We start from the raw sequence: 53,505 nt of genomic DNA, 5'->3' as shown, positions 1-53,505 counted from the left end.
GGGGGCCATGCCGGCGGCGCTGATGGCGACGAACTCGCCCTTCGACCGGGGGCTGGCGGCGTGGATCATCCGCGCGACCATCTCCTTGCCCGATCCGGCCGGCCCGGCGATCAGCACCCGGCTGTTGGCCGGGGCGACCTTGGCGATCATCTGGCGCAGGTGCTGGGCGGGCATGGACTTGCCGATCAGGCCCTCGGGCATGACGGCCTGGGTCCGCAGCCGGCGGTTTTCGCGGCGCAGATTGGCCGCCTCCAGAGCGCGCTCGACCACCAGCAGCAGCCGGTCGGACTTGAACGGCTTTTCCAGGAAGTCGTAGGCGCCGCGCTTGATGGCGCTGACGGCGGTCTCGATATTGCCGTGGCCCGAGATCATCACCACCGGAAGGTCAGGATCGAGGGACTTGATCAGGTCGAGCAGCTCCAGCCCGTCCATGCCGCCGCCCTGCATCCAGATATCCAGGATCAGCAGGGACGGCCGGCGGGCCCGCACCGCCGCAAGGGCGGACTCCGAGTCCGAGGCCGTCCGCACCTCATAGCCCTCATCGTCGAGGATTCCGGCCACCAGGTCGCGGATGTCGGCCTCGTCGTCCACCACAAGAACGTCAGCCGCCATGGGACTCTCCTTCGAGCATCATTTCGGAGGCCGGGGGCGCGCCGGTCGGGCGGCCTCCGGCCGGAATTTGCAGAATGGCCCGGGCGCCGCGGCCCCGCGTCGCATCGGCCAGGACCAGCTCGCCGCCGTGATCCTCGAGGATGCGCTTGACGATGGCCAGGCCCAGGCCCGTACCCTTCTCGCGCGTTGTCACATAGGGCTCGGTCAACCGGTCGCGGTCCTTTTCCGGCAGGCCCACCCCATTGTCCTCCACCTCGATGGTGACGAGGTCGTCGGCCAGGCCCATGCGCACACGGATGCGTCCCGCTGGCTTGGGCGTCGCCTCCAGGCGGGCGTGCACGGCCTCGGCGGCGTTCTTCAGGATGTTGGTCAGGGCCTGGGCCAGCATGCGGCCATCGGCCATGGCCGAGGCGTCCGGTAGAGGCTCCTTCAGCTCGATCTCGATGTCCGGATTGGCCACCCGCTGGGAAAACACCTGGGCGCGCACCAGTTCGGCCAGGTCCTGGGGCGAAAACCGCGGCGCCGGCATGCGGGCGAAGGCGGAGAACTCATCGACCATCCGGCCGATATCGCCCACCTGGCGGACAATGGTGTCGGTGCAACGGTCAAAGGTCTCCAGGTCGGCGACCGGCACGTTCTTGCGGAACTTGCGCCGGATTCGCTCGGCCGACAGCTGGATCGGCGTCAGCGGGTTCTTGATCTCATGGGCGATGCGGCGGGCGACGTCCTTCCAGGCGGCGTTGCGCTGGGCGGCCACCAGACGGGTGATGTCGTCGAAGGTCAGGACCAGGCCGCTGTCGCCCCGGCTGGCGCGGACCCGCAGGCGGTGATTTTCCCGGTCCCGCTGGATATCCACCTCGACCTCGGCCTCGCCGGAGACAGCCGCCTGGGCCGCCACCGGGCCGAGTTCAGGCACGAGATCGGCCAGGGTCTGCCCCGCACCGATCTCTTCGGGCAGTTCCAGCAGATGGGCGGCCTGGCGGTTCACCGCCGAGATGCGCCCGCCCTCGTCCAGGCCGATGACCCCGGCGCTCACCTCGGACAGCACCGTTTCGATGAACTCACGGCGGCGTTCGGCCTCGTCGCCGGCCCGCTTCAGGGCCTCCTGCTGCACCTGAAGGTCATGGGTCATGCTATTGAAAGCACGAGACAAGACGGCGATCTCTTCAGGGTCATTGTCCGCATCTACGCGGGCGTCGAGATCGCCGCTGGCCACGCGGCCGGCGGCCTGGACCAGCCGCGCGACAGGACCAGAGATGGCGTTGGCCGCCGACATGCCGAGCCACACCGCGCCCACCAGGACCAGGAGCGCGGTCTCCACATAGCTCAGCGCAAAGACCGTCTGGATGCGCGCCCGACTCTGGGCCGCCTCACGGTAGGAGATCAGCGAGCCTTCGGCCTCGATGAGGTGGTTGATGATCCCCGACTCCACGGGACGGGTCACGTAGAGGTAGGCGTCTGGATAGGAGTTCAGCCGGTAGAGGGCTCGCATCAGGTCAGCGGAGTCGAAGGCCGGGACCGAGATGTCGCCCTCGTCCGCCGCCTGGAAGCTCGATTCGGGCGGCACCATGTAGGCCGGCGCGTCGGGCGCCTCGGTCCTCGCCAGGACCCGACCTTCACGGTCGATCAGATAGGCGGCGGGAAAGCCGTGATAGGCCGATTGCAGGGCCAGGAAGTGGCTGAAGGTCACCGGCGTGGCGCCCAGGGCCGGCGCCGCGCGGTTCAGGTCCACCGACATCAGCGACACATGCTCGCCGATATAGCGCTTCTGATCCTCCACATAGGAGCGCGCCACGGTGGCGGAGTTCTCCACCACCGTCTGAACCCGCTCGCTGAACCAGTTGTCGACGCCCCGATTGACCAGGACCCCATAGAACAGGGCCACCACCACGGCCGGCGCGACGGCGGCCAGGGCGAACAGGGTGACGAACCGCAGATGCAGGCGCGCGCCCGCATCCACCGAGCGGGCGTCCAGCAGGGCCAGCAGGCGAAAACCGACCAGGGCGGCCAGAACCAGGATCAGCACCAGGTTCAGGCTCAGGACGGTCAGGATGGTCGTCGACGCCGGCCGCAAAGGCCCCGCTTCCGGGGGCGAAGCGGCCAGCAGAATGGCGACCGCCGTCAGGATCGCCGCCAGGATATAGCCGCCGCCCAGCACATAGCGGGACTGCAGCGCCCGCCAGAGTCTGGCGGGCGCATTGGACGCTCCCGATGTCAGAGTCGACGACGCCATGCGAGATGAGCCTAGGCGCAACTGTGTCTATAACTCAACACTCATGTTGCCAGATTACGCCAGGTTGTTGGCAGCCGAGGGTTCGCCGTCGATCAACGCCGTCCGCGGGTCAGATCCACACCCAGATCCTGGATCTTCTTGCGCAGGGTGTTGCGGTTGAGGCCGAGGATCTCGGCCGCCCGCACCTGATTGCCCCGGGTGGCCGCCAGGGTGAGCTGAATCAGCGGCCGCTCGACCTCCTCCAGCACCCGATCATAGAGGCCGGCCGGCGGCACGCCCTCAGGCTGCTCGGCGAAATAACCTCCAAGGTGGCGCTCAACGAGCTGGGCCAGGGTCAGCGGCCCCTCCTGCCCAGGCTGACTGGGCTGCTGATCCACCAGCTCCTTTTCCACGATGCGCGCCGTGATCAGCTCTTCGGCGTAGAGGGCGCAGATCCGGCGGATCAGGTTCTCCAGCTCGCGGACATTGCCCGGCCAGGCATGGAGCTTCAGCCGCTCCAGGGCGGCCTGGTCGATGGTCTTGGACGGCAGGCCCTCGCGATTGGCCCGCAGCAGGAAGGAACGCGCGAGGTCGGGGATATCCTCTGTCCGGTCGCGCAGGGGCGGCAGGCGGATCGGCGCCACGTTCAGGCGGAAATAGAGATCCTCCCGGAACAGGCCCTGCTGGATCAGGCCGCGCAGGTCGCGATTGGTGGCGGCGATGAGGCGGGCGTTGGGCCGCCGGCCGGTCTTGGGGTTCAGGGCCGGCTCGGAGCCGTCGATCACCCGCAGAAGGCGGGTCTGGGCGTCCAGGGGCATGTCCCCGATCTCATCCAGGAACAGGGTCCCGCCGTCGGCCTCCACCAGCTTGCCGCTGTCGCTCTCGGTGTCGGCGCGGCCAAACAGCTCGGTCTCGACCCGCTCGCGCGGGGTGGCCGCGAGGTTGATGACGACGAACTTGCCGTCCTTGCGACGACCCATGTCATGCAGGGCGCGGGCCACCAGCTCCTTGCCGGTCCCGGACTCGCCGAGGATCAGCACCGTCAGGTCGGCGCCGACCAGACGGGCGATGGTGCGATAGACCTCCTGCATCGGGGTAGAGCGGCCGATCAGCGGCAGGCGCTCGTCGCGCATGGCCCGGGCCTGGGCGCGGGAGGCTTCGGCGTCGGCCGGACGCGACAGGGCCCGGCGCGCCACGGCTGTCATGTCGTCCAGGTCGAAGGGCTTGGGCACATAGTCGAAGGCGCCGATCTCGGCGGCGTTGACGGCGGTCAACAGGGTGTTCTGCGCGCTCATCACGATGACCGGCAGCTTGGGGCGCTCCTTGCGGATGCGCGGCAGCACGTCGAACACGTTCTCGTCGGGCATCATCACGTCGGTGATGACCAGGTCGCCCTCGCCTTCGGACACCCACTTCAGCAGGGTCGAGGCGTTGCCGGTGGCGCGAACCTGATAGCCCAGGCGGGTGAAGGACTGGGACAGGACAAGTCGGATGGAGGAATCGTCATCCGCAATGAGGATCTTCTTACCTGCGGCGCTCATGCCGAGACGTCCTTTTCGGTCACAATGGGAAGCAACACGCGGAAAACTGTCCGCCCAGGTTCAGACTCGAAATCGATCAGGCCGCCATGGCCGGCCACCAGCTTGGAGACGAGCGCCAGGCCAAGACCCGCACCGTTGGGCTTGGTGGTGATGAAGGGCTGGAAGAGGCTCTCGCGCAGGTGCGGGGGCACGCCGGGGCCATTGTCCTGGATCCGCACTTCCAGAGGCGTGCCGCGCAGCTGGCGGTCCTTGGCCGAGCGCACCCGGACTCCGTGGCGGTAGGCGGTTGTGATCAGCACCTCGCCGCGCCCGTCGCCGCGGGCGTGGGCGGCCTCTGAGGCGTTCTTGACCAGGTTCAGGAAGACCTGGATCAGCTGATCCTCATCCCCCGGGGTCGAGGGCAGCGAGGGATCGTACTGCTCCCGCAGCAAAAGGCCGTCGGCCACGCCGTTCACCGCCAGGGCGCGGACGCGGTCGAGCACCTCATGGATATTGACCGGATTGCGGGCTGGCGGGGCGTCGTCGGCGAACACCTCCATCCGGTCCACCAGGCGCTTCACCCGATCGGTCTCATCGACGATCAGTTGAGCCAGGGGCACGTCCTCGGCCTTGGCGCCGGCCTTCAGCAGCTGGGCGGCGCCGCGGATGCCCGCCAGGGGGTTCTTGATCTCGTGGGCCAGCATGCGGCCCAGGCCCATGATCGAGCGCAGGCCCGCCACATCGCCAGCGAATTCCGAGAAGACCCCGCCCTTGACCTGCAGGGTCAGCAGGACCGAGCCATCCCCCAGCGGGGCGGCCGCGCCATCGGCCTCGAAGGGGGGAAGACCGAAGAGGTTCATGCCGATGCCCCGCTCGCGCACCGCACCGCCCTCCTCGAGGGCGCGATTGAGCAGCTCGACCAGGGGAGAGCCCGGCGGCAGGGCCGCCCGAAAACGGCCTCGAGCCAGGAGGCCCAGGCCCTGGCCAAAGAGGGCTTCTGCGGCCTCATTGACCGCAATGAGCGCGCCGTCACGGTCGATGACCATGGCCGGTTCGGGGCTCAGGTCGAAGGCGGCGGATTTGAGCGCCGAAAGCTCTGCGCCGCTGGATGTCGTCTTGGTCCGGCTCGTCATGCGGCCAACCTCGCCTCAGGGCCGCGCCAGAGCGCAGCCAGTTCAGATTTCACCTCTGACGGATCCTCCAGTCGGCAGAGCCGCGAACGGGCGGCCCGCCTGGCCTCGGCCTGCGTGGGCCAAGGCGCGTTATCGATGTAGGCGGCCAGGTGCTTGCGGAAGATCCTCAAGCCCAGGCGAGCGCCATAGAAGTCCAGGGCGTCCTCGAAATGGGCGAGGACGATCGCAAGTCTTGTGGCCGCATCCGGACCTTCGAAGGGCTGGCCCGCCAGGGCCGCCTCGATCTCGGCGGCGATCCAGGGCCGGCCATAGACGCCGCGGCCCACCATGACGCCGTCGGCGCCCGAGAGCGCCAGGGCCTGGCGGGCGGTGTCGCCATCGACGATGTCGCCATTGACGATAACCGGCACGTCCACGGCGGCCTTGACCCTGGCCACGGCGGCCCAGTCCGCCGCGCCCTTGTAGAACTGGCTGCGGGTGCGGCCATGGACGGTGACCGCCCGGGCCCCGACGCCGACGCATCGCACGGCGAGTTCCGGCGCATTGAGGTTGGCGGCGTCCCAGCCCAGGCGCATCTTCACGGTGACGGGCACGGCCACCGCCTGCGCCACCGCATCAACGATGGATTCGGCCAGGTCGGGCTCGCGCATCAGGGCCGAGCCGCAGGCGACGCCGGTCACTTCGCGGGCCGGGCAGCCGAAATTGAGGTCGATGATCTCGGCGCCGGCCTTGGCCGCCAGGCGGGCGCCCTGGGCCATGGTGGCCGGATCTCGGCCAACCAGCTGAACCACCATCAGGGGCAGGCCCTCGCCGACGGCGGCGCGGCGGACCACGTCTGGCCGCCCACGGGCGAACTCGTCCGAAGCGACCATTTCCGTGGCCACATAGGGTGCGCCCAGACGGCTGGCCGCGCGACGAAATGGAAGATCGGACACGCCGGTCATGGGGGCGATCCAGACGCGCCCAGCAACCTCTATTTCCCCGACCTTGAGCTTGTTGCTCATTTTATGATCACCCTTACCGCTGCCTTTTTAGGCAATTTGTGCGGCGCCGTAAAGCCTGGACAACAGGACTTGGCGCCCTAAACACGCCGCATGAGCTTTTCGGCCATTGTCGTCGCCGCGGGAAGCGGGACCCGCGCGGGCGCAGGGACGCCCAAGGCCTGGCGCCCGCTGGGCGGCCGGGCCATCGCCCGCTGGTCGGTGGAAGCGCTTTTGGCCGCCGGCGCCGACCAGATCGCCGTGGCCGTCGCCCCAGACATGATGCAGACCGCAGGGACGGCGCTGGACGGGCTGCCCCGCATCACCCTGGTCGAGGGGGGCGCCACCCGGTCGGGCTCGGTCCGGGCTGCGATCGCGGCCTTGTCGCCGCCGCGGGCGGACCAGCCTGTCCTCATCCACGACGCGGCCCGCCCCTTCCTCACCCGGGACCATGTGTCGCAGGCGCTCGACGCCCTCGGCGGATCCGATGGGGCGGTCCTCGCCCTCCCCCTCGCCGACACCCTCAAGCGGCAGGCCGGCCCCGTCCTCGAAACCCCCTCCCGCGAAGGGCTTTGGCGCGCCCAGACTCCCCAGGTCTTCGCCCTGGATCGGCTCACGGCCGCCTATGGCGCCTGGTCCAGCGACCAGGAGCCCACGGACGACGCCCAGGTGGTGACCGCCGCCGGCGGTTTGGTGACGATCTGTCCCGGCGACCCGCTGCTGTTCAAGCTGACCTATCCGGAGGACTTCGCCATGGCTGAACGACTCGCCGCCGGCGCCCGGCTGGTCCGCACCGGCCAGGGGTTCGACGCCCACCGCTGGGGACCCGGCGACGCAGTCTGGCTCTGTGGCGTGCGCATCGACCACGACCAGACCCTGGTCGGCCATTCCGACGCCGACGCCGGCCTCCACGCCCTGACCGACGCCCTGCTGGGCGCCATCGGGGCCGGCGATATCGGCGAACACTTTCCCCCCAGCGATCCCCAGTGGCGAGGCGCTTCTTCCGATCAGTTCCTGGCTCACGCCGCCCAACTGGTGCGGAGCCGCGGCGGCGAGATCGTCAATGTGGACGTCACCCTGATCTGCGAACGGCCTAAGATCCGGCCGCACCGGGACGCCATGCGCGCCCGCCTGGCGGAGATCCTCGGTCTCCCGGAAGACCGGATCAGCGTCAAGGCGACGACGACCGAGGGCATGGGCTTCACCGGCCGCCAGGAAGGCCTAGCCGCCCAGGCCCTGGCGACGGTCGAGACCCCGCGATAGCTCGACCTCAGGGCAGCCAGGTCCAGATCTCCTTCATCCGCGCATACATCGCCCCAGGCAGGTTGGTGTAGGCGTCGGTCCAGGGGGCGGCCAGGGTCGGGTCGATAGGGTCCCAGCGGACATCGTTCTCATAGGCGGCCAGAGCGGCCTCGGTGCGGGCGACGATCACCACATCCTCGGCCGACTCCCAGAGCGGCGGGCTGTCATAGGCCGCCGCGTGACGCTGCAGGAGGCCCACCCCGCCGGCCGCCTCGACCACCGCCATGGCCGGCGAGATCAGGTCCAGATTGCGATTGGACAGGTGCATGATCAGCACGCCATCGGGCTTCAGCCGCGCCAGATACATCCGCACGGCCTCCACGGTCAGCAGGTGGGCGGGCACCGCGTCCGACGAGAAGGCGTCCAGCAACAGCAGGTCGAACCGGCCCTCCGGCTGGTCCTGCAGGGTCAGGCGGGCGTCGCCGATCACATAGTCGATCGGCCCTTTGGCGCATTCGGTGGTGTAGCTGAAATAGGCGGGGTCGTTGGCGATGGCGACCATCATCGGATCGATCTCGAAGAAGGTCATCTGGTCCTCCGCCCGCACATAGGCCGCCACGGTTCCGGTCCCCAGGCCGACCGCGCCGATGGTCAGGCTGGCCTTCTCGGCGCGCTTGGCGGCGAAGACCTGACCGATGGGCGTCTCCGGCGCGTAATAGACGATGGGACGGCAGCGATGGCCTGGCGACGTGGCCTGGGCGCCGTGCAGGGTGGTGCCGTGGGCCAGCATCCTGACCTCGCCCCCCAGGGCCGCGACCGGCATGACCGATTGGCGCGCCACGCCGAAGAAGCTGCGCCATTGCTGGCGCACATCGACCCGATCGCCCACCATCTGGGCGGAGATCAGCAGCATGATGATGGCCGCCAGGAAGAGCACCGTGCTCCGCCGGATGAGGAAGGCCGAGACCACGACGATCCCGAGCAGAATGCGGACTACAGACTCGCTGCCCGCATAGAGGCCGGCCAGCACCGGGGCGGCGATCAGCGCGACCACGGCGATGGCGAAGAGGCCCCACCGCCAGGACTTGTCTGTCGCCATCTCCCAGGGCCGCGCCAGGACGCCCAGGGCCAGGGCCAGGGGATATTCCCAGACATTGGTGAAGATCAGCGGGGCCAGGAAGGCGTTGAACCCGCCCCCCAGGACGCCGCCGATGGAGAGGCAGAGATAGAATTCCGTTAACCGCGCCGGCGGCGGGCGTCGCGCCACCAGGGCCTGATGGCAGACCAGGGCGGTGAAAAAGAAGGCCGCCAGATGGATGGCCAGCAGGAGCACGAGATTGGTGGTGTGAAAGGGCAGGATGACGGCGCAGGCCGCCAGGGCCGCGGCATGGAGCACGAGGCCGATATCCCGGGAGATGAGCGGCCGGTCCTGAAAGGCGATCACGAAGGTCAGCAGGTAGAGGGCGAGCGGCACGACCCAGATAAAGGGCGCCGAGGCCACATCGGTGGTGATGTGGGTGGTGACCCCCAGCATCAGGCTCGAGGGGATGGCCGCCAGGCCGATCCAGATCAGTCGGGTTCGCCATATTCGACCAGACGCCGTCATCTGGCCTTCAGCCAGAGCCGCCGGAGCCGGCGCGAATTGGGTCGGGGCGCGGGCGACCATCAGGCCCAGGGCCGCCATCAGGACCGCGAAACCGCCATAGCCCAGGCTCCAGACCAGGCTCTGGGCCTGGATGGCCAGGGTCGGCTCCACGGCGATGGGATAGGCCAGCAGGGCGATCAGGCTGCCCAGATTGCTGGCTGCATAGAGGACATAGGGGCCCCGCCCCTCACCCTCGCGATAGATGCGGGCATGCCAGGCCTGGGCCAGGGGCGCCGTGGCCGACAGCACCGCAAAGGGCGCGCCGACCATCAGCGCAAGGGCGCCCAACAGCCAGAGCGCCGGATGATCCGAGGTCGGCGGCCCCAGCACCTCATGGATCCGCAGGGGCAGGACCAGGGCGGCCAGCAGCAGCGCGCCCCCATGGATCAACAGCTGACGGCGGACAGAGCCCACCTTCTGCAACAGATGGGCATAGGCGTAGCCGAGCAGCAGGGCGCTCTGGAAGAAGGCCATGCTGGTGTTCCAGACCGCCGGCGTGCCCCCCATGAGCGGCAGGAGCAGCTTGGCCGCCATGGGTTGGACCATGAAGACCAGGGACGCGCTGGCGAAGACGGTGACGCCGAACAGGGCCGGCGCAACAGTGCGGACGCCCTGGGGATGAGGCGCAGAGAGGGTCATCGCGCCGATTCGGCTTGTAACGTCATGGTCGCCGATGGTGTGGTCTGAGCCGCCCGGCGCCTAGCGCCTTACCGAACTGCGTCGGAGAGCCCATGTTTTCCTTGGAAATCGAGACCTTGGCCCGCCTGCTCATCGACGAGGCGCGACAGAAGTCCCTGCGAATCGTCACCGCCGAGAGCTGCACCGGCGGCCTGGTCAGCGCCGCGATCTGCGCCATTCCTGGCGCCTCGGACGTCCTGGACCGGGGCTTCGTCACCTATTCCAACCGGGCCAAGCAGGAAATGCTGGGCGTCCCCGGCGACCTCATCGCCGATCTGGGCGCGGTCTCCGAGCCTGTGGCGCGGATGATGGCCGAGGGCGCGCTGGAGAATTCCAACGCCCACCTAGCAGTGGCCATCACCGGCATCGCCGGGCCGGACGGCGGCACGCGGATGAAGCCGGTGGGCACGGTGCACATCGCCACGGCGCGGACCAATCATGGCCTCACCCACCGGGTTGAGCTGTTCGAGTTCGAAACCCGCTTCGAGATACAGCAGGCCGCGGCCCAGGCCGCCCTGGAAATGCTGCGCGAACGCCTGACCTGAGGCTCAGGCCGCCGGATCGTCCAAGGCGGCCGGCGGGCCATACAGCACCTCGGCGCGGGCCTCGAAACAGCCGATCAGCTTGTCCACCGCCTGATGGAAGTTGGCGCTCAGCAGGGCCGCCAACAGCCGGGACTTGAACTCGAAGTCGATCTCGAACTCGATCTTCGTCCCCGCCGGATCGTCGTGGAACCGCCACCGGTTCTCCAGGCGCTTGAACGGGCCGGAGATCAGGCCGACCTGGATGGTGCGGTTCGTGGCGTCCCGGCGCACGCGGGTGGAAAACCGTTCCTTCAGGAACGAGAAGCCGACGGCGACCTCGGCGTCGAGCAGGTCAACGCCCGCCCCGGCCGGGCGCTGGTTCCAGGTCCGCATGCCAGTGACCCACGGCACGAACTCCGGATAGCGCTCCACATCGCCGACCAGGGCGAACAGCTGGTCTGGCCCATAGGGCAGGACTTTGGTGACCCGGTGACGCAAGAGAGGTCTAGGCTCGGACCGCGGCCTGGGCGGCCTGACGCGCCTCTTGCGCATGACGGGCGGCCTGCAGCTTGGCGAAGTCCTCGCCCGCATGGTGCGACGAGCGGGTGAGCGGGCTGGCCGAGACCATCAGGAAGCCCTTGGCGCGGGCGATCTCCTCATAGCCGGCGAACTCTTCGGGGGTCACGTAGCGGTCGATGGCCGCGTGCTTGCGGGTCGGCTGCAGGTACTGGCCAATGGTCAGGAAGTCGACGCCGGCCGAACGCATGTCGTCCATGACCTGCATGACCTCTTCCTTGCTCTCGCCGAGGCCGACCATCAGGCCAGACTTGGTGAACTGGGCCGGATCGCGTTCCTTGACGCGCTCCAGCAGCCGCAGGGAGTTGTAGTAGCGGGCGCCGGGACGGATCGAGAGATAGAGCCGGGGCACGGTTTCGAGGTTGTGGTTGAAGACGTCCGGGCGGGCGTCGATGATCGCCTCCACTGCGCTCAGCGGCTTGCGCAGGAAGTCCGGCGTCAGGATCTCGACCGTCGCGCCCGGGGCTGCGGCGCGGATCGCCCGCACCACCTCGGCGAAATGCCAGGCGCCGCCATCGGCCAGGTCATCCCGGTCCACCGAGGTGATGACGACGTGCTTCAGGCCCATCTTGGCGACGGCGTCGCCCACGCGCTCAGGCTCGGTGGGATCGAGTGCGCCGGGCTTGCCGGTGGTCACATTGCAGAAGGCGCAGGCGCGGGTGCAGATCTCGCCCATGATCATCATGGTGGCGTGGCTCTGGGACCAGCACTCGCCGATATTGGGGCAGGCGGCTTCCTCGCAGACGGTGACCAGGCCATGGGCCTTCACCACCTCGCGGGTGGCGGCGTAGCCCGCCGAGCCCGGGGCGCGCACCCGCAGCCATTCCGGCTTGCGCAACAGCGGCGTGTCGGGGCGGGCCTGCTTTTCGGGATGGCGCGGGCGGGGCCGGGCCAGATGGTCGATGACGACGGTCATAGGGCTTAGATCGTCCTTCAGCGGCCCAGGATCAAGCCGTGATTGCGCGCACTTGCGTCGCAGGGGGCGCATGGGCTGAAACTGCGCCATGCAGCGCGCCCTCCTCCTCATCGCCGCCCTGGTTCTGGTGGCCTGCGATCCGGGACAGGGCCGCGAAGCCTTCACCGACAGCCGACCGCCCCCCAGCCTGGCGCCGCGCTTCCTGGCGCCGGAAGGCTGGGCCTGGGGCGTGGTCCAGGCGCAGGGCCAGCCCCAGCTGCGCTATGGGGTGTCCTCGCCGGCGGGGATCGGGATTCGCGCCCATGTGCTGATCGTCCCGGCCTATGGCGAATCGGCGGAGGTCTGGTTCGAGACCGCCCGGCAGCTGAACGCCCGAGGCTATGGGGTTTGGGTGCTGGAGCGGGCCGGCCAGGGCGGCTCCGGCCGCTATCTGAGCCCCCATGACCTGGGGCACACTGAGGGCTTCGAGACCGGCGCAGAGGCGGTGCGCAGCCTTATCATCGAAGTCATCCGCCCCGCCGACGAGGCGCCGCTGATCCTGCTGGGCGCAGGCGATGCGGCGCTCACCGCGGTGATGGCGGCCCAGGCCGGCGCACCGGCGGCGGCCCTGGTCCTCAGCGCGCCGGACTTCCGGTCCCAGCCGCCGCCCCGGCGATGGGAATCGCTGGCCAGCCGCCTGGGCCTGACGCGCCTGCCAGCGCCAGGCTGGAGCGCCTGGAGCCGCGAGGCCCCGGACGACTACGCTACCGGCCTCGCCTCAGACCCGTGGAGGGGCAAGGTGCGCCACGCCTGGCAGACGGCCAATCCCGACCTGCGCCTGACGGGCGCGAGCCTCGGCTGGGCGCCCGCCCAGTCCCAGGCTCTGAGCCAGATCCAGGCCGGGCCGCCCTTGGGCATGCCGCTGGTGGTCCTCGGTCCTGCTACCGGGGCGGACGCGGCGCAAACCTTCTGCGCGGCCCAGACCGCCTGCCAGTACGCCGCCACCACAGATCCGGGGCGGGCGTTGCATCTCGGTGCGGAGACCTACCGAACCCTATGGTTTCAGACGATAATGGACCTCATCTCCCAGATGTCGGCGCGGGCCCGCGCCGTGGCGCCCTCGCCGCCCGCCTGAAGCCGTAAACGGCTCGCGCCCGTACCCTGACCTAGCTTTCCAAGCCCGCCGGGCGCCTCTACCGTTGCGGGCACAACAAGGGCGCTGACACGTATCAGCGCCGTACTGTCGGAGGATTTTCGCCCTTGACCCGTGATTTCGATCCGCGCGACGCCCAGGTCTCGATCTTCGACGCCCTCATCGAGGCCCGCGCCCGCTTCGGCGCCAAGACGCCGATCCTGGAGGACCAGGAGCGCAACCCCCTCACCTATACCGACCTGATCCGCGCCGCCTTCGCCCTGGGCCGCAAGATCGCCGGCTTCACCGCCAAGGGCGAGCGGGTCGGCGTGATGTTGCCGTCGAGCGCCGGTGGTGTTGTGACCTTTTTCGCGCTGCACGCCATCGGCCGCACGCCGACCATGCTCAACTTCACCGCCGGGATCCGCAACCTGAAGGCGGCCTGCGAGTTGGCTGGGGTCAAGACCGTCCTGACCTCCCACCGCTTCATCGAGCAGGGCAAGCTGCACGACCTGATCGACGCCCTCGAGCCGATCGCCCGCGTCGTCTATCTCGAAGATGTGCGGGAAAAGGTGGGCGCCGCCGACAAGCTGTTCGCCGCCGCCGGCGGCTTCTTGCCCAAGCAACTCAGCGCCTCGAGCAAGCCCTCCGATCCGGGCGTGATCCTGTTCACCTCCGGCAGTTTCGGCGCGCCGCGGGGCGTGGTGCTGACCCAGGCCAATCTTGTGGCCAATGCGCGCCAGATCGCCGCCCATATCGACCTCGATCCGGCCTGGGTGATGTTCAATCCCCTGCCGATCTTCCACTGTTTCGGCCTCACCGGCGGGGTGCTGCTGCCGATCCTGAACGGTATGAAGGCCTTCCAATATCCCTCGCCCCTGCACACCAAGCAGATCCCGCCGCTCATCCGCGACTCCGGCGCCGCGATCCTTCTGGCGACGGACACCTTCGTGAATCAGTACGCTCGGGCCGCCGAGCCCGGCGAGTTGTCGGGCCTGAAGTTCGTGGTCTGCGGCGCCGAGAAGGTGCGCGACGAAACCCATAACCTGATCGCCGAACGCTTCGGCCCGATCCCGCTGCTGGAAGGTTATGGGGCGACAGAGGCCTCGCCGGTCATCGCGGTGAACAAGCCGACGGACAATCGCCGGGGCACGGTGGGCGGCGTCCTCCCAGGCGTCGAGACTCGGCTGGAGCCGGTGAAGGGCATCCCGGGCGGCGGCCAGCTGTTCGTCCGCGGCCCCAACATCATGGCCGGCTATCTGGCCGCCGACGGGTCGATCGAGGCGCCCGTGGACGGCTGGCACGACACCGGCGACGTGGTGAGCATCACCGACGACAACTGGATCAAGATCCTCGGCCGGGTGAAGCGGTTCGCCAAGGTCGGCGGGGAAATGGTCTCTCTGACCGCCGCCGAAGACCTCGCCGTCAGCGTCTGGCCCGAGTGCCGGCACGCGGTGATCGCCATGCCCGATGCGCGCAAGGGCGAGCGGCTGATTCTGCTGACCGACAAGCGCGACGCCTCCCCCGATCCGCTGATCGCCCACGCCAAGGCCATCGGGGCGTCGGAGCTGACCGTGCCGCGCAAGATCATCCGCATCCAGGAAATCCCGGTCCTGGGCACCGGCAAGACCGACTATGTGGCCATCCAGCGCATGGCCGAGGCCGAACTGCGCCGCACGGGCTAAGCTAAACGCTCAGTCTTGAGCGCGCCTTGATCCGATAACCGGTTCCCACTCATTGGAACGCGCTCAGAGGTGCAGAACCTTGCCATAGGCGTCGAGGGCGGATTCGTGCATCGCCTCGCTCAGCGTCGGGTGGGCGAAGACCGTGGCCTGCAGCTCGGCCTCTGTAGCCTCCAGGGTCATGGCCAGGGCGAACCCCTGGATCATCTCGGTGACCTCCGAGCCGATCATGTGCGCGCCCACCAGGGCGCCGGTCTGGTCATCGAACAGGGTCTTTACGAAGCCCTCGGTCTCGCCGGCCGCGATGGCCTTGCCATTCACCTTGAACGGGAAGCGGCCGACCTTGACCTTGCGACCGGCCGCCTTGGCGGCCGCTTCGGTCAGGCCGATGGAGGCGATCTGCGGATTTGAATAGGTGCAGCCGGGGATCGGGGCATTGAGGTTATTGGCCGGCTCGCCGGCGATGTGCTCGACGCAGTGAACCCCCTCATGGCTCGCCTTGTGGGCCAGCCATGGCGGGCCGGCCACGTCGCCGATGGCGTAGAGGCCCGGCACGCCGGTGGCGCCGTGCTTGTCGGTGACGATGTGGGTCTTCTCGACCTTCACCCCGAGGGCTTCGAGCCCCAGATCCTCGACATTGCCGACAATGCCGACGGCAACGATGGCGCGCTCGGCCTCCAGAGTCTCGGCCTTGCCGCCGGTCTCGATGTCGACGGCGACGCCGGTCTTGGACTTGGAGAGCCTCTTGACGGTCGCGCCGATGCGGAACTTCAGCCCCCGCCGCTCAAAAGCCTTGCGCGCAGCGGTGGAGACCTCTTCGTCCTCCACCGGCAGGATGCGCGGCAGGGCCTCGACCACCATCACCTCTGCGCCCAGGGCGCGGTAGAAGCTGGCGAATTCGATGCCGATGGCGCCCGAGCCGATGACGATCAGCGACTTGGGCGCAGCCTTCGGAACCATGGCCTCACGATAGGACCAGACCCGGTCGCCGTCCGGCTCCAGGCCGATCTGCGGCAGGGTCCGGGCGCGGGCGCCGGTGGCCAGGATCACATGCTTGGCCTGCAGGGTGCGGTTCCCGCCCTTCTTCTGGGCGATGATGACCTTAGGCGCGGGCGAGCCCTTCTCCAGGCGCGCGGTCCCCTCGATGACCTCGATCTTGTGCTTGCGCATCAGGAAGCCGACGCCGGAATTCAGCTGTCCGGCCACCTTGCGCGAGCGCTCGATGACCTTGGCGAAGTCAAACCGCGGCTTGTCGGCGGCCAGGCCATAATCGGCCAGGTGATGCAGCTGCTCATAGACCTCGCCGGACTTCAGCAGGGCCTTGGTGGGAATGCAGCCCCAGTTCAGGCAGACGCCGCCCAGGGCCTCGCGCTCGACGATGGCGGTCTTCAGGCCCAGCTGGCTGGCGCGGATGGCGGCCACATAGCCGCCAGGGCCCGCGCCGATGATGATGAGGTCAAAGTCCATGATATCGCGCCCCTTCAGACGATCATCGCCAGGGGCTCTTCGATCAGAGCCTTGAACGCTTCCAGCCAGCGGGCGCCGGTCGCCCCGTCCACCACCCTGTGGTCGCAGGTCATGGTCACCGACATCACCGTGGCGATGGCCAGCTGATCGCCCCGGACCACCGGTTGCTTGGTCCCCGCCCCCACCGACAGGATCGCGCCCTGGGGTTCGTTGATGATCGAGCCGAAGGACTTGATCCCGAACATGCCGAGATTGGACACGCTGAAGGTGCCGCCCTGGAACTCCTCGGGCTTCAGCTTCCGCGTCCGGGCGCGCTCGGCCAGGTCCTTGGTTTCCTGGGCGATCTGCGCCAGGCCCTTAGTCTCGCACTTGCGGACGATCGGCGTGATCAGCCCGCCCTCGACGGCGACCGCCATGGCGATGTCCGCATGGTGGTGCAGGGCGATACCCTCGGGGGAATAGGAGGCGTTGGCCTCAGGCACCCGCATCAGGGCCACGGCGCAGGCCTTGAGGATGATGTCGTTGACGCTGACCTTCACCCCGTCCTTTTCCAGCATCTTGTTGATCCGACCGCGGGACTCGAGCAGGCGGTCAATCTCCAGATCGATGGTCAGGGGGAAGTGCGGCACGTCACGGAAGGAGTCGGTCATCCGCCGGGCCACGGTCTTGCGCATGCCATCCAGCGGAATCAGCTCGTAGCTGCCCTCGGGGATGCCCATCTGCTGCAGGGACTGGACCGGACGGGTTTCGCCGCGGCGCTCGCTCGGCGTAGTCGCCGTCGTCGTTGCGGGTTTGGCCCCCGGCTTGGCGTCCTTGACGTCGCGCTCGATGATCCGGCCGTGGGGGCCAGAGCCCTCGATGGCCGCGAGGTCGAGCCCCTTCTGCTCGGCGATCCGCCGGGCCAGGGGCGAGGCGAAGATGCGCTCGCCGCCCGGGGTCTTGGCCGGTGAAGCCTTTGCAGGCGCGGGCTCGGCCTTGGCTGGCCTCTCAGCCTTGGCCGGCGCCGCTTCGGGGGCTGCCTCTTTCGCAGGTTTGGGCTCGGGCGCCTTGGCCTCGACGCCGCCGGACAGGCGGGCGATGGGCGCATTGACCTTCACGCCCTCGGTTCCGGCTTCGACGAGAATCTCCTCTACGACGCCCTCATCGACGGCCTCGACCTCCATGGTCGCCTTGTCGGTCTCGATCTCGGCGATCACATCGCCGGCCGAAACCGTGTCGCCCTTCTTGACCAGCCACTTGGCGAGGGTGCCCTCCTCCATGGTGGGCGACAGCGCCGGCATCAGGATGTCGGTCATGCGGATTCCTTGGAGAGGTGCGCGAGGCCCGCGGCGTGGGCCTCCCAGTTCTGGCCGTCGAAGGGTTCGATGTCGAAGTCCAGATCGTCGGCGGGGTCGAGGCAGCGGACATTGATCGACCAGCCGTCGGGGTTCGACCGCGGACGATAGAAGCTCTTCACCCCGCAAACCTTGCAGAAGGTGTGCTGGGCGACCCCGGTGTTGAACAGATAGGTGGTGATCTGGTCCTCACCCTGGAGCAGGCGAAAGCGGCTGGCGGGCACGATGGCGTGGATGAACCCCGTCATGGCGCAGATCGAGCAGTTGCAGGCCTGGGCGGTCACGCGCCCGGGCAGGGCGACCTCGAACCGCACCGCCCGGCAATGGCAGCCGCCGCCGCGCCAGGTCAGGTCCGCCGGCTCGCTCATGACCTGTAGCTGACCGCCTTGGCGGCCTTGACGATCTTGTCCACCGACGGCAGCGACAGGGCTTCCAGATTGGCGGCATAGGGCAGAGGCACGTCCTCCTGGCAGACCCGCGCGGGCGGGGCGTCCAGATAGTCGAAGGCGTGCTCGATCACCCGGGCGATGATCTCGGCGCCGACGCCCATGGGCCCCCAGCCCTCCTCGACCGTCACCAGGCGGTGGGTCTTGCGCACGCTCTCGACCACCGTCTCGTGGTCCAGGGGGCGCAAGGTGCGAAGATCGACGACCTCGGCCTCGATCCCTTCGCCGGCCAGTTCTTCGGCCGCCTTCAGCGCCAGGCCGACCATCCGAGAATAGGCGGTGATGGTGACGTCCGCGCCCGTCCGACGGACCTTGGCCTTGCCGATGGGCAGGACATAGTCGTCCACCTCGGGGACGTCGAACTCCTGGCCATAGAGCATCTCGTGCTCAAGGAAGACCACCGGATTGGGATCGCGGATCGCCGCCTTCAGCAGCCCCTTGGCGTCGGCGGCGTCATAGGGGGCGATCACCTTCAGGCCCGGAATATGGGCGTACCAGGCGGCGTAGTCCTGGCTGTGCTGGGCCGCCACGCGGGACGCCGCCCCATTGGGACCGCGGAAGACCATGGGCGTGGTGATCTGACCGCCGGACATGTAGTGGGTCTTGGCCGCGGAGTTCACGATGTGGTCGATCGCCTGCATGGCGAAGTTCCAGGTCATGAACTCGACAATGGGCTTAAGGCCGGCCATGGCCGCGCCGACGCCGAGGCCGGCGAAGCCGTATTCGGTGATCGGGGTGTCTATCACCCGACGCTCGCCGAACTCCTCCAGCAGACCACGGCTGACCTTGTAGGCCCCCTGGTACTGGGCGACCTCTTCACCCATCAGGAAGACCGTCTCGTCCCGGCGCATCTCCTCGGCCATGGCGTCGCGCAGGGCGTCGCGGACCGTGGTCTTGACGAGCTTGGCGCCCTCCGGGATTTCCGGGTCGGCCAGGGCCTCCGCAGGGCGCACGGCGGCAGGGCCGTCTCCCTCCGGCTGTTCAGCCTTGGCGTCGGCGGGCGGCTTCTTTTCCGGATCGCCGGACGCCTCGGCCTCTTCGGCGTCGGACGCCTTGGGCTCAGGTTCGGCCTTGGCCGGGGCCGCGCCGCCGGCGAGCCGGGCGATGGGCGCATTGACCTTCACGCCTTCGGCGCCGGCCTCAACCAGGAGTTCCTCGACCACGCCCTCATCGACGGCCTCGACCTCCATGGTCGCCTTGTCGGTCTCGATCTCGGCGATCACGTCGCCGGCCGAGACGGTGTCGCCGACCTTTACGTGCCATTTGGCCAGCGTGCCCTCCTCCATGGTCGGAGACAGCGCCGGCATCAGGATGTCGGTCACTGTGCGGCCTCCACATAGACCTCGGTATAGAGCTCGGCCAGCTCAGGCTCGGGCGAGGTGCGGGCGAATTCGGCGGCCTCGGCGACGATCTTCTTCACGTCGGCGTCGATCGCCTTGAGGGCGGCCTCATCGGCCAGGCCCTCCTTTTCCAGCATCTCCCGCAGATGTTCGATGGGATCGCGGGTCTTGCGGACCTCGTCCACCTCTTCCCGGGTGCGGTACTTGGCCGGATCACTCATGGAATGGCCACGATAGCGATAGGTCTTCATCTCCAGAATGAAGGGCCCCTCGCCGCTGCGGGCGTGGGCGGCGGCCCGCTTGGCGGCGTCGCGCACCGCCAGAACGTCCATGCCGTCCACCTCTTCGCCGGGAATCCGGAAGGAGGCGCCGCGCTTGTACATGTGGGTCTCAGACGACGACCGCTCCAGGGACGTGCCCATGGCGTACTGGTTGTTCTCGATCACATAGACGACCGGCAGCTTCCACAGGGCGGCCATGTTGAAGCTCTCATAGACCTGGCCCTGGTTGGCGGCGCCGTCGCCGAAATAGGTGAAGGTCACCTTGCCATTGTCCCGGTAGCGGTTGGCGAGCGCCAGGCCCGTGCCCAGGGGCGCGGAGGCCCCGACAATGCCGTGGCCGCCATAGAACTCCGCCTCGCGGGAGAACATGTGCATCGATCCGCCCTTGCCCTTGGACGAGCCCCCGGCCCGACCGGTCAGCTCGGCCATGACCTCGTTGGGATCCATGCCGCAGGCCAGCATATGGCCGTGGTCGCGATAGGCGGTGATGACCTGGTCGCCCTCCTCCTGGATCGACTGGACACCGACGGCGATGGCTTCCTGGCCGATATAGAGGTGGCAGAACCCGCCGATCAGACCCATGCCGTAGAGCTGGCCGGCCCGTTCCTCGAAGCGGCGGATCAGCAGCATGTTCCGATAGAAGCCCAGCAGGGCGTCCTTACCGAGACCGTTTGCGGTGTCGGCCGGCTGGTCGCCGGCCTTGGCGGCCGGTTTGGCGCGCGCCATATGTCTCTCCCGGGTCGATTCTGCGTCAGCCACTCTAACCCAGGGCTGGCCGGCAGGTCAGCCGCCCGTGGGGTTATCGCCCTGAATGCGGATCACATAATCCCTGGGATCGCTATAACCTAGGAGGGACCGGGCCCGTTCTTCGAGAAGATCTGCCGAAAGCGAGCCGTCGCGCAGCAGTTTGGCGCGCACCTCGAGATCCTGCCTTTGGGCCGTCAGGCGCGCCAGTTCCGCCGACTTGGTCGCCAGGGTCTGCTCCCGCTGGGCCGAGGTCAGCAGGCCCTGATCGCCGGTCAGGGCGTGGTACGCGAAATAGACGATCAGGAGCGCCAGGGCGGCGGTCGAGATGTAGGAGCGAAGACCTGTGAGCACGGCGATTCTGCAATTGCGACGCTTCAGACTCGTCAATTGTGCTTAATTTTGCGTTGCAGCTCAGCTGTTTGGCGATGAGGATAGCGAGCATGGATCACAAGCACCCGCCCAATTGACCTAAGCGCTCCGCCGGCCGACTGAAGCGTATCGCGGCATGGCTGCTGCCGCCGCTCACCCGCGCGCCCTATGCTCTCGTGACGGCCCTGCTGCTGGTCAGGTTCGCCGACGAGTGGTTCACCTTCCTGCCCGCCGGTGTCCTTGAAGCCCTGCGCGAGGATGTCGGCCTAAGCTACGCCCAGGGCGGCCTGGTCCTGGCGGCGCTCAGCCTGGGCGGAACCGTCGGCATCGTCTTCCAGGCCGCCGCCGACTATGTCAGCCGTCGCTGGCTGTCGGCCCTGGGCGCCCTGGCCTATGGCGGCGCCATGATCGCCTTCGGCCTGGGCGAATCCTTCATCACGCTGTTCGCCGCCGCCTTCGTCTGGGGCGCCGCCAGCGACGCCTTCATCCATGGGTGCGAGGTGGCGTTGGTGGACCTGGCAGGCGAGGACCTGCCGCGCATGCTGGGGCGGGTGAACGCCTGGTCGGCGCTGGGCGACCTGCTGGCGCCGGCGAGCCTGGCCCTGGCCGCCGGCCTCGGCCTGGGCTGGCGGGGCCTCTTCCTGGCGGGCGGCGGGCTGATGCTGGCCTATGGGCTGTGGCTGGCCTCGCAGCGCTTTCCGCCCCCGCACAGGGCGCCGGGCGACGCCCAGCCCGGGCTTCGCCTGCTGGCCCTGCTCACCGACGGACGGGTGCTGCTGATGGCGGTGATCATGGGGCTGTTCGCCCTGCTGGACGAGCCGCTGCTGGCCTTCCTGATCGCCTATCTCGACAGGGTCGCCGGCTATGGACCAGGGCTGGCCGTGATCCTGTCCACAGGCGCGCTGGCCGGTGGGCTGGCGGGCCATAGCCTGGCCGGTCGTCTGATTCCCGCCGCCGCGCCGGGACGGGTTCTTGTCCCCGTCGCCCTCGCCACGGCGCTCAGCCTGCCGGTGATGGCCTTCGGGCCCCAGGCCGGGCTGGTCGTGGGCGGCGGACTGGTCTTCGGCTTCAGCGGGGCGGTCTTCTATACGGCCCTGCAGAGCCTCGTCCTCACCCTGCGCCCAGGACAGGCGGGATCGACCGGCGCGGTGGTGTCGGCCATCGGCCTGGCCGGCGCCGGCTTCCCGGCGCTGGTGGGGCTGGCGGCGGACGCCTGGGGACTGACGGCGGGCCTCTGCCTCTATGTGGCCGTCCCCGCCGCCATGCTGGCCCTGACGCTGCTCTTGAGCCGGAACCGCGGCTAGATCTGCTTGATCGCCTTGCGGCCCAGATAGAGGGCCTGGTCGCCCAGCTCCTGCTCGATGCGCAGCAGCTGGTTGTACTTGGCCGTCCGGTCGGAGCGGGCCAGCGAGCCGGTCTTGATCTGCCCGCAGTTGGTGGCCACGGCCAGGTCGGCGATGGTGGAGTCCTCGGTCTCCCCCGAGCGATGGCTCATGACGGCGGTGTAGCCGGCGCGATGGGCCATATCGACCGCGTCCAGGGTCTCCGACAGGGTGCCGATCTGGTTGACCTTGACCAGGATGGAGTTGGCCAGGCCCTTGTCGATGCCGTCCGACAGGCGGGCCGGATTGGTGACGAACAGGTCGTCGCCCACCAGCTGGACCTTGGCGCCCAGCTTGTCGGTCAGCAGCTTCCAGCCGTCGAAATCATCCTCGGCGCAGCCATCCTCGATGGAGACGATGGGGAACTTGGCCACCAGGGCGGCCAGATAGTCGACCATGCCGGCCGGATCGAAGCTCTGGCCCTCGCCGTCCAGCACGTACTTGCCGTCCTTGAAGAACTCGGTCGACGCCACGTCCAGACCCAGGTGGAAATGGTCGCCGCAGCGATAGCCCGCCGCCTCGCCGGCCTTGACGATGAAGGCCAGGGCCTCTTCGGCGCTGCCGATATTGGGGGCGAAACCGCCCTCGTCGCCGACAGTGGTGTTGTGGCCCGCGTCCTTCAGGGCCTTCTTCAGGCCGTGGAAGATCTCGGCGCCCATGCGCAGGCCCTCGGCGAAGGAGTCGGCGCCGGTGGGCAGGATCATGAATTCCTGGATGTCGATGGGATTGTCGGCGTGCGCGCCGCCATTGATGATGTTCATCATCGGCACCGGCAGCACCCGGGCCGAGACCCCGCCCACATACTTGTAGAGCGCCAGGTTGGCGCTGCCGGCCGCCGCCTTGGCCGCCGCCAGGCTGACGCCCAGGATGGCGTTGGCGCCCAGCCGCGACTTGTTGGCCGTGCCGTCCAGCTCGATCAGCAGGTCGTCCAGCCGGTGCTGGTCCTCGGCGTCGAAGCCCGACAGGGCGTCATAGATCTCGCCATTGACGGCCTCGACGGCTTGCAGGACGCCCTTGCCCAGATAGCGGCCCTTCTCGCCGTCTCGCTTCTCCACCGCCTCATGGGCCCCGGTCGAGGCCCCCGAGGGCACGGCGGCCCGGCCCATGGAGCCGTCTTCCAGCACCACATCGACCTCGATCGTGGGATTGCCGCGGCTGTCGAGGATTTCCCGGGCGGTGATGTCGACGATCTCGGTCATGGCGGTCCTCGTTATGGCAGGCGCAGGCGTTGGTTCTGGAAAGCCCGGGAGGCTTAGCCACCTTCGGCGCAGCGGGCAATCGGCCACGCAAAAGGCCTCGCCCGGTCCGGGCGAGGCCTCGATGTCTTGCGACGGAGGACGGGCTCTAAAAGAGCCTTAGTCTTCCTTCGGCGTCATGACCTGGCGGCCCTTGTACATGCCGGTCTTCAGGTCGACATGGTGCGGGCGCTTCAGCTCGCCGGTTTCCTTGTCTTCGACGAAGGAGTTCTTGCCCAGCGCATCATGGGAGCGCCGCATGTTGCGCCGCGAGGGCGATACTTTTCGCTTAGGAACGGCCATAGGGAGTCTCGCAGGCGTATAAAATTGAGACGGCGGCCACGGGGGCCGCCGACGTGAGCGCGGGTGTATGACGCAATCCGCCCGAGGTTTCAAGCGCCGTCGACCGCAAGAATGATCGGTGGAGCCCCAGTCCGGCCATCAGACCAACCGGCTCCGTTCCTTGGCCGCGCCGATGAAGCTGGCGAACAGGGGGTGGGGTTGGAAGGGGCGGCTTTTCAGTTCGGGGTGGAACTGGACGCCGACGAACCAGGGGTGGTCGGTGCGCTCGCAGATCTCCGGCAGGACGCCGTCCGGCGACAGGCCGGTCATCCGCAGGCCGGTCTGCTCGATGGCCTCGCGATAGCCGATATTGACCTCATAGCGGTGGCGATGGCGCTCGCTGATGGCCGGGCCGCCATAGATGTCGAACACCTTGGACCCCGGCGTCAGGACGGCGTCGTAGGCCCCAAGCCGCATGGTGCCGCCCAGGTCGTCGTCCAGCCCCCGGGTCTCGCGGGCGTTGCCGCGCACCCATTCGGTCATCAGGCCGACAACCGGCTCGGTCGTCGGGCCAAACTCCGTCGATGAGGCGTCCTTGAGGCCGGCCAGATTCCGGGCCGCCTCGATCATCGCCATCTGCATGCCGAAACAGATGCCGAAATAGGGAATCTCGTGCTCGCGGGCGAAGCGGACCGCCTGGATCATGCCTTCGGAGCCGCGCTGGCCGAAGGCGCCGGGCACCAGCACGCCGTGGACGCCGGTCAGGCGCTCGGAGATCAGCTCCTCCTCGCCGCCCTCGAAGGCCTCGCCCTCGACCCAGTCGAACTTGACCCGGACATTATTGGCAACCCCGCCATGGACCAGGGCCTCCACCAGGGACTTATAGGCGTCGGTCAGGCCGGTGTACGTGCCGACGATGGCGAAGTTCACCTCGCCGTCCGGGTGGGTCAGGGTGTGGCCGATGGTCTCCCACCGCGAGAGGTCGGGGGCCGGGGCGTCGGTGATGCCGAAGACGTCCAGCACCTCGGTGTCCAGGCCCTGGCGGTGATAGTCCAGGGGCACGGTGTAGATGCTGCTGGAGTCCTGAGCCTCGATCACCGCGCTTTCGCGCACATTGCAGAACAGCGCGATCTTGCGCCGCTCACCGGCCGGAATCTCGGTCTCGCAGCGGCAGAGCAGGATGTCGGGCTGGATGCCGATGGACCGCAGCTCCTTCACCGAGTGCTGGGTCGGCTTGGTCTTCATCTCGCCGGCGGTCTTGATATAGGGCAGCAGCGTCAGGTGGACGTAGCACACATTGCCCCGGGGCAGCTGCTGGCCAAGCTGGCGAATGGCCTCGAAGAAGGGCAGGCCCTCGATGTCGCCCACCGTGCCGCCGATCTCCACCAGCACGAAGTCGACGCCGTCGCCGGGATCGGACAGGACGAAGCGTTTGATCTCGTCGGTGACGTGGGGAATCACCTGGACGGTGGCGCCCAGATAGTCGCCGCGGCGCTCGCGCTCCAGGATGGTCTTGTAGATCTGGCCGGTGGTGACGTTGTCGCCGCGGGTGGCGTTGACCCCGGTGAACCGCTCGTAGTGGCCAAGATCGAGGTCGGTCTCGGCGCCGTCCTCGGTGACGAAGACTTCCCCGTGCTGATAGGGGCTCATGGTCCCCGGATCGACGTTCAGATAGGGGTCGAGCTTGCGCAGGCGGACCTTATAGCCGCGGGCCTGCAGGAGCGCGCCGAGCGCGGCGGAGGCGAGACCTTTTCCCAGGGATGAGACCACGCCGCCGGTGATGAAAATGTACCGGGTCATGGGCGATCAACCTACCATCGATTCGGGGCGCAGCACCGCATCTGCGGGTGCGCCAAAACGTCTTGGGTGGCCGCAAGGGCGCGGCCGGTGACGGAAAGCTCATGGCCCAGGCGCCGCAAAGGGACGCCTAAGCCCGTCGGGCTCAGGGCGCCGGCGCGGCCGGAGAGCCCTCCCCTTCGCCGGGTTCGGCGTCGAGGAAGGGGTTGCGGATCTGGGCGGCCGGGGCGTCGAGCGCCCCATCCGTGGCCGGCGCAGTTTCAACCGGCGCAGTCGGAATCGGCGCGACGGGGGGCTGGTTCAGCAGTGTCGGGTCCAGGGACTCGATGTTCAGCCGATCCACCGCCGAGCCACCGCTGACGCGTCCGGACACAAGCGTGATGGTCAGGCTGAGCGCGAAGAAGACGCCGCCGAGAATCCAGGTGAAGCGCGACAGGAAATCGCCGGCCCCCCGGGCGCTCATGAAGTTCCCCGATCCGCCGCCGCCCATGCCGAGCGCGCCCCCTTCGGAACGCTGGAGTAGCACGAGGCCGATCAGGACCAGGCAGACGATGATCTGAATGACGAGCAAGATGCCGAGCAGCATGGACAAGTCCAAAACCTCTGGCGCACGCCCTCAAGGAAGGGCTAGCGCCGAAAAACCAAGCGCGCGCTCTATCATCCCCCGTCCGCCAAGGCCATAGGCCGAGGCGCCGTTCTTTGGCGGCGCAGGCGTCGCCATTCGTCGCCGCAAACCGGCGGGCTTGGCCCCTAGCTAGGTCTTCGGGGCGCCGGCGACAATGGCCAGGAAGTCCGCGGCCTTCAGCGAGGCGCCCCCCACCAGGGCCCCGCCCACCTCAGGCAGGCCAAGAATCTCAGCCGCGTTGCCCGGCTTCACCGAGCCCCCATAGAGAATGGCGGGCGCATCGCCGGCCGCGCCGAACATCTCACGCAGGGTCGCCCGGATCGCCTGGTGAATCTCGACGATATCGTCCGAACTCGGGGTCAAGCCCGTGCCGATGGCCCAGACCGGCTCATAGGCCACCGTGAAGGCCTTGCCCGCGAGGCTGGGCGGCAAGGAGCCGCGCACCTGCCGGGTCACCACCTCCAGGGCGCGACCGGCTTCACGCTCGTCCAGGGTCTCGCCGACACAGATGATGGGCTCCAGTCCGCCGCGCAGGGCGGCCTCGACCTTGGCGGCGACATCGCCGTCGCTTTCGCCGTGGACCGCCCGGCGTTCGGAGTGCCCGAGGATCACCAGGCTCGCCCCGGCGTCGGCGAGCATCTCGGCCGACACATCGCCGGTGAAGGCGCCCGAGGCCTCCGCATGACAGTCCTGGCCGCCGATGGCGACCCCCCCGCCGGCCAGGGCGCGGCTCATCCGCTCCACCAGGGTGGCGGGGGGACAGAGCGCCACCCGCACGCCCAAGGCCGGCGCGCCGGCCGCCACGGCCTGGGCTTCGGCCAGGGCGCCCGCCGTCCCGTTCATCTTCCAGTTGCCGGCGATCAGGGGGGTGGGTGCGTTCATCGGGCCTCTCCTTGGGGTCGATCTGGCGGTTAAGCCAAGCGATCGACTCTGTCACGTGCTTGCGGGGGGGAAGCCGCCTCCACTATACCCGCCCCTCTGGACTTCGCGCCCGAGGAAGGGTCCTCCATGCTCACTGCTTTCCGCGCCTTCGCCAAATCCTGGGTGGCGGCCCTCCTGATCGGCCTGCTGATCATCAGCTTCGCCGTGTTCGGCATGTCCGACGTCCTGCAAGGCCAGTTCTCCACCACCGTGGTGAAGGCGGGCGACCGCACCGTCGATGATGCGGGCTTCCGCCGGGCATTTGACGAATGGCGCCAGCAGACCGAGCAGCAGGTCGGCCAGCCGATCACGCCGCAGATGGCCGATGAAAACGGCATCATCCCGCGCCTGCTCGAACAGATCGCCACCCGAGAGGCCCTGGCGGCCCTGCTGCACAAGATGGGAATCCGGCCTGGCGACAGCCTGGTGGCCGACCAGCTGCGGCAGATTCCGGCCTTCTTCGATCCGATCAACGGCCGGTTCGACAGCAACCTGATGGCCCAGCGCCTCTCCCAGGCTAATCTAACTCCCGACGCGTTCCTGGCGCAGCTGGAAGACGACATCGCCCAGCAGCACTTCGCCTCGGGCCTGGTGAGCGGCCTGCGGGCCCCGCGGGCCTATAGCGCCCTGCCGGCCATGATCGACCGCGAGCAGCGCGACCTGGGCTATTTCCAGGTGGACGTGAACAATGTCGAGGCGCCGGAACTGCCGAGCGACGACCAACTCCAGGCCTTCATGCGGGAGAATTCGGCCCAACTGACCCAGCCGGAATATCGGGTGCTGTCGGTGGTCCGCTTCGCCCCCCGGCCGCAGGATCTCGACGTCGAGGTCACGGACGCACAGCTCCAGGAGCGCTTCGCGTTCCGCAGGGACACCCTGTCCCAGCCGGAGACCCGCACCCTGATCCAGATCCCGGCCAAGGATCAGGCCGCCGCCACACGCATCGCCCAGCGGCTGCGCGAAGGCGAAGACCCGACCGCTGTCGCCCGGGACCTGGGCGTCGATCCCATCGTCTATGAGGGCCGCCCACGCACCGCCATCGCAGATCGCAAGGTGGCGGAAGCCGCCTTCGCCCTCGCCGCCGGCGAGGTCAGCGCGCCCATCGAGGGCGACCTGGGTTTGGCCGTGGTCAAGGTCACATCGGTCAACCCCGGCCGCCAACCGACGCTTGAGGATGTTCGCCCCATGCTGGAGGCCGAGATCCGCGAGGATGCGGCCGCCGAGAAGGTCTATGAGCGCACCCAGGCCTATGAAGAGGCCCATATCGGCGGCGCTTCCCTGGCCGAGGCCGCCAAGGCCGCCGAAGCCACGGTCATCACCCTGCCCGCCATCAGCGAACAGGGTCGCACCCAGGACGGCCAGCCCGTCGAAGGGCTGACGCCGCAGGTCATGGCGACGGCCTTTGAACTCGCCGAGGGCGGCGAGAGCGACCTCGCCGAACTGGCCGAGGGCCAGTACTTCGCCGTGAAGGTCGAGCGGGTGATCCCCGCCGCCCTGCCCCCGCTGGACGAGGTCCGCCCGGTGCTGGTGCGGGCCTGGATGCAGCGAGAGATGGTGCGTCGTCTTGAGGCCAAGGCCAATGAGCTGGCCGAACTGGTCCGCGGCGCCCAGACCCTGGAAGCCGCCGCTGGAACCATCGGCGCGCGGGTGACCCGGGCCACCAGCCTGAGCCGCGCCACCGCCCAGCAGACCGAGCAGCTTTCCGAAGACATGCTGGTCAAGGCCTTCTCCGCCGAGCCGAATGAGGTGTTCACCGCCCGCGCCGTGGAGTTCGCCGTGGTCGTCGGCAAGCTCGAGGCCGTCCGTCCGGGCGATACGGCGGAGATCGCCGCCGCGGCGGAGAGCGGCCGCGGCCAGGCCAGCATGGCCCTGTTCCGCGACCTCGTCGAGGCCGCCAGCCTCGCCGCCCGCGATGAAGTTCGGGTCCGCATCGACGAGAATCGCGCCCGCACCGTGCTGGGCCTTCAGCCCCGCGACAAGGCGGATCCGGCCAAGGCCCCCGCCAAGGCGCCGGAGCCCAAGGCATGATCGTCGAACCTGCGCTCTCAGACTTCGCCGCCCGCTACGGCGCGGGCGCGGCGCAGGTGGTCTGGACCCGCCTGATCGACGACCTGGAGACGCCGGTCTCGGCCTATCTGAAGATCGGCCAAGGCCAGCCCTACGCCTTCCTCTTCGAATCCGTCGAGGGGGGCGCCTGGCGCGGGCGCTATTCGTGGATCGCCTTGAAGCCGGATCTGGTCTGGCGCTGCCGGGGCGAGCGGGCCGAGATCGCCGAGGGCGACGACATCGCCGCGGGCCGGTTCACGCCCCAGGCCGCCGGCAGTCTCGAGTCCCTGCGCGACCTCGTGGCCGCCTGCCGCCTGGACATTCCCGCCGGCCTGCCGCCGATGGTGGCCGGGGTGTTCGGCGCCCTGGGCTACGACATGGTCCGGCTGGTGGAGCGGCTGCCTGATGTCAATCCAGACCCCCTGGACCTGCCTGACGGGGTGATGACGCGGCCGTCCGTGGTGGCGATCTTCGACTCCATCGGACAGGAGATCATCCTGGCCACCACCGTGCGGCCTGATGGCCAGTCTGCCGAGGCGGCCCACGACGCGGCTCAGGCGCGCCTCGCCGCCGTGGTCGCAGATCTGGCCAAGCCGACGCCGGCCCTGAAGCGGGACGGCGCGCCTCAGGCCGACGCCTTCACCACCCCGATCAGCCGCGAGGCCTATCGAGAGATAGTCGGCAAGGCCAAGGCCTATATCCGCGCCGGGGACATCTTCCAGGTGGTGCCCAGCCACCGGTTCCGCGCGCCCTTCGCCCTGGACCCGCTGGCGCTCTACCGCTCCCTGCGCCGGACCAATCCCTCGCCCTTCCTGTTCTACTTGAACTTCGGCGACTTCCAGCTGGCGGGCTCCAGCCCGGAAATCCTGGTCCGCCTGCGGGATGGCAAGATCACCATCCGCCCGATCGCCGGCACCCGCCCCCGGGGCGCCACGCCCGAAGAGGACCTGGCCCTCGAACAGGAGCTGATCGCCGACCCCAAAGAACGGGCCGAGCATCTGATGCTGCTCGATCTCGGACGCAACGACGTGGGCCGGGTCGCCATGCTGCGCCAGCCCGGCCGCAACGCCGCCGCAACGCGCCCCAAGGGCCCGAGCGTGCGGGTGACCGATAGCTTCTTCGTCGAGCGCTACAGCCACGTCATGCATCTGGTCTCCAATGTGGAGGGCGACGCCCCCGAGGGGGTCGATCCGGTGGACGTGCTGATGGCCGCCCTGCCGGCCGGCACGCTTTCAGGGGCGCCCAAGGTGCGCGCCATGCAGATCATTGATGAGCTGGAGATCGAGAAGCGCGGCATCGCCTATGCCGGCGCGGTCGGCTATTTCGGCGCCGACGGCTCGGTGGACACCTGCATCGTCCTGCGCACCGCCTGCTTCAAGGATGGCCAGATGTACATCCAGTCGGGCGGCGGCGTGGTGGCCGACTCAGATCCCGACGCTGAATATGACGAGACCCTGCACAAGGCCCGCGCCCTTCGCCGCGCCGCCGAGGACGCCTGGCGATTCGTCTAGGGCGCTTCTTCCAGGGGCGTTTCGCTAAGCGGCGCATCGTCCAGTGAGACGCCCGATTCGCCCGTCAGATGCTGGGTGACCACCGGCGGGGCGGTGATCATGGCGCCGGCCAGGGCGAGGGCCGCCACGGCCGCGAAGGCCGCCGCCGCCAGCACCGGCCAGAGCCGTTCGCGGGCAGCGGGCGCAGCCAACAGGCTCCGCGCTTCGGCCAGGGCTTCAGGATCGAGAGCGGAATCAGCAGCCGTCATATTTGCAGCATCGGCCCGCGTCCCCCCATATGCAACGCGGCGCTTTGCGCACCTCAGAGCTTTGGCCTAGAGAACCTTCATGATCCTCGTCGTCGATAACTACGACAGCTTCACCTACAACCTCGTCCACTATCTGAACGAGCTTGGGGCCGAAACGCTGGTCCATCGTAATGACGCGTTGAGCGCCGAAGAGGTGATCGCGCTGAAGCCCGAGGGCGTGCTGCTCTCGCCCGGTCCCTGCACCCCCAATGAGGCCGGCCTCTGTCTCGACCTGCTGGCCAAGGCGCCGGACGACCTGCCGATCTTCGGCGTGTGCCTGGGCCATCAGGCCATCGGCCAGGCCTTCGGCGGCGAGGTGATCCGGGCCGCGACCCTGATGCACGGCAAGACCAGCCCCATCCATCACACGGGCAAGGGCGTCTTCGCCGCCCTGCCCAACCCCTTCACCGCCACCCGCTATCACAGCCTGTCGGTGCGCCGGGAGACCATGCCCGAGGTCCTGGAGATCACCGCCTGGACCGAGGATGGCGAGGTCATGGGCGTGCAGCATGTGAGCCGGCCGATCTACGGGGTCCAGTTCCACCCAGAGTCCATCGCCACCGAGGGCGGTCACGCTCTGCTCTCCAACTTCCTCGACCTGGCCGGCGCGCGGCGCCTGACCGAGGCCTGAGTCCGATCCATGTCTGACGCTTTCAAGCCCTTGCTGGCCCGCCTGGCCGACGGCGCGACCCTGTCTGAAGCCGACGCCCAGGTGTTCTTCTCCGCCTGTCTGCGGGGCGAACCGACACCGGCCCAGGTGGCCGCGGCGCTGACCGCCATGCGGATGCGCGGCGAGACGGTGGGCGAGATCACCGCCTGCGCCCGGGCCATGCGCGAGGCCGCCGTCACCCTGGATCACCCCTACCAGGTGATCGATGTCTGCGGCACCGGCGGCGACGGCCTCCACACCCTCAACATCTCCACCGCCGTGGCCTTCGTGGCGGCCGGTGGCGGCCTCAAGGTGGCCAAGCACGGCAACCGCGCCCTGTCCTCCCGGTCGGGCGGCGCCGACGTGCTCGCCGCGCTCGGGGTCAATATCAACGCCAGCCGCGAGCAGCAGCTGCGCGCCCTGGACGAGGCGGGCCTCTGCTTCCTGTTCGCCCAGGCCCACCACGGGGCGATGAAACACGTCTCGCCGATCCGCGCCGAGCTTGGCTTCCGCACCCTGTTCAACCTGCTGGGCCCCCTGGGCAATCCAGCCGGCGCTCAGCGCCAGGTGCTCGGCGTGTTCTCTGAACGGTGGGTTGAGCCCCTCGCCCGCGTGCTGGGGAGCTTGGGCGCCGAGCGCGCCTGGGTGGTCCATGGGGGTGGCATGGACGAGATGACCACCACCGGCGAGACCCAGGTGGCCGAATACCGCGATGGTCAGGTGCGCCTCTTCACCGTTACGCCCGAAGCCGTCGGCCTGCCCCGCGCCGCCCTCTCGGACCTGACCGGCGGGTCGCCGGAGGTCAACGCCGCGGCCCTGCGCGCCCTGCTCCAGGGCGAGGCCGGCGCCTATCGGGACATTGTCCTGCTCAACGCAGCCGCCGCCTTCCTGGTGGCCGACAAGGTCGAGACCTTGAGCGAAGGGGTCGCTCTGGCCGGACAGGTGATCGACGACGGCCGGGCGCTGGCCGCCCTCGACCGCCTGTGCGAGATCACCAACTCATGAGCGACATCCTCGACCAGATCGCCGCCTACAAGCGGATCGAAGTCGCCGAGCGCAAGGCCGCCCGGACGGTCGCCGAGGTCGAGGCGGCCGCCAGGGCGGCCAGCCCTCCGCGCGGCTTCCACACCGCCCTGGTCCAGGGCCATGCGCCGGGGCGTCTGGCCCTGATCGCCGAGATCAAGAAGGCCTCCCCGTCCAAGGGCCTGATCCGCGCCGGCTTCGACCCCCCGGCCCTGGCCGTGGCCTATGAGGCCGGCGGCGCGGCCTGCCTGTCGGTGCTCACCGATAGTCCCAGCTTCCAGGGCGACGACGCCTATCTGACCGCTGCGCGGAACGCCGTGAGCCTGCCAGCGATCCGCAAGGACTTCCTGGTCGATCCCTGGCAGGTGGCCGAGTCCCGCGCCCTGGGCGCCGACGCAATCCTGATCATCATGGCCATGGTCGATGACGCCCTGGCCGCCGACCTCCTGGCCCAGGCGAGCGCCTGGGGGATGGACGCCCTGGTGGAGGTGCATGACGAGACCGAGATGGCCCGCGCCGGTCGCCTGGGGGCCCGGCTGGTGGGCGTCAACAACCGAAATCTCCGCACCTTCGAGACCGATCTCTCGATCACCGAGCGGCTGGCCGCCCTGGCGCCGGCCGACGCCCTGCTGGTCACCGAAAGCGGCATCGCCGGCCCGGCTGACGTCCGCCGGCTGGAGGCTGCCGGCGCCCGGGCCATGCTGGTGGGCGAAAGCCTGATGCGGCAGACCGATGTGGCCCAGGCCGCTCGCGCCCTGCTCGGCTGACACCAGCCGACCGAGTCGGTCGAGGCTGAACGCCCCGCTTGAGATTGCCCGTGATTTCAACGGTCTTGTGGGTAACTTGACATTAAGGAAGAACGCCTAGAGAACATTCGCAACGTTTGCGATTTGTTCTTTAGGTTGGGAAAGTCCAATGCTGACCCGTAAGCAGCACGAACTGCTCATGTTCATCCATGAGCGGATCAAGGAGACCGGGGTCTCGCCGTCCTTCGACGAGATGAAGGAAGCCCTCGACCTGGCCTCCAAGTCAGGCATCCATCGCCTGATCACCGCCCTTGAGGAGCGCGGCTTCCTCCGCCGCCTCCCCCATCGCGCCAGGGCGCTGGAGGTGGTGAAGCTGCCGCAGCAGGCCACGGCGACTGCGCCGCCCAAGGGTCGGCAGGCCTTTCGACCGCAACTGGTCGAACAGGGCGATGGCGCATCGGCGCCCCAGGCGGCCAATGACACCCGCGAATTGTCGGTGCTCGGCAAGATCGCCGCCGGTACGCCCATCGAGGCCATCCAACAGGAGCGCGACCGGATCCATGTGCCGGAATCCATGCTGGGCGCCGGCGAGCATTTCGTTCTCGAAGTGCAGGGCGATTCGATGATCAACGCCGGCATCCTCGACGGGGACTATGTGGTCATCCGGCGGGCCGATTCGGCCAATTCCGGCGACATCGTCGTCGCCCTGGTCATGGGCGAAGAAGCGACCCTCAAGCGCCTGCGCCGCAAGGGCGCCTCGGTAGCGCTCGAGGCCGCCAACCCCGCCTATGAGACCCGCATCTTCGGCCCCGACCAGGTGGCCGTGCAGGGTCGGCTCGTCGGCCTCATTCGCCGCTACCACTAGACCCCCAGGTCCAGGGTCTGTGCCCACGCTGGTCCTGGGTCCAGAGGGCGAGCCATGCGCCGTCCTCGCGGCTCAGCTCCAGCGCGCCGCCCCGGGCGAAGTCCGTCCCGCTCAGGATAATCACGCCGGGGCACAGGTTCGGCGGCAGGTCCGGACGTATGATGACCACCTCGGCTGAGGCGCAGAGCCCGGCAAGGGTTTCAGCATCGGGGACCTTTCGGCTCCAATAGGCGGCCACGGGCGCCGGCGCATCCGGCCCCGGGCGGCAGGTCCAGCGATCACAGACATACAGATCGTCCCGCGGCGCCTCGTCCTGGCTGGGCGTCAGCCCCCGCCGCTGCGCCCAGCGTTCGGCGGCGAACCGCTTGACGTCCGGCCGCATCAAGATGGCCTGGTCGCCCTGCCGCACCGCCACCTGGGCGCCGTCGGCGGCGACCCAGAGTGTGGGCGGCTCGCCCCGCGGCGCCAGGCTCACCGCCAGGGCGAACGGCAGGCCGAGCCATCGGACAGGTCCGCGCCAGAGGCACATCCAGAGAATGCCAAGAAAGGCGCTGGGCAAGGCCCAGGCCGGCGCGCTGGCCACCAGCAGGCTTGCCCCCGGCGCCTCCGCAGCGATCTGGGCCACGTCCGTGATCAAGCCAATCCCCCAGCCCGACACCATCAGGGGAATGTCCCCCAGGCCGAGCGGCGCGAGCGCCGCGCCGATGGCGAGGCTCGGCATCATCAGGAAGGACGAGATGGGCGAGGCCGCCAGATTCGCCGCCAGGCCAAAGGTGGCCATCCGATTGAAGTGCTGCAGGGCGAACGGCCCCGTCGCCATGCCGGCCACAAGGCTGGCGGCCAGGCTGGCGCCCAGCCAGGTCAGGCTGGTCTGGACGAACCGGATCGGCCAGGGGGCGCTGATCTCACGGATCGGATGCGGCCAGACCTCGGCCAGGGCGACCAGGGCCGCCGTGGCGGCGAACGACATCTGGAAGCCCGGCTCAGTCACCGCCTCGGGATGGATCAGCAGGACGATCAGGGCGGCGAGGGCCAGGCCATGCAGGCTGATGGCCCGCCGGTCGAAGACGATCGCGGCGAAGGCGACGGACGCCGTGATCGCCGCCCGCTGGACCGGCGCAGGCGCCCCCGACACCACCAGATAGCAGGCCACCGCGCTCAGCCCCGCCAGGGCCGCGACCTTCTTGCTGGACACCCGCAGGGCGAGCCATGGCCAGGCCGCCACGCCGGCCCGCACGGCGGCGAAGACGAAGCCGCCGACAATGGCCATGTGCAGGCCAGAAATCGAAATCAGATGGGCCAATCCCGAGGCCCGCATATGCTCGATCTGCTCTGGGGGAACAAAGGCCTGGTTGCCCATGACCATGGCCGCAGCCAGGCCGCCGGTCTCCGCCCCCATGGCGGCGACGATCTGCTGGGCCAGGGTCCAGCGGGCGGCATTGATCCTCATCTCGAGGACCAGCCGCCCCGGCGGCCGCGGCAGATCCGCAGCCTCCGGCGGAGTCAGGGCGAAGCCGACACCGCCGATACTCTCGTAGAAGGCGTCCCGGGCGAAGTCGTAGCCGCCGGGGCTGGCGGGCGGCGGCGGAGGGTTCACCAGGGCCAGCATGCGCACGGCCTGGCCCGGCGCGGGCGGCGTGACATCCCGCAGGGTGATCCGGACGCGGCTCGGCGTGTCGCCCGGCGCCAGCCCTTCGATCCGCGTCGGCGCCACGAGGATGCGGCTGCCGCCCTGGCCGGGGCTGGCCACGTCCACGACCCAGCCCTCGATCTGAGCCGGCTGGCCCATCGCTGGCGCAAGGGGCCCTGCCACGGCGTCGGTGCGGAACTTGGCCGCCGAGAATCCCGCCAAGCCAAAGGCCGCCAGGATCAGCAGAAGCGAGGCGGCCCGCGTGATGTTGAGCCGGCGCGCCGTGATCAGGAGGCCCAGGGACAGGGCCGCGGCGATCCAGGCGACGACGCCCAGGGGCTCCCGGTCAAGGGTGAAATAGGCCGCGCAGCCCAGGCCGAAGGCGACCGGCGTCCAGAGGCTCCAACGGTCGGCCTGATCGCGCACGGCGGCGCCCAAGGCCGCCGCCAGCGCCCGCGGACTAGGAGCCCTGGGGAAGCGCATGCTAAGACCCCGGCCCCATCGCCCGGCGATCCCGCCGGCCTGCGACACCTCAAGACCCCCGACCTCGATGCCCGACCGTCCCGTCGTCACCCGGATCGCCCCCTCGCCCACTGGCTCGATGCATATTGGCACGGCTCGCACGGCGCTTTTCAACTGGCTTTACGCCAGGCGCACCGGCGGAAAGTTCCTTTTGCGCGTCGAGGACACTGATCGCGAGCGCTCCACCGAGGCCGCCGTCGGCGTGATCTTCGAGGGCCTGAAGTGGCTGGGCCTCGAGGCCGACGAGGCGCCGGTGTTCCAGGCCGCCCGGGCCGACCTTCACCGGGCCGCTGTCGAGGAGCTTCTGGCCCGCGGCGAAGCCTATCGGGACTATATGACGCCCGAGGAGCTGGAGGCCGAGCGCGAGACGGCGCGAGCCGAGGGCCGAGTGGTCCGCTCACCCTGGCGCGACATCACCCCCAACGACGCCCCCGACCGGCCCTTCGTCGTGCGGCTCAAAAGCCCGCTGACCGGCGACACCGTGGTCGCCGACAAGGTGAAAGGCGACATCCGGTTCCAAAACAAGGATCTGGATGATCTGATCCTGCTGCGCACCGACGGTTCGCCCACCTACAATCTGGCCGTGGTCGTCGATGACCACGACATGGGCGTGACCCATGTGATTCGCGGCGATGACCACCTCAACAACGCCGCCCGCCAGACCCTGATCTACAAGGCGCTCGGCTGGGAGGTCCCAGTCTGGGCGCACCTGCCGCTGATCCACGGCCCCGACGGCGCCAAGCTGTCCAAGCGTCACGGCGCCCAGGCCGTAAGCGAGTTCGACTCCATGGGCTATCTGCCCGAGGCCATGCGCAACTATCTGGCGCGGCTGGGCTGGGGCCACGGGGACGACGAGATCTTCAGCGACGAACAGGCCATCAGCTGGTTCGACATCGCCGATGTCGTCGGCGCCCCGGCCCGCCTGGACTGGGCCAAGCTCAACCACATCAACAACCATTACATCCGCCAGGCCAAGATCGGCCGCCTGGCCGATCTGGTGACGGGGATCCATGAAAGCCGCGACCTCAAGGTCCCGGCGGACCTGCGCCCGGTTCTGGAACGCACCATTCCGCTGGTGCGCGACGGCGCCAAGACCCTGCTGGACCTGGCTGATTCGACCGTCTTCGTGCTGGCGAGCCGGCCCCTGGCCATGCCGGAAAAGGCGGCCAGCCTGCTTAACGAGGAAACCCGTGGACGGCTTGGCCGGCTGCGGGAACGGCTGACGGCGGCGAGCGCCTGGGACGTGCCTTCGCTGGAAGCCGAAATCCGCACCTTCGCCGAATCCGAGAGCATCGGCATCGGCAAGTTCGGCCCGGCCCTGCGCATCTGTCTGGCGGGCGCAGCCTCTGCGCCGGACCTGGCCGGCGCGCTGACCGCGCTTGGGCGCGACGAAAGCCTGGCCCGCCTTGACGATGCGCTTTCGCCCGCTGCGTAAACCGCTATAAGGCCAAGCGAACAGACGTTTTAATTCCTAGTCATTGAAAGGGGATGGCATGGTCGATACGGCGAAGATCAGCATTGGCGCCAAATCTGTCGAGCTACCCATCTTGAAGGGTACGGCGGGTCCGGACGTGGTGGACGTGCGCAAGCTGTACGCCGAGGCCGATGTCTTTACCTACGATCCGGGTTTCACGTCGACGGCGAGCTGCGAAAGCAAGATCACCTATATCGACGGCGACGCCGGCATCCTGCTGCATCGGGGCTACCCGATTGACCAGCTGGCCGAGAAGTCGAGCTTCCTGGAAGTCTGCTACCTGCTGCTCCACGGCGAGCTGCCGACGGCGGAACAGTTCACCGAGTTCGACCACAACATCACCTACCACACGATGTTGCACGAGCAGTTCGACCGGTTCTTCGCGGGCTTCCGTCGCGACGCCCACCCGATGGCCATCATGGTCGGCGCGGTCGGCGCCCTGTCGGCCTTCTATCACGACAGCACCAATATCGATGATCCGCAGCAACGGATGATCTCGGCCCATCGCATGATCGCCAAGATGCCGACGATCGCCGCGCGGGCTTTCAAATACTCCAAGGGCCAGCCGTTCGTGCATCCGCGCAACGACGAGTCCTATGCCGAGAACTTCCTGCGCATGTGCTTCTCGGTCCCGGCCGAGGACTGGAAGCCCAACCCGGTCCTGACCCGGGCCATGGACCGCATCTTCATCCTGCACGCCGATCACGAGCAGAACGCGTCCACCTCGACCGTCCGCCTGGCCGGTTCGTCGGGCGCCAATCCGTTCGCCTGCATCGCCGCCGGCATCGCCTGCCTTTGGGGCCCCAGCCATGGGGGCGCCAACGAAGAGGCGCTCAACATGCTGGCCGAGATCGGTTCGGTGGAGAACATCCCCGAATACGTCCAGGGCGTGAAGGATCGCCGCTACCGGCTGATGGGCTTCGGCCACCGGGTCTATAAGAACTACGACCCCCGCGCCAAGGTCATGCAGGCCACCTGCCACGAAGTCCTGGCGGAAGTCGGCAACACCGACGATCCGCTGCTGAAGGTGGCCATGGAGCTCGAGAAGATCGCGCTCAACGACCCGTACTTCGTCGAGCGGAAGCTCTATCCGAACGTGGACTTCTATTCGGGCATCACCCTGCGGGCCCTTGGCTTCCCGCCGGAAATGTTCACCGTGCTGTTCGCCCTCGCGCGGACGGTCGGCTGGATCGCCCAGTGGAAGGAAATGGTCGAGGATCCGTCGCAGAAGATCGGGCGTCCGCGCCAGATCTATACCGGCGCGGCGCAGCGCGACTACACCTCGGTCGACAAGCGCGGCTAAGCCGCCCGACCGAGCACTTTCAGAACGGCCCGCGCGGCGGCCTCCGAGGGATCGGGGCCGCCGCGCCCCATTTGGGCCAGGGCCCTGTCCTGAGCCTCGACCTGGGCGCGGCGCAGATCCGGATCATCCAGCCGCCGGGCGATCTCGCGGGCGATCTTTGGTCCGTTGCAGTCGGCCTGGATCAGCTCCGGCGCCACGAAGTCCTGCGCGGCGATGTTGAACAGCGTCACATAGTCGGTGCGGATCAGCCGCTTGAGAATGGCGTAGGTCACCGGCCCCAGGCGATAGCCGACGACCATCGGCGCGCCGGCCAGGGCCAGCTCGGTGGTGACCGTCCCGGAACACGCAAGCGCCACCGTGGCCGCCTTCATCGCCGAGTAGCGATCGGCCTCGCCCTCCACCACGTGCGCCCGGTAGGGCCAGCCGGCGACCCGCGCCTTGACCACATCGGCGACGGTGGCGGCGGCGGGCACGATGACCTGCAGGTTGGGCCTGGCGGCCTTCAGCAGAGCGACGGCGTCCTCGAAGGGCGGCAGGACCCGCGCGATCTCGCTGGGCCGGCTTCCGGGCAGCACCACCAGCACCGGCTCGTCAGGCCCGATCGCCAGGCGGCGACGCAAGGCCACAGGATCGGCGGCCGACAGGTCGAGGCTGAGCGTGCTGTTGCCGACGAAGGTGGTCGGCAGGCCGACCTTTTCGAAATAGGGCGCATCGAAGGTGTGGATCGCCAGGAGATGATCGACATAACGCGCCAGCACCGCCGCCCGGCCCGGCCGCGAGGCCCAGACCTGGGGCGCCACATACTTGATGACCGGCATGTCCGGCAGCTGCGCCTTGAGCCGCTGCGCCACCCGCAGGGTGAAGCCCCAGGAATCGATCAGGATGGCCACGTCCGGCCGTTCCCGCACCGCCAGGGCCGCCATCTCGTCGGCCCGGCGCACGACCTTGGGATAGGCCAGCAGGCCCTCCAGCAGCCCCAGGATCGACAGTTCTGACATATCGAAGGCGCTGACCAGGCCCTCGGCCGCCATGCCCTGGCCCCCCAGGCCCACGAACCGGACGTTGTCCGGGCCGAGTTGCGTCTTCAGCGCCGCCATCAGCCCGGCGCCCCGGTCATCGCCGGACGCCTCGGCGGCGACCAGCATGATGCAGAGGGGATGGCTCATTGACGTTCAGGCTCCACGCCAAAGACGAACAGGCCCAGTTCGTCGGCCAGGGCGATCACCTCGGCCCGGTCGAGCACCAGCAGGCGGCCGGCCTCCCCCACCACGCCCGCCAGCCCGGCGCGGGCCGCCCGCTGGATGGTGCCAAGGCCGATGGTGGGCAGGTCGACCCGGGTTTCCTGGATCGGCTTGGGCGCCTTGGCCAGGACTCCACGGAGCGCGGCGGGCGAGCCTCGGATGGCCGCCGGCAGATCGGCCACCCGGCGGAGCATGGCGTCGGTGCCCTCCTGAGCCTCAACCGCCAGCACGAGGCCGTCACAGACCACCGCCCCCTGACCGATATCCAGGCGTCCCAGTTCGCGGGCCACATGCAGCCCTCGGGCGATGTCGCCGGCATGGGCTGGCCCTGGACGCACCTTGCCGAGCGCGCCGGCCGACAGGCGCAGATCCCCCATCGCCTCGTCGGCCCCCTCAATGGTGAAGCCTTCCTTCTCGAACTCGCCCAGCAGGGCCCGGAGCAGGCCATCGTCGCCGTGACGGGCGGCGGCGATCAGCCCCGGCAGGGCCTTCAGGCCACGGACGTCGGGCCGCAGGGCGGCAAAGTCCGGCCGGCTCACATGGCCCGCAAAACAGATGGAGTCGCAGCCTGCGGCCTTGAGCGCCCGGATGCACTTGCCCAGCTCGGCCAGGCCGATGTCGGCGCCGGGAAAAGCGGCCAGATCCGGCCCGGCGAATCCCTTGAGGCGAATCACGAACAGGGGGCGGCCGGCCTGCTGACAGGCTGCGGCGATCTCGACCGGGAGCCCGCCGCCGCCTGCGATCAGGCCGAGCTTGGACAAGGTCCTAGACCTCCCGCTCCGGCAGACAGAGCGGCCGGTTGGCCTCGGCGCGGATGAAGTCGATGATCTCCATGACCGGCGCGCTGTGGCCGAAGGTGGCCATGGCGTCCTCGATCCGCTCCTGGAAGGTGCCTTCCTCGGCGAACAGCAACCGATAGGCTGACCGCAGCTCGGCGATCATCTCGCGGGAGAAGTTGCGGCGCTTGAGCCCCACGAGGTTCAGGCCCTCGAGGTGGGCGTGGTTGCCCCAGACCAGGCCATAGGGGATGACATCCTTGGTCACCGCGGCCAGGCCGCCGATGAAGGAATAGCGTCCGACCCGGCAGTGCTGGTGCACCGCGGCCAGGCCGCTGACCATCACGAAGTCGCCGACATCCACATGCCCGCCGAGCGTCGCCGAGTGCGCCAGGACGACATTGTCGCCGACCGTGCAGTCGTGGCCCACATGGCTGGTGGCCATGTACATGCCGTCATTGCCGACCCGGGTGACGCCGCCGCCATCGGGGGTGCCGATGTGCATGGTGACGTGCTCCCAAAGGCGGTTGCGGTCGCCGATGATCAGTTCGGTCGGCTCGCCCTTGTAGCCCGTATGGTGCGGCGGCCCGCCCAGGTTGGCGAAGTTGCGGACGCTGCAGTCGGCGCCGATCGTCGTGTGGCCCTCGATGACCACATGCGACAGCAGTTCGGTGCGCGGACCGATCTTCACGTGCTCGCCGATGATCGAATAGGGGCCGATCTTCACGCCCTGCGCCAGTTCGGCGCCCGGGGCGATCAGGGCGGTGGGATGGATGTCGACGCTCATTGGGTGGCCACCACCATGGCCGCGAATTCAGCCTCGGCGGCGATCTTGTCGCCCACCATGGCCCGGCCCTTGAACTTGAAGAGATCGCCGCGATGGCGGACGACCTCTACCGGCATGCGCAGGACATCGCCCGGCCGAACCGGATTACGGAAGCGGCAATTGTCCAGCGAGATGAACAGGATGGTCTTGCCCGCCACGTCCACGTCCAGCGACTTGGACATCAGCACCGCGCCGGTCTGGGCGAGCGCCTCGATAATCAGCACGCCCGGCATGACCGGATAGTCCGGGAAGTGGCCCTGGAAGAAGGGCTCGTTGATCGTCACGCACTTGATGCCGACGATGGATTCACTGGCCTTGTAGTCCTCGCAGCGGTCGACCAGCAGGAAGGGATAGCGATGCGGGATCCGCTTCACGATCTCGGTGATGTCGATCTCGGTGGGAGACTCGTTGACGGGGGCCTTGCGGCTCATTGATCAGGTTCCTCGCGACGGCGCACGGCGGCCGCCTTGGTCAGCCAGGCGACTTCGCGCAGCCATTGTCGCATGGGCATGGCCGGGTATCCGCCCATGACCGCCTTGGGGGCGACGTCCCGGAAAACGCCGGCGCCCGCGCCGATCTGAGCGCCTTCGCCGATGATGACGTGGTCGGCCACTCCGGCCCGGCCACCGAACGCCGAGCCATCCCCAATCGTCACGCTGCCTGAAATCCCCGTGAAGGCCGCCATCACACAGTTGCGGCCGACGCGCACGTTGTGAGCGATCTGCACGAGGTTGTCGATCTTGGTGTTCTCCCCCAGGACCGTGTCCTCATAGGCTCCGCGGTCGATGCAGGTGTTGGCGCCGACGGTCACCCCGTCCTGCAGGATCACCCGGCCAAGCTGCGGGATATCGATCACCCCGGTGGGCCCGGCGGTCGCGCCGAACCCGGCCTCGCCGATGACCGCGCCAGCCAGGATCTTCACCCGGTCGCCCAGCAGGGCGCAGTGGATGCTGACATTGGCGCCGATGACGCAGTCACGGCCAATGGTGACCCCGGGCCCGATGACGGTGTTGGGGCCGACGACGGAGCCCCGACCGATCTGGGCGCCCTGGCCGATGGCCACGCCAGGGCTGATGATGGCCCCCTCCTCCACCCTCGCGTCGCGGGAGACCGCGGCCGCCCCGGCGTGCAGGCGCGGCCGGTGGAGCCGTTGGCCGGACATGGCGTAGGCGGCGGCGGGTTGGCGGGTCACCAGGGCGACGCAGCCCTGGGGCACGAGGCCGACGTCCCGCTCCGTGACAAAACACGCCGCGGCGCGGGTCTCGGCCAGTTCGGCGGCCAGCTTGCGATCGGAGAAGTAGGTGATGCTGTCGGCGCTCGCTCGCGCCAGGATCGCAACGCGGGCGACCTGAACCGAGCCGGCCCCGGGCGCCGACAATTCGGCCCCGGTCAGCGCGGCGAGCTCCGCCAGGGAGACGGGGCCCAGATCTTCGAAAAAGCGCGGGTCAGGCATCAAGCACTCTCAGCTCGACCCGCGCATAGCCCGAGTCGTTCTATTTGCGGGCGGGAGCCGCAGCTTGCGGGGTGGCGGCCGGTTGGTCCAGCCGTTCGCGCTCAAAGGCGAACTGAGTGATCTTGGCGTTGAGGCCGGTGAGGATCGCCGGGCTGATGTCCATGGCCGGATTGGCGACCAGAACGGACTCGGCGCGCAGCAGGACGCTGCACTGACGCTGCTGGTAGACCTGACGCATGATCGGCTCCATTTCCTGGCCGACGCGGCCAAGAGCCTTCTGCTGCGTGCGGTCAAGCTCATTGTCCCGCTGCTGCGACTTGCGCTTGTAGGCGTTCAGCCGCACCTGCAGGCCGGCCGCGCGGGTGTCGAAGGTTCCCTGATCCAGCGTGGCCTTCTGGCTCTCCAGAGCCTGGCCGTCCCTCTGCAGGGCGGCTTCCTCGGCCTTCAGCTCGGCCTCAACCTGGGCCAGGATCTGCTGCATGCGGGTCTGGACGTGCTTGCCGACCGTTGAGCTGGAGATGACGCCCTGGATCGACATGACGCAGACCCCTGGAAGGGCGGGACCGTGAGTGATGGTCGGCGCGGCCGCCTGGGCGAAGGCCGAGGAGCTGGCGCTGAGCGAGAGCGCGGCGACGCAGGTCGCCGCGACTAGGTTTTTGATCGTCATGGGGGTCAGAACTTCGTTGAAGTGGAGAAACGGAAGGTTTCGGTCTTGTCGTAGTCTTCTTTGGCCAAAACTTGGCTGAAGTCGAAACGGATGGGACCCATCGGAGACTTCCAGAACACCGAGAGACCAGCCGTGGCGCGCAACGAAAGGTCGTCGAAGATCAGCGGATCGCGCGTCCCGGCAGGATAGGGAAGGTTTGTGACCGGATTGATCGAGCCGGGCTGATATTCCTTGTCCACGTCATCCAGCAGGCCGACGGTGCCGAAGTCGGTGAACAGGGCGGCCTTGATCCCGTACTGCTCGGGCACGAAGGTCGGAATGGTCAGCTCCACCGAACCGATGGCGTAGGCGCGGCCACCCAGGGCGTCACTGCGGGCGAAGTTGGTGTCCCGCGGGCCAAGACCCGCCGTCTCGAAGCCGCGGAAGCTGTTGCCGCCCTTGTAGGAGCGGTCGTTGATGCGGATCGTGTCGCCGCTCCAGCCGGCGATGTAGCCCGCCTGGCCGGTGACGCTGAGGATGAAGTTCTTGTTGAAGCCGTGGTACCAGCCGCCGTCGATGTCGGTCTTGATGTAGTTCACATCGCCGCCGACACCGGCCAGGTCCTGGCTGATATCGGCGTAGAAGCCGCGGGTTGGATTGATCGGATTGTTCCGGCGATCCAGGCGCAGGCCATAGCCCACGAGAGAGGTCATGAACGATCCGCGCTGGGCGCAGAGCGACAGGGAGACGATCGGCGAGGTCGGATCGCAGTAGGTGTCGTCAATGTCCACCTCGTCCTGGCGCAGCACGTAGCGCGTCGTCATCGACGAATTCAGGGTCAGCGGGAACCCGGCGCGCAGGTTCATGCCCAGCGTGCTGGTCTGATAGGCCGAGTAGTCGGTCAGGTCGTAGCGGTAGGAATAGATGTCCACTCCGGCCCGCAGATTCCGACCCAGGAAGCGCGGCTCGGTGAAGGAGAAGTCCACCTGCTGGCGCAGGGAGCCCACGGAAATCCGGGCACGCACATCCTGGCCGCGGCCCCGGAAGTTGCGCTGGGTGACGCCGAGATCCAGGACGAGCTGGTCGACCGACGAATAGCCGGCGCTGAACGAGAGCTCCCCGGTGGGCTGCTCCTCAACCTGCACCTGCAGGGTCGTGCGGTCCGGCGCGGATCCCGGGATTTCGGTGATGTTGACGTCCTTGAAGAAGCCAAGGGCGCGGATGTTGTTCTTCGACCGGTCCACCAGGGCGCGGTTGTAGGCGTCGCCCTCCACCAGGTTCAATTCCCGGCGGATGACGTAGTCGAGGGTCTGGCTGTTGCCGACGATGTCGATGCGCTCGACATAGACGCGCGGACCTTCACGGACCTGGAAGACCACGTCGACGGTCTTGGTTTCCCTGTTGGCGACATAGCGCGGCCGCACGTCCACCGAGGCGAAGCCCGCGGCGCCGGCGGCGAAGGTCAGGGAGTCGGTGGCGCTCTCGATGATCTCGTCGCGATAGAGCTCACCCGAGCGGATCGGCACCAGCTGCAGCAGCAGGTTCTTGTCCAGCTTCTGTAGTTCGGTCTCCACGGAGATCTTGCCGAACTTGTATTCCGGGCCCTCATCAAGGGTATAGGTGATGACAAAGCCGTTCTTGTCGGTGGACAGTTCGGCCACGGCCGAGATCACGCGGAAGTCGTAGAAGCCGCGATTACGGTAGTGCTTGCGCAGCTGTTCCTTGTCGTACTCGAGCCGATCAGGGTCGTAGTTGGCGTTGGACGAGAAGAACTTGTACCAGCTGGTCTGCTCGGTCACGACGACGTCGCGCAGGTCGTTGTCGGAGAATTCCTGGTTGCCCAGGAAGTTGACCCGCAGCACGCCGCTCTTGGGCCCTTCGTCGATCTCGAAGATCAGGTCGACGCGCTTCTGGGGCAGCTCGACGATCTTCGGCGACACCGTGGCCGAGATCCGCCCCGAGCGGCGATACAGCTCGACAATGCGCTGCACATCGGCCTGGACCTTGGCGCGGGTGAAGATGCCGCGCGGACGCACGGTGACTTCGTCGCGCAGCTTGTCTTCCTTCAGGCCGGAATTGCCCTCGAAGACCACCTTGTTGACGATCGGGTTCTCCACGACCGTGATGGTCAGGTCCCCGTTCAGCAGGTTGATCTTCACATCCGAGAACAGGTCAGTGCGGAACAGCGCCTTCAGCGCCAGGTCGAGCTTGGCGGGGTCGGCGGCCTCACCGGCCTGGATCGGCAGGTAGGAGAGCACGGTCGACTGCTCGATACGTTCATTGCCCTGAACAATGATGCGCTGCACGACGCCGGCTTGCTCAGCGGCCTGGGCGAAGGCGAGACTCGGCAGGGTGATCGCGGTCGAGCCCAGAAGCAGGGCGAGACCGGAGGCGAGCGCGGCGCGGTGGGCGCGGGTTCTTTGCATCGTTTCTGCCGTCAACGGAAATGGGGGGGGTCAGGAAAGCAGACCGCCGAGGATTTTGAACACACGCAGTTGCTGCAGATCGTTCCAGGTCGCGAACAACATCAATCCCAGCAACAGCGCAAGGCCCACACGATAACCCGCGGCCTGAACCTTGGCCGCCAGAGGCCTGCGGGCCACAGCTTCGTAGGCGTAGAACAGCAGGTGGCCACCGTCCAGCACAGGCACCGGCAGCAGATTCATGAAGCCGATGCCCACCGACAGCACGGCGGCGAGACCCAGCAGGGCGACGCCGGCGCCGAGAACCTGTGATCCGAGGTCGGGCGCTCCCAGGGCCCCGGTCTGGGCGACCTGGCCCGAGACCCGCGCGATTCCCAGGGGCCCGCTCAGCTGGTCGGCCGAGACCTGGCCCGTGACCATGCGGCCCAGATAGTAAACCGTGGTGCTGAGCACGCGCCACGTCCGTTCGACACCCTTGCCGACGGCTTCGATGGGATTGTAGCGGACATGCACATAGTCCTCGCGCGCCTGGGCCGGCACGATCCCCAGGGTGCCCTGCAGACGTTCGCCGCCGAGACCGTCGGAGCGCATCTGCAGCTTGGAGGTGGCGGTCAGCGACACCTCATCGGTTCCGCGGCGCACCACAAACACCGTGGGCAGGTTCACCCGAAGCTGGGCCACCTCCGCCAGGTCCATGAAGCTCTTGACCGGACGGCCGTTCGCCTCGGCGATGAGGTCGCCGGCGCGGAACCCCGCCTGGGCGGCGGGACTGCCGGCGGCCACGGAGGCCACCTTGGCCGGCAGGAGGTGCTCTCCGAGGGCGAAGACCAGGGTGGCGAACAGGATGATGGCGAGGGCAAAGTTGGCCATCGGGCCCGCGGCGGCGATCACCGCCCGCTGCCAGATCGGCTTGAAGTGGAAATAGCGGGAGAGCGCCCCCTCCCCTTCGCGGGCCACGATGGACTGGCGCAGGGTCTCCAGGTCGTCCTGGTCGGGCACGCTGGCGGCGTTGTCGTCGCCGGCGAAGGCGACATAGCCGCCGACCGGCGCCCAGCCGATCCGCCATTGCACCCCTGACTTGTCGGTCCAGGATGCGATGGCCTTGCCAAAGCCGATGGAGAACCGGTCGATGGCGACGCCGAAACTCTTCGCCGCCCAGAAGTGCCCCAACTCATGGATGGTGACCACAAGGGTCAGCACCAGGATGAAGGGCACGATGTAAATCAGACCAGTCTGAAGAAATGAAAGCATGGCGAGGCTACTCCCTACGACGCCGGACTGAGCCCGGCGACGACATCGCACGCAACGCGACGCGCCATCGCATCTGTCGCCTTCGCACTCTCGAGAACATCGCTGTTGGGTTCCCCCGCGAGGCCTTTGGCCTCAACACATTCGAGTGTGTCGGCTACGATTGCGGCAATATCGAGAAAGCCTATGCGGCGGTCAAGAAAAGCGGCCACCGCGACCTCATTGGCCGCATTCATCACCGCCGGGGCCGCGCCGCCGGCCGCGAGCGCGTCCTTGGCGATCTGCAGGGCGGGGAATCGTTCGTAGTCGGGCGCCTCGAAGGTGAGCTGCCCGACCTGGGCGAGATCCAGCTTGGGCGCGGGCCAGGGCAGACGGTCGGGCCAGGCCAGGGCGCAGGCGATCGGGGTGCGCATGTCGGGCGCCCCCAGCTGAGCTAGAGTCGAGCCGTCAACATATTCCACCATCGAATGGATGATGGACTGCGGATGGACAATGACGTCGACACGCTCGGCCGGCATGGCGAACAGATAGGCCGCCTCCACCATCTCCAGGCCCTTGTTCATCATGGTGGCCGAGTCGATGGAGATCTTGACTCCCATGTCCCACATCGGGTGGGCCACGGCCTGTTCGACACTGGCCAGCCGCATCTGTTCCCGCGTCCAGCCCCGGAACGGTCCGCCCGACGCGGTCAGGACCAGGCGCGAGACATGCTGGGCGACCATCGGGTCGAAGACCTGGAAGATCGCCGAGTGCTCGGAATCCACCGGGATCACCACCCCGCCCGCCAGCTTGGCGATGCGCAGCAGCTGCGGCCCGGAACAGACCAGGCTCTCCTTGTTGGCCAGGGCCACGATGGCGCCGGACCGCGCCGCCGCCAGGGTGGGCCCGAGACCCGCGAAGCCCACGATGGCCGACATCACCCACTGGGCGTCCATGGCCGCGGCCTCGACCACGGCGTTGGGTCCGGCGGCGGTGGCGACGCCTGTGCCGGCCAGGCGGTCGCGCAGTTCGGAAAGCTTGGTCTCGTCCTCGATCACCGCCAGCTTCGGCCGCCAGCGGCGAGCCTGCTCCGCGAGGCGTTCGACATTGCGACCCGCGGTCAGGGCGATCATTTCGACCTCGGCGCCCGACTTCTCGATGAGGTCGAGGGTGGAGACGCCCACCGAGCCCGTGCAGCCCAGGACGCTGAGGCGGCGCGGAAGGCTCAATGCCCCCATCCCAGGTGGTTCACCAGGCGCGCGGCGGCGATGATCACGACCGCGAACAGCAGGCCGTCGACCCGGTCCAGCAGGCCGCCATGGCCGGGAATGAGGTTGCCCGAGTCCTTCACCCCGAAGCGGCGCTTCAGAGCCGATTCCCAGAGATCGCCGGCCATGGTGGCCAGCCCGCCCAGCAGCCCCACCAGGGCGCCGGCGGCCATGTTGAGTTCGAAGGCCGGGATGATGGTCATGAGCGCGCCCACGGCCATGGCGAACACCAGCCCTCCCACGAAGCCCGACCAGGTCTTGTTGGGCGAAAACCGCGGCCAGAGCTTGGGGCCCTTCAGGGCGCTGCCGACGGCGAAGGCGGCGATGTCGGCGGACCAGGTGATGGCGAACAGCATCAGGGTCCACCACTGCCCCTGGGGCATGGCGCGCAGCCAGATCAGGCAGATACAGGCGATGCCGATATAGAAGACCCCGAAGGCGGCGTCCGACGGTCGCTCTGCGACGCCACGCGCCACGAGGGCCGAGGCGACCCCGCCCAGCAGCAACCCGCCCCAGGCCAGCCACATGTGGTCGCGGTGGGCCAGGAACACCCCGGCGAGGATCGCCACGGTGACGGCGGTGGAGACCCGGATCGGCGCATAGGGTGCGCTCATTCCGCCCCATTCGATGGACAGCAGGGCGACGGCCACGGCGACCAGAACCAGGAACGGCCAGCCGCCGGCCGCCAGGCCGGTGTCGAACCAGACTGCGGCCAGGGCGGTGGGCACGAGAACGGTGGCCGAGGCCACCCGCACGCCCAGATTGGTCCAGTTGAAACGCTTAGCCGGCGGCAAGGACATCGTCCGCGACGGCGCCATACCTGCGCTCGCGCCGGTGGAACTCGTCGATCGCCGCCTGCAGGTGATCTGGCGTGAAGTCCGGCCAGAGAACGTCGGGGAAGACGAACTCGGAATAGGCCGACTCCCACAGGAGGAAGTTGGAGAGGCGTTGTTCACCGCTGGTGCGCACCACCAGGTCGGGAGGCGGCAGGCCGCCGGTGGAGAGCCTGGCCTCGAAGACTGTGTCGGTGATCGCCGCGGCGTCGATCTTGCCGGCCAGGGCGTCGGCCACCAGGGCGCGGGCGGCGTCGACGATGTCGGCCCGGCCGCCATAGTTGAAGGCCACCTGCAGGAAGAACCTGTCGTTGTGAGCGGTGCGGGTCTCGGCGCGCTCGACAATCTCGGCGATGTCGGGGGGAAGACCCTCTCGGCGGCCGAGAATGCGGACCTTCACGCCCTCACGGGTGAGCTTCTCCAGGTCGCTGTTCACATAGTGCTTCAGCAGCCGCATGACCTCGGCGACCTCGCCGGCGGGGCGGCGCCAGTTCTCGGTGGAGAAGGCGTAGAGGGTGAGCCAGCGGACACCCTGGTCGGGAGCGGCCTCCACCACCTTGCGAATGGCCTCAACGCCCTTGGGATGACCCAGCTTGCGCGGCAGGCCCCGGCGCTTCGCCCAGCGGCCATTGCCGTCCATGACGATCGCCACGTGCAGCGGCGTGTCCTTGGGGGGCGGCTCTGTGGGAGCGGAGGCCATCAGGTTTTCCGTTTCGTCCTTTCGGTCAGTGTGGACGACTAAACCTGCATGATCTCTTGCTCTTTGGTTTTCAAGGCTTCGTCCACGCGCTTGATGGCCTCGTCGGTCATCTTCTGGACCTCGGTCTCCATGCGCTTCAGGTCGTCCTGGTTGATGGCTCCGTTCTTCTCGGCCTTCTTCAGGTCGTCGTTGGCGTCGCGGCGCACGTTGCGGACGGCGATCTTCTGCTGCTCGGCATACTTGCCGGCGATCTTGGCCAGGTCCTTGCGGCGCTCCTCCGTGAGCGGCGGGATCGGGATGCGCAGGTTCGTGCCTTCGTTGACGGGGTTGAAGCCGAGACCCGACGAGCGAATCGCCTTCTCCACCGACACCACCATGCCCTTGTCCCAGACGCTGACGGTGATGGAGCGGGGCTCCGGCACGCTCACGGCGGCCACCTGGTTCAGCGGCACGGTCGAGCCATAGGCCTCCACCATCACCTGATCGAGCAGGCCTGCCGAAGCCCGGCCTGTGCGCAGGCTGGCGAACTCGTCCTTCAAGGCGGCGATCGCCTTGTCCATCCGGTCCCGGTAGCTCGAAAGCACCGGCTTTTCTGCGTCGGCCATGGGTGCGTCTCCCTTAAGTCAAAGGTTGTCGGCGTGGTCAGGCGATGGTGGTGAAGACGCCTTCGCCCTGCAGCACCTTCATGAAGTTGCCCCGCTCGCGGATGGAGAACACCACGATCGGCACGTTGTTGTCGCGCATCAGGGCGATGGCCGAGGCGTCCATGACCCGCAGGTCCTGGGCCAGCACGTCCTGGTAGCTGAGGGTCTCGTAGCGGCGCGCGCTGGGATCCTTCTTGGGGTCGGCGGTGTAGACGCCGTCGACGCTGGTGCCCTTGAAGAGGGCGTCGCAGCCCATCTCGGCGGTGCGCAGGGCCGCAGGGGTGTCGGTGGTGAAGAACGGTGCGCCGAGGCCGGCGGCGAAGATCACCACCCTGCCCTTCTCGATGTGGCGCTGGGCCCGCCTGCGGATATAGGGCTCGCAGACCGCGTCCATGGGGATGGCTGATTGAACCCGCGTGTCCACGCCGGCCTTTTCCAAGGCGCCCTGCAGGGCGAGGGCGTTCATCACCGTGGCCAGCATGCCCATATAGTCGGCGCTGGCCCGGTCCATGCCCTTGCCGGCCAGGGAGACGCCGCGGAAGATGTTGCCGCCGCCCACCACCAGGCAGAGCTCCACCCCGGCGTCGACCACCTCCTTGATGTCCTGGGCCACCGCGTCGATGGTCGCGGTGTCGATGCCGAACAGGGCGTCGCCCATCAGGACCTCGCCCGACATCTTCAAGAGGATCTTCTTGTAGCGCGGCTTGGCGTCGGACATGGGGCGCTCTCGAGAATCTAGGCGGTACTACATAAACCAAGGGCGCCGTGCGCGTCGAACGCACGGCGCCCCAGGGCCGTCTTTTTGTCAGCCTGGAAGTTAGGCTTGGCCGGTCATCGAGGCGACTTCGGCGGCGAAGTCGTCCACCTTCTTCTCGACGCCTTCACCCAGGGCGAAGCGCACGAAGCCCTTCACGGTCACCGGCGAGCCGGTTTCCTTGGCGGTGTCGGCGATCAGCTGCTCGATGGTCAGGTCCGGGTTCATGACGAAGGGTTGCTTCAGCAGCACCACTTCTTCCTGCCACTTGCGGATGCGGCCTTCGATCATCTTCTCGACGACGCCGATGGGCTTGCCCGATTCCAGCGCCTGGTCGGTGAGGAACTTCTTTTCCTTCTCGACGGCGGCGGGGTCCAGGTCGGCCTCGGTGAGCGCCAGCGGCGGGGTCGGGGTGCCGGCCACGTGCAGGGCGATCCTGCGGCCCACATCCTTCAGCACCGCTTGGTCGCCGGCGCCTTCCAGCGCGACGAGCACGCCGAGGCGGCCGACGCCATCGCCCTGCGCATTGTGCAGGTAGAGGGCCACGGCGCCCTGAGCGACGCTCAGGCGAGCCGAGCGGCGCAGGCGCATGTTCTCGCCGATGGTCGCGATCAGGTTGGTGATCACGTCGCTGACGACCTCGCCCTTGGCGGTCTTCGCCGCGGCGATGGCCTCGACGTCACCGTCGATGTCCAGGGCCACGAGGGCGCAATCGCGCGCCGCGTCCTGGAACTTGTCGTTCTTGGACACGAAGTCGGTCTCGGCGTTCAGCTCGATGAGCACGCCGGTCTTGCCGTCGTCGCTCAGCTTGCCGGCCACCAGGCCTTCAGCGGCGGCGCGGTCGGACTTCTTGGCGGCCTTGGACAGGCCCTTGGTGCGCAGCCAGTCGATGGAGGCTTCGACGTCGCCGCCGTTTTCCTGCAAGGCCTTCTTGCAGTCCATCATGCCCGCGCCGGATTTCTCGCGCAGGTCCTTGACCAGCGCAGCGGTGATTTCCGCCATGGTGAGCTCCTTCAGATCAAATGGGTTGGCGGGACCCCATCTAGGGCCCCGCCGTGTCGTGTTCGTGTCGGCTCGCCGGAGGGCGTGCCTCCGACTTAGTCTTGGGTCGCGGTCGGTTCAGCCGCCGGGGCTTCCGCCGCGGTGGTCTCCGGTTCGGCCGCGGCCGGGGCCGGTTCAGCAGCGACCGGGGCCGGCGCCGGTTCCGCAGCGACCGGGGCCGGAGCGGCGGCGGCGGCGGGCGCGGCCATCTCGGCTTCGGTCACGACCGGTTCCGGGGTCAGCTCACGGGCCAGGGTCGGCTCGATCGGGGCCACGGAGGCGCCCAGGTCCACACCGGCGGCAGATTGGCCGGCGGCCAGACCGTCGAGGACCGAGTCGGCCATCAGGTCGCAATAGAGCTGGATGGCGCGCGCGGCGTCATCATTGCCCGGGATCGGATAGGTGATGCCGTCCGGATTGCAGTTGGTGTCCAGGATGGCGATGACCGGGATGTTGAGCTTGCGGGCTTCCTGGATCGCGATCGCTTCCTTGTTGGTGTCGATCACGAACATGATGTCGGGAATGCCGCCCATGTCCTTGATGCCGCCCAGGGACAGCTC

At 68.3% G+C, this 53,505-nt stretch carries 49 protein-coding genes; 13 read left to right on the top strand and 36 right to left on the bottom strand.

Annotated features, from left to right (window positions below; translation table 11 throughout):
- The 5 genes from Q7S93_RS09435 to dusB form a co-directional block, all read right to left on the bottom strand.
- Positions 1 to 612, bottom strand: a 612-nt coding sequence (locus tag Q7S93_RS09435) for a sigma-54-dependent transcriptional regulator (protein WP_304713632.1), incomplete at its 3' end; no start/stop codon positions are given.
- Entirely contained in the window at positions 602 to 2,845 is a 2,244-nt protein-coding gene (locus Q7S93_RS09430; RefSeq protein ID WP_304713631.1) for a sensor histidine kinase NtrY-like, read from the bottom strand. The genes Q7S93_RS09430 and Q7S93_RS09435, both read right to left, overlap by 11 nt.
- A 92-nt stretch (positions 2,846 to 2,937) precedes the next feature.
- Entirely contained in the window at positions 2,938 to 4,365 is a 1,428-nt protein-coding gene (locus Q7S93_RS09425) for a sigma 54-interacting transcriptional regulator (RefSeq protein ID WP_304713630.1), read from the bottom strand.
- A complete protein-coding gene (locus Q7S93_RS09420; RefSeq protein ID WP_304713629.1) occupies positions 4,362 to 5,477 on the bottom strand; it encodes a two-component system sensor histidine kinase NtrB in 1,116 nt (371 codons plus the stop codon). The genes Q7S93_RS09425 and Q7S93_RS09420 overlap by 4 nt, the downstream gene beginning before the upstream one ends.
- Complete coding sequence (gene dusB, locus Q7S93_RS09415; RefSeq protein WP_304713628.1) at positions 5,474 to 6,481, bottom strand: tRNA dihydrouridine synthase DusB; 1,008 nt, start codon at positions 6,479 to 6,481, stop codon at positions 5,474 to 5,476. The genes Q7S93_RS09420 and dusB overlap by 4 nt, the downstream gene beginning before the upstream one ends.
- 90 nt (positions 6,482 to 6,571) lie before the next feature.
- Here dusB and Q7S93_RS09410 point away from each other — a divergent pair, with 90 nt between their 5' ends.
- Positions 6,572 to 7,720: a bifunctional 2-C-methyl-D-erythritol 4-phosphate cytidylyltransferase/2-C-methyl-D-erythritol 2,4-cyclodiphosphate synthase gene (locus tag Q7S93_RS09410; RefSeq protein WP_304713627.1), complete on the top strand. Its 1,149-nt coding sequence runs from the start codon at positions 6,572 to 6,574 to the stop codon at positions 7,718 to 7,720.
- Between the two features lie 7 nt (positions 7,721 to 7,727).
- Here Q7S93_RS09410 and Q7S93_RS09405 read toward each other — a convergent pair whose 3' ends face one another.
- On the bottom strand, positions 7,728 to 9,983 hold the full coding sequence (locus Q7S93_RS09405) for a spermidine synthase (protein ID WP_304713626.1): 2,256 nt from the start codon (positions 9,981 to 9,983) through the stop codon (positions 7,728 to 7,730).
- A gap of 92 nt (positions 9,984 to 10,075) precedes the next feature.
- Here Q7S93_RS09405 and Q7S93_RS09400 point away from each other — a divergent pair, with 92 nt between their 5' ends.
- Positions 10,076 to 10,567 (top strand): CinA family protein, encoded by a 492-nt coding sequence (locus Q7S93_RS09400; RefSeq protein ID WP_304713625.1) that lies wholly within the window; start codon positions 10,076 to 10,078, stop codon positions 10,565 to 10,567.
- 3 nt (positions 10,568 to 10,570) lie between these two features.
- Here Q7S93_RS09400 and Q7S93_RS09395 read toward each other — a convergent pair whose 3' ends face one another.
- Together Q7S93_RS09395 and lipA are read right to left on the bottom strand one after the other, a co-directional pair.
- A complete protein-coding gene (locus Q7S93_RS09395) occupies positions 10,571 to 11,044 on the bottom strand; it encodes a type II toxin-antitoxin system RatA family toxin (protein WP_370652111.1) in 474 nt (157 codons plus the stop codon).
- Positions 11,045 to 11,051: 7 nt separating this feature from the next.
- On the bottom strand, positions 11,052 to 12,038 hold the full coding sequence (lipA, locus tag Q7S93_RS09390) for a lipoyl synthase (protein ID WP_304713623.1): 987 nt from the start codon (positions 12,036 to 12,038) through the stop codon (positions 11,052 to 11,054).
- Positions 12,039 to 12,126: 88 nt separating this feature from the next.
- Between lipA and Q7S93_RS09385 the strand changes: the two genes are divergently transcribed.
- Both Q7S93_RS09385 and Q7S93_RS09380 read left to right on the top strand, forming a co-directional pair.
- Positions 12,127 to 13,152, top strand: a complete 1,026-nt coding sequence (locus tag Q7S93_RS09385) for an alpha/beta hydrolase (RefSeq protein WP_304713622.1) — start codon at positions 12,127 to 12,129, stop codon at positions 13,150 to 13,152.
- 125 nt (positions 13,153 to 13,277) lie between these two features.
- On the top strand, positions 13,278 to 14,834 hold the full coding sequence (locus Q7S93_RS09380; RefSeq protein WP_304713621.1) for an AMP-binding protein: 1,557 nt from the start codon (positions 13,278 to 13,280) through the stop codon (positions 14,832 to 14,834).
- A gap of 63 nt (positions 14,835 to 14,897) precedes the next feature.
- Here the strand turns inward: Q7S93_RS09380 and lpdA are convergent, their stop codons facing one another.
- The 6 genes from lpdA to Q7S93_RS09350 are packed head-to-tail and all read right to left on the bottom strand — an operon-like array spanning position 14,898 to position 20,797.
- Positions 14,898 to 16,298, bottom strand: coding sequence for a dihydrolipoyl dehydrogenase (lpdA, locus tag Q7S93_RS09375; protein ID WP_304713620.1), 1,401 nt, complete (start codon positions 16,296 to 16,298; stop codon positions 14,898 to 14,900).
- Positions 16,299 to 16,312: 14 nt separating this feature from the next.
- Positions 16,313 to 17,593 carry a pyruvate dehydrogenase complex dihydrolipoamide acetyltransferase gene (locus Q7S93_RS09370; RefSeq protein WP_304713619.1) on the bottom strand — a complete coding sequence of 427 codons (1,281 nt, stop codon included), beginning with the start codon at positions 17,591 to 17,593 and terminating at the stop codon, positions 16,313 to 16,315.
- Positions 17,590 to 18,000, bottom strand: a complete 411-nt coding sequence (locus tag Q7S93_RS09365) for a GFA family protein (protein WP_304713618.1) — start codon at positions 17,998 to 18,000, stop codon at positions 17,590 to 17,592. The genes Q7S93_RS09370 and Q7S93_RS09365 overlap by 4 nt, the downstream gene beginning before the upstream one ends.
- Positions 17,997 to 19,400, bottom strand: coding sequence for a pyruvate dehydrogenase complex E1 component subunit beta (locus Q7S93_RS09360; RefSeq protein WP_304713617.1), 1,404 nt, complete (start codon positions 19,398 to 19,400; stop codon positions 17,997 to 17,999). The genes Q7S93_RS09365 and Q7S93_RS09360 overlap by 4 nt, the downstream gene beginning before the upstream one ends.
- Entirely contained in the window at positions 19,397 to 20,425 is a 1,029-nt protein-coding gene (pdhA, locus tag Q7S93_RS09355; protein ID WP_304713616.1) for a pyruvate dehydrogenase (acetyl-transferring) E1 component subunit alpha, read from the bottom strand. Before pdhA ends, Q7S93_RS09360 begins: the two co-directional genes overlap by 4 nt.
- A gap of 57 nt (positions 20,426 to 20,482) precedes the next feature.
- Complete coding sequence (locus Q7S93_RS09350; RefSeq protein ID WP_304713615.1) at positions 20,483 to 20,797, bottom strand: FtsB family cell division protein; 315 nt, start codon at positions 20,795 to 20,797, stop codon at positions 20,483 to 20,485.
- A 194-nt stretch (positions 20,798 to 20,991) separates the two neighbouring features.
- Here Q7S93_RS09350 and Q7S93_RS09345 point away from each other — a divergent pair, with 194 nt between their 5' ends.
- Positions 20,992 to 22,119: an MFS transporter gene (locus tag Q7S93_RS09345; protein WP_304713614.1), complete on the top strand. Its 1,128-nt coding sequence runs from the start codon at positions 20,992 to 20,994 to the stop codon at positions 22,117 to 22,119.
- On the opposite strand, the gene eno is transcribed toward Q7S93_RS09345, so the two are convergent.
- From eno to tpiA, 5 genes are all read right to left on the bottom strand, one after another.
- On the bottom strand, positions 22,116 to 23,396 hold the full coding sequence (gene eno / locus Q7S93_RS09340) for a phosphopyruvate hydratase (protein WP_304713613.1): 1,281 nt from the start codon (positions 23,394 to 23,396) through the stop codon (positions 22,116 to 22,118). The genes Q7S93_RS09345 and eno overlap by 4 nt on opposite strands.
- Positions 23,397 to 23,552: 156 nt before the next feature.
- Positions 23,553 to 23,735, bottom strand: a complete 183-nt coding sequence (rpmF, locus tag Q7S93_RS09335) for a 50S ribosomal protein L32 (protein WP_300579361.1) — start codon at positions 23,733 to 23,735, stop codon at positions 23,553 to 23,555.
- A gap of 138 nt (positions 23,736 to 23,873) precedes the next feature.
- Positions 23,874 to 25,514: a CTP synthase gene (locus tag Q7S93_RS09330; RefSeq protein WP_304713612.1), complete on the bottom strand. Its 1,641-nt coding sequence runs from the start codon at positions 25,512 to 25,514 to the stop codon at positions 23,874 to 23,876.
- Between the two features lie 142 nt (positions 25,515 to 25,656).
- Positions 25,657 to 26,097, bottom strand: a complete 441-nt coding sequence (secG, locus tag Q7S93_RS09325) for a preprotein translocase subunit SecG (RefSeq protein WP_304713611.1) — start codon at positions 26,095 to 26,097, stop codon at positions 25,657 to 25,659.
- A gap of 168 nt (positions 26,098 to 26,265) precedes the next feature.
- Positions 26,266 to 27,018: a triose-phosphate isomerase gene (tpiA, locus tag Q7S93_RS09320; RefSeq protein ID WP_304713610.1), complete on the bottom strand. Its 753-nt coding sequence runs from the start codon at positions 27,016 to 27,018 to the stop codon at positions 26,266 to 26,268.
- 126 nt (positions 27,019 to 27,144) lie between these two features.
- Here tpiA and Q7S93_RS09315 point away from each other — a divergent pair, with 126 nt between their 5' ends.
- Both Q7S93_RS09315 and trpE read left to right on the top strand, forming a co-directional pair.
- Positions 27,145 to 29,085 carry a peptidylprolyl isomerase gene (locus Q7S93_RS09315; protein ID WP_304713609.1) on the top strand — a complete coding sequence of 647 codons (1,941 nt, stop codon included), beginning with the start codon at positions 27,145 to 27,147 and terminating at the stop codon, positions 29,083 to 29,085.
- Positions 29,082 to 30,614 (top strand): anthranilate synthase component I, encoded by a 1,533-nt coding sequence (gene trpE / locus Q7S93_RS09310; RefSeq protein WP_304713608.1) that lies wholly within the window; start codon positions 29,082 to 29,084, stop codon positions 30,612 to 30,614. Before Q7S93_RS09315 ends, trpE begins: the two co-directional genes overlap by 4 nt.
- Here trpE and Q7S93_RS09305 read toward each other — a convergent pair.
- Positions 30,611 to 30,862: a hypothetical protein gene (locus Q7S93_RS09305; RefSeq protein ID WP_304713607.1), complete on the bottom strand. Its 252-nt coding sequence runs from the start codon at positions 30,860 to 30,862 to the stop codon at positions 30,611 to 30,613. The genes trpE and Q7S93_RS09305 overlap by 4 nt on opposite strands.
- Positions 30,863 to 30,941: 79 nt before the next feature.
- Between Q7S93_RS09305 and Q7S93_RS09300 the strand changes: the two genes are divergently transcribed.
- The 4 genes from Q7S93_RS09300 (at position 30,942) to lexA (ending at position 34,184) form a co-directional block, all read left to right on the top strand.
- A complete protein-coding gene (locus Q7S93_RS09300) occupies positions 30,942 to 31,532 on the top strand; it encodes an anthranilate synthase component II (RefSeq protein WP_304713606.1) in 591 nt (196 codons plus the stop codon).
- Positions 31,533 to 31,541: 9 nt separating this feature from the next.
- Positions 31,542 to 32,555 (top strand): anthranilate phosphoribosyltransferase, encoded by a 1,014-nt coding sequence (gene trpD, locus Q7S93_RS09295; RefSeq protein ID WP_304713605.1) that lies wholly within the window; start codon positions 31,542 to 31,544, stop codon positions 32,553 to 32,555.
- On the top strand, positions 32,552 to 33,340 hold the full coding sequence (trpC, locus tag Q7S93_RS09290) for an indole-3-glycerol phosphate synthase TrpC (protein WP_304713604.1): 789 nt from the start codon (positions 32,552 to 32,554) through the stop codon (positions 33,338 to 33,340). Before trpD ends, trpC begins: the two co-directional genes overlap by 4 nt.
- A gap of 148 nt (positions 33,341 to 33,488) precedes the next feature.
- On the top strand, positions 33,489 to 34,184 hold the full coding sequence (lexA, locus tag Q7S93_RS09285) for a transcriptional repressor LexA (RefSeq protein ID WP_304713603.1): 696 nt from the start codon (positions 33,489 to 33,491) through the stop codon (positions 34,182 to 34,184).
- Here the strand turns inward: lexA and Q7S93_RS09280 are convergent.
- Complete coding sequence (locus tag Q7S93_RS09280; protein WP_304713602.1) at positions 34,165 to 36,252, bottom strand: ComEC/Rec2 family competence protein; 2,088 nt, start codon at positions 36,250 to 36,252, stop codon at positions 34,165 to 34,167. The two genes, lexA and Q7S93_RS09280, sit on opposite strands and share 20 nt — an antisense overlap.
- Positions 36,253 to 36,364: 112 nt before the next feature.
- Between Q7S93_RS09280 and gltX the strand changes: the two genes are divergently transcribed.
- Together gltX and gltA are read left to right on the top strand one after the other, a co-directional pair.
- A complete protein-coding gene (gene gltX, locus Q7S93_RS09275) occupies positions 36,365 to 37,771 on the top strand; it encodes a glutamate--tRNA ligase (RefSeq protein ID WP_304713601.1) in 1,407 nt (468 codons plus the stop codon).
- Between the two features lie 58 nt (positions 37,772 to 37,829).
- Entirely contained in the window at positions 37,830 to 39,113 is a 1,284-nt protein-coding gene (gene gltA / locus Q7S93_RS09270) for a citrate synthase (protein ID WP_304713600.1), read from the top strand.
- Here the strand turns inward: gltA and lpxB are convergent.
- The 15 genes from lpxB to rpsB all read right to left on the bottom strand — a co-directional run.
- Positions 39,110 to 40,279, bottom strand: a complete 1,170-nt coding sequence (gene lpxB / locus Q7S93_RS09265) for a lipid-A-disaccharide synthase (protein WP_304713599.1) — start codon at positions 40,277 to 40,279, stop codon at positions 39,110 to 39,112. The two genes, gltA and lpxB, sit on opposite strands and share 4 nt — an antisense overlap.
- Positions 40,276 to 41,115: a UDP-2,3-diacylglucosamine diphosphatase gene (gene lpxI / locus Q7S93_RS09260; RefSeq protein WP_304713598.1), complete on the bottom strand. Its 840-nt coding sequence runs from the start codon at positions 41,113 to 41,115 to the stop codon at positions 40,276 to 40,278. The genes lpxB and lpxI overlap by 4 nt, the downstream gene beginning before the upstream one ends.
- Positions 41,116 to 41,119: 4 nt before the next feature.
- Positions 41,120 to 41,917, bottom strand: coding sequence for an acyl-ACP--UDP-N-acetylglucosamine O-acyltransferase (gene lpxA, locus Q7S93_RS09255; protein WP_304713597.1), 798 nt, complete (start codon positions 41,915 to 41,917; stop codon positions 41,120 to 41,122).
- Positions 41,914 to 42,387 carry a 3-hydroxyacyl-ACP dehydratase FabZ gene (gene fabZ / locus Q7S93_RS09250; protein ID WP_304713596.1) on the bottom strand — a complete coding sequence of 158 codons (474 nt, stop codon included), beginning with the start codon at positions 42,385 to 42,387 and terminating at the stop codon, positions 41,914 to 41,916. The genes lpxA and fabZ overlap by 4 nt, the downstream gene beginning before the upstream one ends.
- Positions 42,384 to 43,409, bottom strand: coding sequence for a UDP-3-O-(3-hydroxymyristoyl)glucosamine N-acyltransferase (lpxD, locus tag Q7S93_RS09245; protein WP_304713595.1), 1,026 nt, complete (start codon positions 43,407 to 43,409; stop codon positions 42,384 to 42,386). Before lpxD ends, fabZ begins: the two co-directional genes overlap by 4 nt.
- Before the next feature lie 40 nt (positions 43,410 to 43,449).
- Complete coding sequence (locus tag Q7S93_RS09240; protein WP_304713594.1) at positions 43,450 to 44,076, bottom strand: OmpH family outer membrane protein; 627 nt, start codon at positions 44,074 to 44,076, stop codon at positions 43,450 to 43,452.
- Between the two features lie 5 nt (positions 44,077 to 44,081).
- Positions 44,082 to 46,481 carry an outer membrane protein assembly factor BamA gene (bamA, locus tag Q7S93_RS09235; protein WP_304713593.1) on the bottom strand — a complete coding sequence of 800 codons (2,400 nt, stop codon included), beginning with the start codon at positions 46,479 to 46,481 and terminating at the stop codon, positions 44,082 to 44,084.
- 30 nt (positions 46,482 to 46,511) lie between these two features.
- Complete coding sequence (locus Q7S93_RS09230) at positions 46,512 to 47,729, bottom strand: M50 family metallopeptidase (RefSeq protein ID WP_304713592.1); 1,218 nt, start codon at positions 47,727 to 47,729, stop codon at positions 46,512 to 46,514.
- Between the two features lie 14 nt (positions 47,730 to 47,743).
- Positions 47,744 to 48,943: a 1-deoxy-D-xylulose-5-phosphate reductoisomerase gene (gene dxr, locus Q7S93_RS09225; RefSeq protein ID WP_304713591.1), complete on the bottom strand. Its 1,200-nt coding sequence runs from the start codon at positions 48,941 to 48,943 to the stop codon at positions 47,744 to 47,746.
- Positions 48,931 to 49,773: a phosphatidate cytidylyltransferase gene (locus tag Q7S93_RS09220; RefSeq protein WP_304713590.1), complete on the bottom strand. Its 843-nt coding sequence runs from the start codon at positions 49,771 to 49,773 to the stop codon at positions 48,931 to 48,933. Before Q7S93_RS09220 ends, dxr begins: the two co-directional genes overlap by 13 nt.
- A complete protein-coding gene (locus tag Q7S93_RS09215; RefSeq protein ID WP_304713589.1) occupies positions 49,754 to 50,506 on the bottom strand; it encodes an isoprenyl transferase in 753 nt (250 codons plus the stop codon). Before Q7S93_RS09215 ends, Q7S93_RS09220 begins: the two co-directional genes overlap by 20 nt.
- 38 nt (positions 50,507 to 50,544) lie before the next feature.
- Complete coding sequence (frr, locus tag Q7S93_RS09210) at positions 50,545 to 51,111, bottom strand: ribosome recycling factor (protein WP_304713588.1); 567 nt, start codon at positions 51,109 to 51,111, stop codon at positions 50,545 to 50,547.
- 37 nt (positions 51,112 to 51,148) lie between these two features.
- A complete protein-coding gene (gene pyrH / locus Q7S93_RS09205) occupies positions 51,149 to 51,868 on the bottom strand; it encodes a UMP kinase (protein WP_293493187.1) in 720 nt (239 codons plus the stop codon).
- A 99-nt stretch (positions 51,869 to 51,967) separates the two neighbouring features.
- The gene (gene tsf, locus Q7S93_RS09200; RefSeq protein WP_304713587.1) at positions 51,968 to 52,906 is read right to left on the bottom strand and encodes a translation elongation factor Ts; all 939 of its coding nucleotides are present in this window, start codon (positions 52,904 to 52,906) and stop codon (positions 51,968 to 51,970) included.
- Positions 52,907 to 53,001: 95 nt separating this feature from the next.
- Positions 53,002 to 53,505 (bottom strand): 30S ribosomal protein S2 (rpsB, locus tag Q7S93_RS09195; RefSeq protein WP_304713586.1); only part of this gene is annotated, 504 nt, incomplete at its 5' end.

This window comes from Phenylobacterium sp. (assembly GCF_030646615.1).
Classification (GTDB): domain Bacteria; phylum Pseudomonadota; class Alphaproteobacteria; order Caulobacterales; family Caulobacteraceae; genus Phenylobacterium.
The sequence above is the reverse complement of the archived record's forward strand: the minus strand, read 5'-3'. Positions and strand labels throughout refer to the sequence as shown.

Excerpts from the sequence above, each read along its gene's own strand:
- bamA (WP_304713593.1), bottom strand. The coding sequence starts at position 46,481 with ATGCAAAGAACCCGCGCCCACCGCGCCGCGCTCGCCTCCGGTCTCGCC.
- Q7S93_RS09410 (WP_304713627.1), top strand. The coding sequence starts at position 6,572 with ATGAGCTTTTCGGCCATTGTCGTCGCCGCGGGAAGCGGGACCCGCGCG.
- lipA (WP_304713623.1), bottom strand. The coding sequence starts at position 12,038 with ATGACCGTCGTCATCGACCATCTGGCCCGGCCCCGCCCGCGCCATCCC.
- Q7S93_RS09300 (WP_304713606.1), top strand. The coding sequence starts at position 30,942 with ATGATCCTCGTCGTCGATAACTACGACAGCTTCACCTACAACCTCGTC.
- Q7S93_RS09305 (WP_304713607.1), bottom strand. The coding sequence starts at position 30,862 with ATGACGGCTGCTGATTCCGCTCTCGATCCTGAAGCCCTGGCCGAAGCG.
- Q7S93_RS09365 (WP_304713618.1), bottom strand. The coding sequence starts at position 18,000 with ATGAGCGAGCCGGCGGACCTGACCTGGCGCGGCGGCGGCTGCCATTGC.
- trpC (WP_304713604.1), top strand. The coding sequence starts at position 32,552 with ATGAGCGACATCCTCGACCAGATCGCCGCCTACAAGCGGATCGAAGTC.
- Q7S93_RS09420 (WP_304713629.1), bottom strand. The coding sequence starts at position 5,477 with ATGACGAGCCGGACCAAGACGACATCCAGCGGCGCAGAGCTTTCGGCG.
- pdhA (WP_304713616.1), bottom strand. The coding sequence starts at position 20,425 with ATGGCGCGCGCCAAACCGGCCGCCAAGGCCGGCGACCAGCCGGCCGAC.
- Q7S93_RS09315 (WP_304713609.1), top strand. The coding sequence starts at position 27,145 with ATGCTCACTGCTTTCCGCGCCTTCGCCAAATCCTGGGTGGCGGCCCTC.
- lexA (WP_304713603.1), top strand. The coding sequence starts at position 33,489 with ATGCTGACCCGTAAGCAGCACGAACTGCTCATGTTCATCCATGAGCGG.
- frr (WP_304713588.1), bottom strand. The coding sequence starts at position 51,111 with ATGGCCGACGCAGAAAAGCCGGTGCTTTCGAGCTACCGGGACCGGATG.
- trpE (WP_304713608.1), top strand. The coding sequence starts at position 29,082 with ATGATCGTCGAACCTGCGCTCTCAGACTTCGCCGCCCGCTACGGCGCG.
- dusB (WP_304713628.1), bottom strand. The coding sequence starts at position 6,481 with ATGAGCAACAAGCTCAAGGTCGGGGAAATAGAGGTTGCTGGGCGCGTC.
- Q7S93_RS09230 (WP_304713592.1), bottom strand. The coding sequence starts at position 47,729 with ATGCTTTCATTTCTTCAGACTGGTCTGATTTACATCGTGCCCTTCATC.
- Q7S93_RS09330 (WP_304713612.1), bottom strand. The coding sequence starts at position 25,514 with ATGACCCGGTACATTTTCATCACCGGCGGCGTGGTCTCATCCCTGGGA.
- rpmF (WP_300579361.1), bottom strand. The coding sequence starts at position 23,735 with ATGGCCGTTCCTAAGCGAAAAGTATCGCCCTCGCGGCGCAACATGCGG.
- Q7S93_RS09405 (WP_304713626.1), bottom strand. The coding sequence starts at position 9,983 with ATGACCCTCTCTGCGCCTCATCCCCAGGGCGTCCGCACTGTTGCGCCG.
- pyrH (WP_293493187.1), bottom strand. The coding sequence starts at position 51,868 with ATGTCCGACGCCAAGCCGCGCTACAAGAAGATCCTCTTGAAGATGTCG.
- gltX (WP_304713601.1), top strand. The coding sequence starts at position 36,365 with ATGCCCGACCGTCCCGTCGTCACCCGGATCGCCCCCTCGCCCACTGGC.
- lpdA (WP_304713620.1), bottom strand. The coding sequence starts at position 16,298 with ATGGACTTTGACCTCATCATCATCGGCGCGGGCCCTGGCGGCTATGTG.
- Q7S93_RS09425 (WP_304713630.1), bottom strand. The coding sequence starts at position 4,365 with ATGAGCGCCGCAGGTAAGAAGATCCTCATTGCGGATGACGATTCCTCC.
- Q7S93_RS09385 (WP_304713622.1), top strand. The coding sequence starts at position 12,127 with ATGCAGCGCGCCCTCCTCCTCATCGCCGCCCTGGTTCTGGTGGCCTGC.
- tsf (WP_304713587.1), bottom strand. The coding sequence starts at position 52,906 with ATGGCGGAAATCACCGCTGCGCTGGTCAAGGACCTGCGCGAGAAATCC.
- Q7S93_RS09240 (WP_304713594.1), bottom strand. The coding sequence starts at position 44,076 with ATGACGATCAAAAACCTAGTCGCGGCGACCTGCGTCGCCGCGCTCTCG.
- Q7S93_RS09220 (WP_304713590.1), bottom strand. The coding sequence starts at position 49,773 with ATGTCCTTGCCGCCGGCTAAGCGTTTCAACTGGACCAATCTGGGCGTG.
- lpxB (WP_304713599.1), bottom strand. The coding sequence starts at position 40,279 with ATGAGCCATCCCCTCTGCATCATGCTGGTCGCCGCCGAGGCGTCCGGC.
- Q7S93_RS09215 (WP_304713589.1), bottom strand. The coding sequence starts at position 50,506 with ATGGCCTCCGCTCCCACAGAGCCGCCCCCCAAGGACACGCCGCTGCAC.
- Q7S93_RS09400 (WP_304713625.1), top strand. The coding sequence starts at position 10,076 with ATGTTTTCCTTGGAAATCGAGACCTTGGCCCGCCTGCTCATCGACGAG.
- eno (WP_304713613.1), bottom strand. The coding sequence starts at position 23,396 with ATGACCGAGATCGTCGACATCACCGCCCGGGAAATCCTCGACAGCCGC.
- Q7S93_RS09430 (WP_304713631.1), bottom strand. The coding sequence starts at position 2,845 with ATGGCGTCGTCGACTCTGACATCGGGAGCGTCCAATGCGCCCGCCAGA.
- tpiA (WP_304713610.1), bottom strand. The coding sequence starts at position 27,018 with ATGAACGCACCCACCCCCCTGATCGCCGGCAACTGGAAGATGAACGGG.
- trpD (WP_304713605.1), top strand. The coding sequence starts at position 31,542 with ATGTCTGACGCTTTCAAGCCCTTGCTGGCCCGCCTGGCCGACGGCGCG.
- gltA (WP_304713600.1), top strand. The coding sequence starts at position 37,830 with ATGGTCGATACGGCGAAGATCAGCATTGGCGCCAAATCTGTCGAGCTA.
- lpxD (WP_304713595.1), bottom strand. The coding sequence starts at position 43,409 with ATGCCTGACCCGCGCTTTTTCGAAGATCTGGGCCCCGTCTCCCTGGCG.
- Q7S93_RS09370 (WP_304713619.1), bottom strand. The coding sequence starts at position 17,593 with ATGACCGACATCCTGATGCCGGCGCTGTCGCCCACCATGGAGGAGGGC.
- dxr (WP_304713591.1), bottom strand. The coding sequence starts at position 48,943 with ATGGGGGCATTGAGCCTTCCGCGCCGCCTCAGCGTCCTGGGCTGCACG.
- secG (WP_304713611.1), bottom strand. The coding sequence starts at position 26,097 with ATGCTGCTCGGCATCTTGCTCGTCATTCAGATCATCGTCTGCCTGGTC.
- lpxA (WP_304713597.1), bottom strand. The coding sequence starts at position 41,917 with ATGAGCGTCGACATCCATCCCACCGCCCTGATCGCCCCGGGCGCCGAA.
- fabZ (WP_304713596.1), bottom strand. The coding sequence starts at position 42,387 with ATGAGCCGCAAGGCCCCCGTCAACGAGTCTCCCACCGAGATCGACATC.